The sequence below is a fragment of the Streptococcus sp. SCPM-O-B-15304 (M98) genome (assembly GCF_058200215.1).
Window position 1 is genome coordinate 115,343 of record NZ_JBYQGQ010000003.1, and the last position, 57,671, is coordinate 173,013.

At 37.0% G+C, this 57,671-nt stretch carries 57 protein-coding genes, 1 pseudogene and 1 other annotated feature (2 of these 59 running past the window's edge); of the genes and pseudogenes, 14 read left to right on the forward strand and 44 right to left on the reverse strand.

The window, feature by feature from the left end; genetic code table 11:
• A protein-coding gene (locus AC3E7H_RS02845; protein WP_000653339.1) for an ABC transporter ATP-binding protein crosses the window boundary here: on the reverse strand, positions 1-160 show its 5' portion. It extends 1,598 nt beyond the left edge of the window; only the first 160 of its 1,758 coding nucleotides appear in the window; its start codon is at positions 158-160; its stop codon lies off the left edge, out of view.
• Positions 161-386: 226 nt separating this feature from the next.
• On the opposite strand from AC3E7H_RS02845, the gene AC3E7H_RS02850 reads away from it, so the two are divergent.
• On the forward strand, positions 387-1,349 hold the full coding sequence (locus tag AC3E7H_RS02850; RefSeq protein ID WP_048773342.1) for a helix-turn-helix domain-containing protein: 963 nt from the start codon (positions 387-389) through the stop codon (positions 1,347-1,349).
• A gap of 890 nt (positions 1,350-2,239) precedes the next feature.
• On the opposite strand, the gene AC3E7H_RS02855 is transcribed toward AC3E7H_RS02850, so the two are convergent.
• The gene (locus tag AC3E7H_RS02855; protein ID WP_000431812.1) at positions 2,240-2,806 is read right to left on the reverse strand and encodes a PBECR4 domain-containing protein; all 567 of its coding nucleotides are present in this window, start codon (positions 2,804-2,806) and stop codon (positions 2,240-2,242) included.
• An 18-nt stretch (positions 2,807-2,824) separates the two neighbouring features.
• On the opposite strand from AC3E7H_RS02855, the gene AC3E7H_RS02860 reads away from it, so the two are divergent.
• Positions 2,825-3,013 (forward strand): hypothetical protein, encoded by a 189-nt coding sequence (locus tag AC3E7H_RS02860; RefSeq protein WP_075202690.1) that lies wholly within the window; start codon positions 2,825-2,827, stop codon positions 3,011-3,013.
• A 30-nt stretch (positions 3,014-3,043) separates the two neighbouring features.
• On the opposite strand, the gene AC3E7H_RS02865 is transcribed toward AC3E7H_RS02860, so the two are convergent.
• From AC3E7H_RS02865 to rplJ, 22 genes and pseudogenes are all read right to left on the reverse strand, one after another.
• A complete protein-coding gene (locus AC3E7H_RS02865; protein ID WP_490676067.1) occupies positions 3,044-5,857 on the reverse strand; it encodes a phage tail tip lysozyme in 2,814 nt (937 codons plus the stop codon).
• An 11-nt stretch (positions 5,858-5,868) separates the two neighbouring features.
• Positions 5,869-8,226, reverse strand: coding sequence for a VirB4-like conjugal transfer ATPase, CD1110 family (locus tag AC3E7H_RS02870; protein WP_185760223.1), 2,358 nt, complete (start codon positions 8,224-8,226; stop codon positions 5,869-5,871).
• Positions 8,177-8,536, reverse strand: a complete 360-nt coding sequence (locus AC3E7H_RS02875) for a PrgI family protein (protein ID WP_048773335.1) — start codon at positions 8,534-8,536, stop codon at positions 8,177-8,179. Before AC3E7H_RS02875 ends, AC3E7H_RS02870 begins: the two co-directional genes overlap by 50 nt.
• Positions 8,537-8,589: 53 nt before the next feature.
• On the reverse strand, positions 8,590-9,444 hold the full coding sequence (locus AC3E7H_RS02880; RefSeq protein WP_001054257.1) for a VirB6/TrbL-like conjugal transfer protein, CD1112 family: 855 nt from the start codon (positions 9,442-9,444) through the stop codon (positions 8,590-8,592).
• Positions 9,445-9,460: 16 nt separating this feature from the next.
• Entirely contained in the window at positions 9,461-9,703 is a 243-nt protein-coding gene (locus AC3E7H_RS02885) for a hypothetical protein (RefSeq protein ID WP_000627865.1), read from the reverse strand.
• Between the two features lie 20 nt (positions 9,704-9,723).
• Positions 9,724-11,601, reverse strand: coding sequence for a VirD4-like conjugal transfer protein, CD1115 family (locus AC3E7H_RS02890; RefSeq protein ID WP_490676090.1), 1,878 nt, complete (start codon positions 11,599-11,601; stop codon positions 9,724-9,726).
• On the reverse strand, positions 11,601-12,089 hold the full coding sequence (locus AC3E7H_RS02895; RefSeq protein ID WP_000093677.1) for a hypothetical protein: 489 nt from the start codon (positions 12,087-12,089) through the stop codon (positions 11,601-11,603). The genes AC3E7H_RS02890 and AC3E7H_RS02895 overlap by 1 nt, the downstream gene beginning before the upstream one ends.
• The gene (locus AC3E7H_RS02900; RefSeq protein ID WP_153199094.1) at positions 12,079-12,378 is read right to left on the reverse strand and encodes a hypothetical protein; all 300 of its coding nucleotides are present in this window, start codon (positions 12,376-12,378) and stop codon (positions 12,079-12,081) included. The genes AC3E7H_RS02895 and AC3E7H_RS02900 overlap by 11 nt, the downstream gene beginning before the upstream one ends.
• A 593-nt stretch (positions 12,379-12,971) precedes the next feature.
• Entirely contained in the window at positions 12,972-13,604 is a 633-nt protein-coding gene (locus tag AC3E7H_RS02905) for a putative bacteriocin export ABC transporter (RefSeq protein ID WP_490676068.1), read from the reverse strand.
• A 1-nt stretch (position 13,605) separates the two neighbouring features.
• Positions 13,606-15,615, reverse strand: coding sequence for a DUF1430 domain-containing protein (locus AC3E7H_RS02910; RefSeq protein WP_490676069.1), 2,010 nt, complete (start codon positions 15,613-15,615; stop codon positions 13,606-13,608).
• A 61-nt stretch (positions 15,616-15,676) separates the two neighbouring features.
• Positions 15,677-15,973: a lactococcin 972 family bacteriocin gene (locus AC3E7H_RS02915; RefSeq protein ID WP_080981310.1), complete on the reverse strand. Its 297-nt coding sequence runs from the start codon at positions 15,971-15,973 to the stop codon at positions 15,677-15,679.
• 253 nt (positions 15,974-16,226) lie between these two features.
• Positions 16,227-16,722 (reverse strand): annotated as a pseudogene (locus tag AC3E7H_RS02920) (type IV toxin-antitoxin system AbiEi family antitoxin domain-containing protein).
• A 353-nt stretch (positions 16,723-17,075) separates the two neighbouring features.
• On the reverse strand, positions 17,076-17,711 hold the full coding sequence (locus tag AC3E7H_RS02925; RefSeq protein WP_002917292.1) for a hypothetical protein: 636 nt from the start codon (positions 17,709-17,711) through the stop codon (positions 17,076-17,078).
• 289 nt (positions 17,712-18,000) lie between these two features.
• Entirely contained in the window at positions 18,001-18,588 is a 588-nt protein-coding gene (locus tag AC3E7H_RS02930; protein ID WP_000821296.1) for a CPBP family intramembrane glutamic endopeptidase, read from the reverse strand.
• Positions 18,589-18,590: 2 nt separating this feature from the next.
• A complete protein-coding gene (locus AC3E7H_RS02935; protein WP_000840776.1) occupies positions 18,591-18,824 on the reverse strand; it encodes a hypothetical protein in 234 nt (77 codons plus the stop codon).
• Positions 18,825-18,836: 12 nt separating this feature from the next.
• Positions 18,837-19,217 (reverse strand): thioredoxin domain-containing protein, encoded by a 381-nt coding sequence (locus AC3E7H_RS02940; RefSeq protein WP_049498277.1) that lies wholly within the window; start codon positions 19,215-19,217, stop codon positions 18,837-18,839.
• The gene (locus tag AC3E7H_RS02945; protein ID WP_049498279.1) at positions 19,210-19,659 is read right to left on the reverse strand and encodes a hypothetical protein; all 450 of its coding nucleotides are present in this window, start codon (positions 19,657-19,659) and stop codon (positions 19,210-19,212) included. The genes AC3E7H_RS02940 and AC3E7H_RS02945 overlap by 8 nt, the downstream gene beginning before the upstream one ends.
• Positions 19,643-21,001 carry a DNA (cytosine-5-)-methyltransferase gene (dcm, locus tag AC3E7H_RS02950; RefSeq protein WP_049498281.1) on the reverse strand — a complete coding sequence of 453 codons (1,359 nt, stop codon included), beginning with the start codon at positions 20,999-21,001 and terminating at the stop codon, positions 19,643-19,645. The genes AC3E7H_RS02945 and dcm overlap by 17 nt, the downstream gene beginning before the upstream one ends.
• 98 nt (positions 21,002-21,099) lie before the next feature.
• Entirely contained in the window at positions 21,100-21,879 is a 780-nt protein-coding gene (locus AC3E7H_RS02955; protein WP_000822760.1) for a replication initiator protein A, read from the reverse strand.
• Positions 21,876-22,049, reverse strand: a complete 174-nt coding sequence (locus tag AC3E7H_RS02960; RefSeq protein ID WP_000159607.1) for a hypothetical protein — start codon at positions 22,047-22,049, stop codon at positions 21,876-21,878. The genes AC3E7H_RS02955 and AC3E7H_RS02960 overlap by 4 nt, the downstream gene beginning before the upstream one ends.
• Before the next feature lie 201 nt (positions 22,050-22,250).
• Positions 22,251-22,616 carry a 50S ribosomal protein L7/L12 gene (gene rplL / locus AC3E7H_RS02965; RefSeq protein WP_001196968.1) on the reverse strand — a complete coding sequence of 122 codons (366 nt, stop codon included), beginning with the start codon at positions 22,614-22,616 and terminating at the stop codon, positions 22,251-22,253.
• 73 nt (positions 22,617-22,689) lie between these two features.
• Positions 22,690-23,190, reverse strand: a complete 501-nt coding sequence (rplJ, locus tag AC3E7H_RS02970; protein ID WP_001287269.1) for a 50S ribosomal protein L10 — start codon at positions 23,188-23,190, stop codon at positions 22,690-22,692.
• 38 nt (positions 23,191-23,228) lie between these two features.
• Positions 23,229-23,364, reverse strand: a sequence feature (ribosomal protein L10 leader region).
• 176 nt (positions 23,365-23,540) lie between these two features.
• On the opposite strand from rplJ, the gene AC3E7H_RS02975 reads away from it, so the two are divergent.
• Positions 23,541-24,068, forward strand: a complete 528-nt coding sequence (locus tag AC3E7H_RS02975) for an ECF transporter S component (protein WP_485764900.1) — start codon at positions 23,541-23,543, stop codon at positions 24,066-24,068.
• Positions 24,069-24,086: 18 nt separating this feature from the next.
• Positions 24,087-24,602: a transcription repressor NadR gene (locus AC3E7H_RS02980; protein ID WP_000164964.1), complete on the forward strand. Its 516-nt coding sequence runs from the start codon at positions 24,087-24,089 to the stop codon at positions 24,600-24,602.
• On the opposite strand, the gene AC3E7H_RS02985 is transcribed toward AC3E7H_RS02980, so the two are convergent.
• From AC3E7H_RS02985 to AC3E7H_RS03015, 7 genes are all read right to left on the reverse strand, one after another.
• Positions 24,599-25,066, reverse strand: a complete 468-nt coding sequence (locus AC3E7H_RS02985) for an 8-oxo-dGTP diphosphatase (protein WP_000085595.1) — start codon at positions 25,064-25,066, stop codon at positions 24,599-24,601. The two genes, AC3E7H_RS02980 and AC3E7H_RS02985, sit on opposite strands and share 4 nt — an antisense overlap.
• 22 nt (positions 25,067-25,088) lie before the next feature.
• A complete protein-coding gene (locus tag AC3E7H_RS02990; protein ID WP_000975444.1) occupies positions 25,089-25,520 on the reverse strand; it encodes a hypothetical protein in 432 nt (143 codons plus the stop codon).
• Between the two features lie 561 nt (positions 25,521-26,081).
• Positions 26,082-27,914 carry a DUF2971 domain-containing protein gene (locus AC3E7H_RS02995; RefSeq protein WP_000413447.1) on the reverse strand — a complete coding sequence of 611 codons (1,833 nt, stop codon included), beginning with the start codon at positions 27,912-27,914 and terminating at the stop codon, positions 26,082-26,084.
• A 16-nt stretch (positions 27,915-27,930) separates the two neighbouring features.
• On the reverse strand, positions 27,931-29,919 hold the full coding sequence (uvrB, locus tag AC3E7H_RS03000; protein WP_490676070.1) for an excinuclease ABC subunit UvrB: 1,989 nt from the start codon (positions 29,917-29,919) through the stop codon (positions 27,931-27,933).
• Positions 29,920-30,209: 290 nt separating this feature from the next.
• A complete protein-coding gene (locus AC3E7H_RS03005) occupies positions 30,210-30,899 on the reverse strand; it encodes a hypothetical protein (RefSeq protein WP_490676071.1) in 690 nt (229 codons plus the stop codon).
• On the reverse strand, positions 30,859-31,692 hold the full coding sequence (locus AC3E7H_RS03010; RefSeq protein WP_490676072.1) for a hypothetical protein: 834 nt from the start codon (positions 31,690-31,692) through the stop codon (positions 30,859-30,861). Before AC3E7H_RS03010 ends, AC3E7H_RS03005 begins: the two co-directional genes overlap by 41 nt.
• Position 31,693: 1 nt before the next feature.
• On the reverse strand, positions 31,694-32,404 hold the full coding sequence (locus tag AC3E7H_RS03015; protein WP_490676073.1) for an ABC transporter ATP-binding protein: 711 nt from the start codon (positions 32,402-32,404) through the stop codon (positions 31,694-31,696).
• Positions 32,405-32,572: 168 nt separating this feature from the next.
• Between AC3E7H_RS03015 and AC3E7H_RS03020 the strand changes: the two genes are divergently transcribed.
• The 5 genes from AC3E7H_RS03020 (at position 32,573) to zwf (ending at position 39,019) form a co-directional block, all read left to right on the forward strand.
• Positions 32,573-33,244: a response regulator transcription factor gene (locus AC3E7H_RS03020; RefSeq protein ID WP_490676074.1), complete on the forward strand. Its 672-nt coding sequence runs from the start codon at positions 32,573-32,575 to the stop codon at positions 33,242-33,244.
• Positions 33,229-34,302, forward strand: a complete 1,074-nt coding sequence (locus tag AC3E7H_RS03025; RefSeq protein WP_490676075.1) for a sensor histidine kinase — start codon at positions 33,229-33,231, stop codon at positions 34,300-34,302. The genes AC3E7H_RS03020 and AC3E7H_RS03025 overlap by 16 nt, the downstream gene beginning before the upstream one ends.
• Positions 34,303-34,469: 167 nt before the next feature.
• Positions 34,470-36,644 (forward strand): ABC transporter substrate-binding protein/permease, encoded by a 2,175-nt coding sequence (locus AC3E7H_RS03030; RefSeq protein ID WP_490676076.1) that lies wholly within the window; start codon positions 34,470-34,472, stop codon positions 36,642-36,644.
• Positions 36,644-37,384: an amino acid ABC transporter ATP-binding protein gene (locus AC3E7H_RS03035; protein ID WP_001096308.1), complete on the forward strand. Its 741-nt coding sequence runs from the start codon at positions 36,644-36,646 to the stop codon at positions 37,382-37,384. The genes AC3E7H_RS03030 and AC3E7H_RS03035 overlap by 1 nt, the downstream gene beginning before the upstream one ends.
• A 147-nt stretch (positions 37,385-37,531) precedes the next feature.
• Entirely contained in the window at positions 37,532-39,019 is a 1,488-nt protein-coding gene (gene zwf, locus AC3E7H_RS03040; RefSeq protein WP_490676077.1) for a glucose-6-phosphate dehydrogenase, read from the forward strand.
• Positions 39,020-39,060: 41 nt separating this feature from the next.
• Here zwf and ftsY read toward each other — a convergent pair whose 3' ends face one another.
• From ftsY to AC3E7H_RS03055, 3 genes are read right to left on the reverse strand one after another with little or no spacing between them, the layout of a single operon-like run.
• The gene (gene ftsY, locus AC3E7H_RS03045; protein WP_490676078.1) at positions 39,061-40,515 is read right to left on the reverse strand and encodes a signal recognition particle-docking protein FtsY; all 1,455 of its coding nucleotides are present in this window, start codon (positions 40,513-40,515) and stop codon (positions 39,061-39,063) included.
• 3 nt (positions 40,516-40,518) lie between these two features.
• Positions 40,519-41,337 carry a Cof-type HAD-IIB family hydrolase gene (locus AC3E7H_RS03050; RefSeq protein WP_490676079.1) on the reverse strand — a complete coding sequence of 273 codons (819 nt, stop codon included), beginning with the start codon at positions 41,335-41,337 and terminating at the stop codon, positions 40,519-40,521.
• Complete coding sequence (locus AC3E7H_RS03055; protein WP_000594105.1) at positions 41,337-42,128, reverse strand: Cof-type HAD-IIB family hydrolase; 792 nt, start codon at positions 42,126-42,128, stop codon at positions 41,337-41,339. Before AC3E7H_RS03055 ends, AC3E7H_RS03050 begins: the two co-directional genes overlap by 1 nt.
• A gap of 325 nt (positions 42,129-42,453) precedes the next feature.
• On the opposite strand from AC3E7H_RS03055, the gene AC3E7H_RS03060 reads away from it, so the two are divergent.
• Entirely contained in the window at positions 42,454-42,921 is a 468-nt protein-coding gene (locus tag AC3E7H_RS03060; RefSeq protein ID WP_000136624.1) for an 8-oxo-dGTP diphosphatase, read from the forward strand.
• Between the two features lie 318 nt (positions 42,922-43,239).
• Here the strand turns inward: AC3E7H_RS03060 and AC3E7H_RS03065 are convergent, their stop codons facing one another.
• The 4 genes from AC3E7H_RS03065 to rnc all read right to left on the reverse strand — a co-directional run bounded on the left by AC3E7H_RS03065 (position 43,240) and on the right by rnc (position 48,931).
• On the reverse strand, positions 43,240-43,818 hold the full coding sequence (locus AC3E7H_RS03065; protein WP_490676080.1) for an HD domain-containing protein: 579 nt from the start codon (positions 43,816-43,818) through the stop codon (positions 43,240-43,242).
• 138 nt (positions 43,819-43,956) lie between these two features.
• Positions 43,957-44,616 (reverse strand): trimeric intracellular cation channel family protein, encoded by a 660-nt coding sequence (locus AC3E7H_RS03070; protein ID WP_000344917.1) that lies wholly within the window; start codon positions 44,614-44,616, stop codon positions 43,957-43,959.
• Positions 44,617-44,702: 86 nt separating this feature from the next.
• A complete protein-coding gene (gene smc, locus AC3E7H_RS03075) occupies positions 44,703-48,242 on the reverse strand; it encodes a chromosome segregation protein SMC (protein ID WP_490676081.1) in 3,540 nt (1,179 codons plus the stop codon).
• Complete coding sequence (rnc, locus tag AC3E7H_RS03080) at positions 48,233-48,931, reverse strand: ribonuclease III (protein WP_373094750.1); 699 nt, start codon at positions 48,929-48,931, stop codon at positions 48,233-48,235. Before rnc ends, smc begins: the two co-directional genes overlap by 10 nt.
• 153 nt (positions 48,932-49,084) lie before the next feature.
• Here rnc and AC3E7H_RS03085 point away from each other — a divergent pair, with 153 nt between their 5' ends.
• The 3 genes from AC3E7H_RS03085 to ffh are packed head-to-tail and all read left to right on the forward strand — an operon-like array spanning position 49,085 to position 51,218.
• The gene (locus AC3E7H_RS03085; RefSeq protein ID WP_000402065.1) at positions 49,085-49,417 is read left to right on the forward strand and encodes a putative DNA-binding protein; all 333 of its coding nucleotides are present in this window, start codon (positions 49,085-49,087) and stop codon (positions 49,415-49,417) included.
• 2 nt (positions 49,418-49,419) lie between these two features.
• Entirely contained in the window at positions 49,420-49,635 is a 216-nt protein-coding gene (locus tag AC3E7H_RS03090; protein WP_490676082.1) for a 2-oxoglutarate:acceptor oxidoreductase, read from the forward strand.
• Between the two features lie 17 nt (positions 49,636-49,652).
• The gene (gene ffh / locus AC3E7H_RS03095) at positions 49,653-51,218 is read left to right on the forward strand and encodes a signal recognition particle protein (RefSeq protein WP_490676083.1); all 1,566 of its coding nucleotides are present in this window, start codon (positions 49,653-49,655) and stop codon (positions 51,216-51,218) included.
• Between the two features lie 23 nt (positions 51,219-51,241).
• On the opposite strand, the gene AC3E7H_RS03100 is transcribed toward ffh, so the two are convergent.
• The 6 genes from AC3E7H_RS03100 to AC3E7H_RS03125 all read right to left on the reverse strand — a co-directional run bounded on the left by AC3E7H_RS03100 (position 51,242) and on the right by AC3E7H_RS03125 (position 56,321).
• Positions 51,242-52,132 (reverse strand): RluA family pseudouridine synthase, encoded by an 891-nt coding sequence (locus AC3E7H_RS03100; protein ID WP_490676084.1) that lies wholly within the window; start codon positions 52,130-52,132, stop codon positions 51,242-51,244.
• Complete coding sequence (gene lspA / locus AC3E7H_RS03105) at positions 52,122-52,583, reverse strand: signal peptidase II (protein ID WP_490676085.1); 462 nt, start codon at positions 52,581-52,583, stop codon at positions 52,122-52,124. The genes AC3E7H_RS03100 and lspA overlap by 11 nt, the downstream gene beginning before the upstream one ends.
• The gene (locus AC3E7H_RS03110) at positions 52,580-53,488 is read right to left on the reverse strand and encodes a LysR family transcriptional regulator (protein WP_049526940.1); all 909 of its coding nucleotides are present in this window, start codon (positions 53,486-53,488) and stop codon (positions 52,580-52,582) included. Before AC3E7H_RS03110 ends, lspA begins: the two co-directional genes overlap by 4 nt.
• A 152-nt stretch (positions 53,489-53,640) precedes the next feature.
• Complete coding sequence (gene sodA / locus AC3E7H_RS03115; protein WP_126419845.1) at positions 53,641-54,246, reverse strand: superoxide dismutase SodA; 606 nt, start codon at positions 54,244-54,246, stop codon at positions 53,641-53,643.
• A 69-nt stretch (positions 54,247-54,315) separates the two neighbouring features.
• Positions 54,316-55,353, reverse strand: coding sequence for a DNA polymerase III subunit delta (gene holA, locus AC3E7H_RS03120; protein WP_490676086.1), 1,038 nt, complete (start codon positions 55,351-55,353; stop codon positions 54,316-54,318).
• Positions 55,354-55,385: 32 nt separating this feature from the next.
• On the reverse strand, positions 55,386-56,321 hold the full coding sequence (locus AC3E7H_RS03125) for a dihydroorotate oxidase (protein WP_490676087.1): 936 nt from the start codon (positions 56,319-56,321) through the stop codon (positions 55,386-55,388).
• Between the two features lie 229 nt (positions 56,322-56,550).
• On the opposite strand from AC3E7H_RS03125, the gene gdhA reads away from it, so the two are divergent.
• On the forward strand, positions 56,551-57,671 hold the 5' portion of the coding sequence (gene gdhA / locus AC3E7H_RS03130) for an NADP-specific glutamate dehydrogenase (protein WP_490676088.1). 226 nt of this gene lie beyond the right edge of the window; the window shows 1,121 of its 1,347 coding nt (coding positions 1-1,121); it begins with the start codon at positions 56,551-56,553; its stop codon lies beyond the right edge, outside the window.

The following is a 57,671-nucleotide window of genomic DNA, read 5'->3' on the forward strand; positions in this document are numbered from 1 at the left end:
TTAAAATTAAGTTATTTACAATTCTATGAATATATACCATAGGCATCAAAACCATGACACCTGATACAGCAGACATAACCATAGCAATATAGAGTAAAAAACTTTTTTCACCACCGTAAGCCATTAGTCTTTTCAGTATTGATTTCTTCTTATCCTTCACTGAACAACTCCTCCTTTTTTTAAAATTAGCAAACCCTATAAATAGCCTTTTTAGACTGATTTTAGAGGCTTGTTTTCAAACTCTTTTGCAATACGCATAGTTTTTCTTGTTTTTATCTATCATTTATTATATAATAAATGAGGATTTCAATCAATTAGATATGGCTAAATAAGTCTATTCGGGATAATGTCTATTCGGGATAAAATATAAAGCACGGAGGTATAATATGAGTGATTTTTATAACTTTGTTAAAAACTTTTTTTCTACAGATGAATCTATCGATAATACAAAATACTCCACTGTAGGACATGAATTCCGTTTTAGCACGGATAATGCAGAAGGCATATATTGGTTTTACGAGGGCGATAATTTCACTATTGATATTTATGATGTTTTCATAAAAAAAGAAATTATCCATACAAGTTTTTCTGGTTTGAATAATTTCTATTCCCTTTATTTATCTTATTTAGTTACAGCAAACGGTGAATGTTTTAATCCTTATCAAAATCTTTCTTCAAATTCACTTTATACTATAAATACAAAAAATTCTAAAGACTTTAGGTTTTTACTTCACAAAAACTCTCCTTATTTAGGAATCGGTATAAATTTCAATCAGTCCATGATAGAGCAATGCCTGTCCTCTTATAAGAATAAAGTCTGTAACTATGAAGATTTATTTTTTAATACCAGCATTATAATAAACAAGCCTTTAGAAAGAATCGCAAAAGATATCCTTAATTGCAAGATGGCATCTCCTGCTGCTGAAATCTTTTTTGAGTCAAAGGCAAAGGAATGGTTAAGTATTACAATAGACTCTTTTTTAAATAAGTACAGCAATCCACTATCTATTGCCGATGATGAGGCTTTGAAAAATGTCACCAATTATATAGACGATCATTATGCAACATCTATCTCACAGGATACTTTAGAAAAAATATCCACTATGAGCGGCACAAAACTAAAAAAGTTATTTAAGCAAAAATATCAATGCACAATTACAGAATATACTCAAAGACGGAGAATGAATATGGCGGAATTACTCCTACTGAACTCTACCCTTAAAATTCAAGATATAGCAGAGGCTGTAGGATATTCCTCTCACAGTAAATTTAGTACATGCTTCAAAAAATATAAGGGATTTTATCCCAAAGACATAAAAAAATATGCGAAAAATAATCTTTCTGATTAAATACATAAGGATTTAACTTTGGGGACGGTTGAGTTAGACCTTATTGGAAAATGTTAAAGTCATAATTGGTAAACCTAAATAAATTATACGTTTAGGTCTTGTTATTATCTTGTAAAATCAGTAAAGTAGCTAATTCTACTATTTTTAGGGAGTTAGTCACAAAGAAAATCAAACAGTTAGACTGACTGTTTAAGTATGAAAAAAGCAGATAAAAAATCCCTTGAGTAAATAACTTAGGGGATTTTAAAGGTTGGGATAGGGTATTGAAAAGCTCGTACAAAGTATAATAAAAATCCCCACCAAATTTTGAAAATCTATTGAAATGTATTGAAGTTTATTAGCAGAATACATAAGTGGAAAGCTTGATTTTAATACATTTAGAAGATTAATGAAAAAGAAATATCACACTTTCATTCTTATTAAAATCCTTATAACTGTATTTTGAATGATTTTCCCCAATCAAGCATCCCTCTCTCTTATAAAATATATACATTCAGTTGTATGAAATGTAATATTGTTCTTATCAGACTTGAAACTTTTACTAATCCAACTATTTATCTTACACATTTATTTTAAACCTACAGTATCCTATTTTCTTAATATTCTACAGTGTAACACTGCATTTATATTATAACGCTAATATGTTCAGAAAAGAAATACTTTGTAAGTCAATGTCTGTTATAACGGAAATTGTTAGAGATGTCTATCATGACAGAAATTGAGATAATGTCCATAACTTCCCTGAAGATAAATTATGTAATCACAAACTATTTCATATCCAATCTAGTGTAGGTTGTTTGGAGCATATCATCAACAAAAAAAGAACGAGCCAAAACTGCGTTCTCCTTATAATGATGAAAATATGTTTTATACCACAAAAGATATGTAAACTAATCTTTTAAATAATAAAAAAGTTCCGACGTTTGTAAATGTTTTGAGTAAATTGAAATTACTTTTTGACCTTCTGGAAATACTGTCTTTCTCTTCAAATCTAATAAAGATTGAGGAACAATTTTCTTTGATGTCTCTTTCAATGTTAATGCTAGTATCTGTTTTCTTGTACGTAGAGCATAATCAAACTCCAAATACAAATAACGTCCTGAACCAGTTAGATGAACATGCTTTCCCAATAACTCCTCAATAGATCCTAAAACTTGTAACTTTTGCATCGTGGTTCCATCATTTTTTATTTTCAACTCATCAATTATGACATGACTATTTAAACAATCGTCAAAGAAACTGCCTGCACCTTTTCGGTAATCAACACCACATAGGTGCATGAAATTAGTAGGTGAAAAATGAAGTTCAACACTTTCTATTTCCGTTTCATAATACATGATTTTGCCAACAAAGTGTTCTTTAAAAAAAGAAGCCGCAATTTGTAACTGAGTAAAAAAACGCTGAAGTTTTATTTTTTCGGTGTAATTTGGATTACGATAATCTCTAGAATTTTCCATATTTTCCTCACAAAAAAGGTGGTTTACAGAGTCTGTAAGCCACCTAGTCAGTCGGTTTATTCTGGTGTCTGCCACCGCTTGGCCCTTACGTCCAAGATTGCTATCGGATTTCGTTCTGGTGTCCGCCACCGCTTGGCCCTTATGTCCAAGATTACTATCAGATTGACCATGAGCCGACCACTCATCTACACTATTTATTCTACCTGAAAATTGTTAAAATTTCAAGTATCAACTTCTTTATTTCACCGTATAGGCAAAACTGATGGCACTATCTGCTTGAGAGATTTTTCTAAAGGTATAGTTAGGGTTGCCACCATAGTTTGTTTCAGACACGAGGAAAGAACCATCATCATAGATCTTCTCGACAAAAGCCACATGACCATACTCTGCTGGTGTACCATGTGTACCTCCCACAAAAGAAACAATAGCACCTGCTCTTGGTGTAGAACCCGTTTCCCCTCCAAGACTTGACGCTGTCGCAACCCAGTCCTGACCATTTCCCATGGTATTAATGATCGAAATCTTTTCTCCATTTCTACCTTTTAATTTTAAGCCTAACTGATTCATACGAGCCGCAACACCCCATGTACATTGTCCATAGGCATAGGCCATACCATCCCCACCACCAGGAACAGAATGCTCATACAAGTCTCCACGAACACCTTCAAGGGATTGCGGGTCACTTTTTGCCTGTCCTCCATTTGTTTGACTAAAGCCTTTTTCAATTTGGTAATACCATTCCGTGGCTCTAGTTTGTCTTTCCAGTAGTTTGTCTCCAGAATTTCCCTCCCAATAGGTGAGGAAGAGTTGGGCGAGATTGGCTGCACTGCCCGTATTTTTAAAGAAATCCTTTAACCAACTTTGATAGTAAGGACTATCCCCATGAAGCATAAAATCAAGTTGGAGGTCTAAATCATACCATTTCTTATTTTGGGTGCGTGCATAATTCAACAAGGCTGTATGCCGTGTTGACCCATCTGCGGTATCTGTCCATTGCCCTAACCCCAAACCTCTATGAAGAATATTAGGATAAGCACCTCCATAAATGGCTGGACCTCCAATTGCTAACCATGCTTCATCATCCCATGAGGAATCGGTAGCGCCAACTGGAGGAGATAAATAATCTCCTTCAGCTCGTTTTGGATTAATAGAAGACTCTACCGACCAATTTCCTAAAATAGCCGCAATGGCTTGGGGACTTGCCCCTTGAGATTTCAAAAACTCATAAATATGTTTTGCACGTTCAAACTCATCCCCACCAAACTGACCAATGGCAGGTAAGATAGTTGTCTGAAGTTGAATGACCTTTGGAAAATAAAATTGCGGATTGACATACACCAATTTTTCTTTCTTGTTCTTATACTTTTGATAGGAAACTTTCAAACCTGTATCATCTGGTGTCTCACCAATAATATCACCAGTTAAGACCCTTGTCCCCTCAATCGCACGGCCATTATGGATGGAATATAATGTTAAACGACTCTCATTCTCTCCTTTTCCGTTAGTGAGAATAACATTGTCACCGTCTAGAGATACAACACCATCCATTGGTGCGACAATCCTTTGGTGAGCCTTCGCTTCTAGTAGTATGTACTCCTGAAGGGTAGGTTTGCCGTCTAAATCATAGTATCCATAACGATAAGTCATGGTTAGACTATCTTCGTTGCTTTGTCCCTCAAACGGATTGTCTAATTCCTGCATGGAAGCATAGACACCTTCTTCTTTTAGTTCCTTCATTTCCTCTTGATCGTCTTTAGATAGTTTATACTTAGGAGTTTCATAAAGGTCTTGCATGGATTTCAAATCTTCCCCATCGTTTAAATCATGCCACAAAGTAGACAGATAATCCTTGTAAGTTTCTGAACTAAATAAGTGAACTGGTTTGTGTAACTCATAGTCATGGAATTTAAAGTTCATATACCCCATCACATCATCAACTTTTGTGTAATAGGTAATGCCTTTGTCATTTGTACGAGTATGTTCTGCGTCTTCCCAAGTTAGGTGGGTATAAGCTTTTGTTAATTCAAATTCATCTTGTTGAATCAAACTAGCAGATGAAAAACCTAAAAAGAAGCTCATCATAAGTAAAAGAAGAAAGACTATTCCTCCAACTATCCAGGTTACAGGATTCCCAGCCGCAAATGTAAAGAAGGAAAAGGCTGCTTTTAGTTTTTGATAGATATTTCGGACACTTGTAAGACCTTGTTTCTTTAATTTTCGATACCGATTTTTAAAGGAACTTGGATTATCTTTCGCTAGTTTCCATCCTTTTCCATCCTTAAAATGATGGTATCGCTCTTTTGTGTTGGTCAGCCTTTTCTTGGTAAAACGACCTGTTGCTTGTCCTGTTTTGACACTAGCTTTTCCAAGATTATAAGAAAGCCGACTGTAGCGTTTCCCTTTTCTAATGGTCTCTTGAAGTGTGCGATAGCCTTCTAAATCTTCATTTTCTGAAGCTAACTCTCCACCTTCTCGTCCAAGGACATAAAGAAAAGTTTTGACTTTCCTGCTGACTTTTTGGGACTTATAGGCTTGTTTAGTAGATTTTAAATTCTCTTTTGCGTCCTTGACTTCTTTCTTAGCTTTTAATTCTTCTAAACTCTTCCCTTGAAAGAAAAAATTAGATTTTGCTTTCGATTCCTGACCGTAGAGAAATTTTTGATTGGTTTTTCTTTCTTTATGACTCTCTTTTCTTTCTTCTTTTGCTTCTACCTTGACTTCTCTAAATTGCTTCTTGGCTATTTTCAATCGTTTCCTAGCATGAGGCAATCGTCTATCTCTTAATTCTTTGCGATTCAAAAGAGATGGAGGACTATTTTGAAGAATATGATTGTAGTCTTCATTTGCTTGTTTTACTCTAGCCTTTGAAACTTCTCTCATCTCCTCTAGCTTTTCTTTTATCTCTTTTTTCCATGCTTTTTCATCCAGTACAGCGGAATCTTTTTTCTGTTTCTTCACCTCCTTCTTTCCTTTTTTCAAGAATTTTTTCTCATCTTTTAGGCTTCTTCTAAATGCCTTTCGGGCACGTATGATTTCTCTTTTATCCTTCATTTACCTTCCCCTTAATTAGAAGCCATTTTATCAGGATCCGTACTCATGATATCAAACAATTGAGTACCTTGAGGAATCTTATTTTTAAAGGGAACAACAACTGAACCAGCTTTTATTAGTCCTGCCCCTTTTTCTGGATTGACTAGGTATTTTTCGAGTTCTTTTGACAAGCCTAAGAGTTGAACCAGTTCTTCTCGGTCATTTTTTGCCTGCTTGAGGAGAATCATAAATTCACTATTTGCAATAATCCGTCTACCATTTGGATCTAACAATAAGGTTTCGACGTTTTGAGTTATCCCAGTCGGACTGGCTCCATATTTTCTGACACGACTCCATAATTTAAAGAAGAAATCACTGGCATATTTATCTAATAAGAGAAGCTGCATTTCATCAAAATAAATCCAGGTTTTCTTCCCTAATTTTTGGTTCCGAACAACACGATTCCATATCTGATCAAACACTACCATAAGAGCGATTTGTTTCAGCTCATCTCCTAACTTCTTAACGTTATAAATCAAGAAATTAGATCCTGTCTGAATATTGGTCTTATGAGAAAAAATATCAAGAGAACCTTCGACATATAGTTCCATATCAAGTGCCAAATTCTGCGCTTCTTCTTCTGGCTGTTGACTCAAGACAAAAACCCATTCTTCCAAAGAAGGCTCTTTAAATGACTGATAGGTCAGTCTGGTGACTCGGTCGATAATCGATTTTTCTCTTCCATCCATTTTTCTATCCAATAACTTGCCGATAAAGGATAAAAGAAATTCTGATTTTACCTTTACAGGGTCTTCATCCATATTTTCCTCAGACAAGTCAAGGACATTGAGATAAGTTTGGGAATCAGGCGCAATATCAATCATTTCTCCCCCAAAAGCTCGTCCAATGACACTGTACTCTTCTTCTGGATCCACAATGATAATTTCAGTATTTTCACCAGATTCCTTGATTTTGGTCGTGATAATTTCATGCTTGGTTGCCATCCCTTTCCCAGCTCCAGATGTTCCTAAAATCAGACCAGACGGTGTATTTAATAGGCTTCGATCAATGGTAATAATATTGCTTGAGATTTGATTGATACCGTAATATTTCCCACTTCGGTCTTGTATGTCTACTGAAGTCCATGGAGAATTCACTGCTACATTGGACGTTAATAAACTCCGTGATACGCCCTCTAAAAAATCACAACCAAATGGCAGCAAACTATTAAAGGCTGCTTCTTGCATATATGGTAGTTTATCAATCATTAGGTCATTTGAGCCGGCCACTTGTTGGAGCGTGTCTAGGGCTTGTTTAAGTTCTTCTTCATCCTGACCAAAGACCCCAATCAAGAAGACTGTTTGAAACAGTTTATCTCCTGTCTCTGTCATGGTTTTTAAGAGTTCCTCAGCTTCATCGATATTGCTTTCTAATACATGACCTACTTTTTCCAAATAGATACCTGTACGAGCTAGTTTTTGTTGTTCCCCAATCTTTTGGGATTCCATCAAGGTCTTCTTTGTTCGTAGTTTCTTCATGGCATCTGCCTTGGTCGAACTTTGAGCATGGAGGCTCACAATCAATTCCAGATCTCCTTGCATGAGGTCTCGGATAAACTGATCCCCTAATTCCATACCGTAGTCTCTCACATAGACAATCTGCAATAAGCGGTCATTGATTTGTAGGTAATTCTTGTTTTTAAAATCCAAGAGATTAGGTGCTATGAAGTGACGAGTTGTCTGACCAGATTTCGTTAAATCACGGTAAGAAAAAGGAAGATGGTGTTCTCCTCTAAGCATATCGGCCAACAAGTTGACACGCTCTTCTCCAGCCAAGGATTCAAATCGTGCATCAATTTCTGAGAAACCACTCTTGAAATATTCTCCTATTTGGGACAAGGAACGATAGGCTTGTTTGGGATTAGAATCCTTTCTACCAAAGCTAATCAGTTTCACAGCTGAAAAGTTATTTTCACCACTGTCTAAATTCTGATTCATCATTCGATTCAATTCTTTACGATAGGTATCATACCCATCTTCTTTTTCCTCATACAAAACACTTTGTCTGAATTTTTCTAAATTCAATCTTTTATTAAAGATAGTCAATTGGAAGTTGGTTTGGTCATCTAGGGAGTTAATCAAATCAGAATACTTCTCAATGATTGCGCCCTTATCTTCTAAACCAACGGTCTGGTAATTGACATCACCAAGTAAATAGCTTTGTGAGAAATAATCTTCTTTTACCTGCATCAGACCATTTTGATACAGAGCTTGATAGGAAAGAGTATTAGCCGTAGAGGGTAACACTTCCTCTTTTTTTCCTTTAACTACTTCTTTCTGATTAGTCATTGAGGTTTTTTGTTTCTTTAATGTATTTGATTTTCTTTTCATGTTCAGGTCCTTTCTTTCCTGTAATTGTGCGTAGGGGAACCGTTAGTTCAAAATGAAGACGGTATTTCAAATAATGTTCAAAATATAAATCATTGGGTTTATAGACTCCAAAAAGCATGAGGGGGATGGTAAAGGCAAACACAAAACCGTAAACAAACCAATCTCCAAATTGCCAGAAAAAGAGATTCAAGCCCAAAACAATAATTGTGACAATAAAGGCTGGTAAAACAAAGATGATTTGTCTTGTGGTGAAACCTAACCAAGCCCTGTGTTGGTATTTTGAGATGTCTTTAAAGACACGTGTATTCATGACTTTCCTTTCTAAAAAGGCTAAGAAGCATTCACTTCCTAGCCTTTATCTAATTACATACCTAAGATTGAGCGAGCCGTACGTTGAGAACCAACGAGGGCAATAATCAGTAAGATAGCTTGTACCAAACTACCAAACATAATCGCAAGTGATTGCAAGACTCCTGCACCATTTGAAACAGCTATTTTCCCAGCAGATTCAAACAAAGGAACAAGAGAAACAATCAGAAAAATAAGAACCCCTTGTACCGCATAGACCATAATATTTTTTAAATAACCAATACCAATAGACTTCCACTCATCACTTAAAAATGTTGGAATCGTAAGAGGGGCAAATGGGATCATAAGGTAGAGTTGAATAAATCGAATAGATACCAAAAGATTAACCATGGCTGCACTTACTATCCGAACTAGCCAAATGAGGAGGGCGAAAAATCCCACAATCATACGGCCAATAAATCCTGAACCTTTTAGTCCAGAGATGGTATCATACTTTGCCCCACCGTGAGCCACAATCGAGGCCACTTGTTCAATGGCGTGACTCGCAATCCCGATGATGGCTTCTACAATCACGGTAGTGTTGGTAATTACAACTGCGACCATAATATAACTAATCAACATCGGCGCTAATGCTTCAAAGGTCATCGCTCCTCCTGAGTTAGCAATTTTCTTTGCCATCTTCGAAAATTCTAGGATGAGAACAACTGATAAAATCGCAACTCCAAGAGGCTGCATGACACTTTTAGTAATACTAGACATATAAGTCCAAACGGTTGGATTGTAGCTAGATAGAGATTTAATCAGATCTACAGTAGATTGTAAATCTACATTAAACCCTTCAAATAAATTTTCAGCTGATATTTTTTCAGATGCAAGGTAAACAAAGGGTGAGACTAAACTAAGATTCATGTCATTGTTTATCCTCCTAAATTGAAATTTGAGTTACAAAGGCTCCAGCAGCCCCTACCATAACACCACCAACAATTTCAAGAATGGCATTCCGAACACCTGGTCCACCATCTTTAATGTTGGTTGCAAGATTGACAATTCCTACAACAACGAGAAAGGCACCAACCGCAATCAATCCCTTCTGTAACAAAGACATAGCTTGTGCAAACATAGCACTTGCGTCTACTCCATAAACAAAACCTTTAAAATGCGTAATCATCTATTTCCTCTTTTCTATTTTTATTTTAAACTAGATTCAAAAGTTAAATCACGAATTCTAAGGCCTTCAAGATGATTTTCTTGTCTTTGATTCAAAGGATTGATTTGATAGTTCCACCACCGTTCATCGCTTTCTTGACTGGCTAGGTACTTCCAGTTTGGATGCTTAGTTGAATTGTACTTTTTGCTTTTAAAGACAGGCATATTGGCAATTCGAACCAAGCATTCATGCCGTTTCATATTTCCGACTTCATCAGGTGTCATTAAATCACGAGCAATCTTTTGATGAGAAAGGGATCCTGAACCTGTCTGGCCAAAGGAACGACTCGTATTTCGAACATCAATGGTTTGTTTGCCGAGTAATCCACTCATAAATTTAAAGGTATCTTCATCATTCCCACCTAAGTAGACTAAGCTATCACAGTTCCCAAGAATGGTTTTCCAAGCTTCTTTTTCTTTATAGAGCCCTTGAAGTTGGGCAATATTTTGAAGAATGGGAACGAGACTCATATTCCGAGAGCGGACTGTTGAGGTTTGTTCAGCAAAATCTGGAATTTCTCCGATATTTGCGAACTCATCTAAATAGACTCTCACATGAAGAGGCAATTGACCCTTAAAATCAATATCTGCTTGTCTTGTTAGTGTTTGAAATACGGTTGAAAAAAAGAGGGCTGAAAGAAAGCGAAAGGTACTATCGTTATCTGGGATAACTAAGTAAACCATTGATTTTTCCTTGCCCCATGTCTTCATATCAAGGGTATCTCTTTTGGTCAAATCCATGACACTTTGAATATTGAAGAGGGCAAATTTAGCAGTGGTTACAGCTATGACAGAATCCAGAGTCTTATCCTTATAATTTTGGAAATCTGCCCAATTTCGCATGGTAAAATTGTCAGTCCCATACTTTTTAGCATAATTTTCAAATAGAATTTCTAAGACACTTTTTTCTTGATTCTCACCTTTGGATAAGTGTTTAATGAGTTTTGATATCTCAGCAAAACTTGGATAACGCCCTCGTTTTTTTCGCTCTTCCACTTCTTTTTTTTGACGTTTCAACAAGTTTTGGTATTCTTTTTGACTTAAACGACTTTCTTCTATGAGCTGTTCTCTTGTTTTGGGTGGATTATAGAAATCGACTAGGTAGGAGGCTAAAGCTCGTACCAAAGTCATAGAAGCTTCATCCCAAAATGGATCACTACGAGAGCCAGAGCCTTTGGTGTTATTGAAATAAACCGTCAGCATGCGATTCAAATCGTTTTCTGTCTCTATATAGCGAAAAGGATTAAAGCCATCTGAGTTCTTCATATTGACTAAATCTAACACCTTTACTTGGTAGCCATGTTCTAAAAAGAGTTTGCCTGTTTTTTCGGCCAAGTGATCTTTAGGATCCACTACAATATTAGAACTATTCATCTGAATCAGATTGGGTTTCACAAAGCGAAAGGTCTTCCCACTTCCTGAACCTCCGATCACCGCAATATTCTTATTTCTATCATATTGGGGTGGTTTTTTATCTAATAATGTCAAACGAACATCTTGTGCTAAAATCGTATCATGAGAAAATTCCTTACCGTAAAAAAACTTCTTTTCTTTTAGAGTTCCAAAACGGGCACTACCGTATTCTACTCCTTCTCGGTATTGTTTTTTACCAGTCTCTAGATAGAGATAAACCAGCAACATCATCACAAAGCCTAGTAGAAAAAAAGCACTTGATTTTCCAGTAAAAGAAACATTCCATGGCGACTGAAGAACTTCATCTTGACCTTCCATCAGAAGATGAGTCCATTTATCTAAGCTATTTCCAGTATAGGAATCATACAAAAGCGTCAAACGATGAAAAAGATAGCCTAGTAAGATGCCTAACAGTGAGAATAGTAGGAATTTCTTTCCACTGTACATCATCTCACCATCTCTTTCTGTTTGACGGCCCCTTCTTGTCTAAAGGTAATTTGGGATTTAGCCTCATCAATTGCATCGTCTAATGACTTATCCATGGTAAAATCAGCTAATTTCTCCGGATCATTAACCATTTTTTCTAACAGATGGTCTAAATGATTGTCCAGAATCGAACGGTCTTTCGTGTAGAAATGTAGAGAATCCCCTTGCCAAGCGATGGCTAAAGGAATCTCTTCTTTTTCTAAAAAAGCTTTAAATTTCTCTATATCAATTGGTTTGTCTAAAAAATCTTTTTTCAGATTAATCGTATCAATCGAATAAGGAGATTGTAGCAATTCTTCTAATTTCTGCACTCCTATCTTATAGGCGGAATCCTGTGCTAAAGCCTGACGTCTAGACCATTCTAGAATCTTTAAAAGACTTTTTACAGTAAATAAAAGACTACGCTCAGCATATTGAACTGCCATTCGTTCCTGTTGTTCAGAGGACATCTGATGCCTCCTTCTTCACAAATAGCAGCTTTCCTTCTTTATAACGATAAGCTATCAATTTCTGACGTTGCTTAATCGACTTGACAACCTGCAGTAGATCTCTCGAATAAGGTTCTCGAAGAGTAACTTCTACTGCTTTCCCATCAACGATACCAACACGTTTAAATTCAATGTAGTCTTTTTTGAGATTTCCTAAGCCCATACCAAAAGGAAAGTGATGAATCAATTGGATGGTACAACCACCTTTATTTCCCATTTGTTTCAAATCATACAAGTTTACTACCTTCATGATTAACTCCTTTATCTAGTTTGTCGCATCGTTTAAGTCTGGTAACGATAAACTCCGTGTCTGTTAGAAAATTCTCACACACGTCTTGTGCCAGTTGCCCTTCACAGGGAAATACTCTCAGTCCCTACTTACACAGGCACGCTAATCAAGACGGAGTGGATTCAATTTTCAAAGAACAGGTAGCTTTATTATAGATAAGAGTAGTTGAAATTTTTATCACATTTTTGGGGTTGTTGGAATAATAAGGTAAGTGCTAATTTCTAGCTCCTCTCACAACACCGTACGTACCTTATATGTTTTATGAACAGTAGCTATCATTTACATTTTCAAACTACCATTCTATCAAACTAAAAGTCAAAATAGACGCTTCTACTTCGAGAGATACTCATTTAATGGTTCAGCAATTCGCTCTACTTCCGTTACAGAAATTTCATCACTATGACTTCTAATGATTTGTTATTAATTCACTTTGAGGGGCTTGCTCATGAAACCAAACAGTGTAAGTCGTAGAAGAAAAAAGCAGTTCAATTGAACTGCTTTTACGGATTCAGATAAAATAACTTTAAAATATAGAAGATATCTATTGACTGTAACTATAATTGATTTAAATTTATAACTTCATCTGCTTGATTCCAAATATCGGGATTATGGGTTGCAATAATGATTATACGCTCTTGATTCTTTAACATTAAGAGCAAGTCCATCACCTCTTGTGAGGTTTCTGGATCCAGTGCTGCAGTTAGTTCATCTGCCAAAATTAAAGGTGGATCTTTTAAAATAACTTTAGCTAATGCGACACGTTGCGCCTCTCCCCCAGATAATTCAAAAATCTTTTGATCCAGAGCAAGGTAAGCCAATCCTACTTTTTTGAGCACTTCTTCTTCTTGTTGCTTCTTCTCTTTTTTCGTTAATTTTTGCCCAATCAATCCCAAATCTAAATTTGTAGCGATAGTCTCATTTTCAAGTAGGCCAAAGTTTTGAAAGAGATAGCCTAATTCATGATTAAAGAAGTGATGCTGTTTGATTTGTTTCAATTCTTGCCCTTGATAGCTGATACTTCCCTTTTCATAAGGCTCTAACTTTGCCAAGATATTAAGCAAGGTTGTTTTACCACACCCGCTATTTCCGATCAGAGCATAGACCTTACCTTCTGTAAATTGCAAGCTCAAATCTTGAAAGACCGTTCGTTGGCCAAATGATTTGGTTAAATGTTCTATGCTAATCATATTAGGCTCCTTTCAGTACAGTGGCTAACAAGTGGTCTTCTTTATGAGACCGGTACAGGAGAATAAACCAAGCATTAGTAATAAATAGCAAGAGAGTGACAAGAGCAATCCACCATTCTTGAGTGAGAAGGAATGTCAGGAAGCTTCCTAATAGTAAGAGGATACTTTCTGAGAGCAAAATCATTTGGTGAATCTTTACAAATCCCAGACCTGCAATCTTCTTCAAGAAGATTGGTCTTATAAACTCTTCAAAATAGAGGAAATTCATGGTGTTAAAGAGTAGTATGGAAGTAGCTATTGCAAAGATTCCTCCTGCAATGGTAATGAGATTCTCTAATTGAATGGATTGGATCATCTGCTGGTATACAGACGCCGCATAGTCATATTGACTAACATTTTTTTCAAGCCCATTCTCAACTACTAGTTTCTTGCTTTTTTCCAGACCATCAAAGTAAAGATAAGAATTAAGATGAGAGAAATAAGGATTATCGTAGCCACCAAAGCTTCTAGGTAGAACAACAACCAAAATCGGGTCTGTCAAGAATTGCTGATAGATCATCGGTGTATTATTATAGATAAATCGTTTTTGGTTGTTAGGAAGATAGGTCACCCGTGCTTTCATAGGCAACTGACTCTTTCCTTGTTCATCACTAGGAGTCAGATAATCTTCATAGCGTTTTTTCAACTCCTCTTCTTGCCCTTTCAACTTTTCAGGAAGCAAGAGTCCAAATTCTCCAGCTTGCAAGTGATTCAAGCGCTCTTTTTCCTCAGGGGAAACTAAGATCCTTTGGATATCAAGGTAATTTGGTGTTACATACAGGGTGTTGGCAAGAGGATCGTAATCTGTGATCGAAAGCTCTCTCCCTGTTCTAGGATCGTTCATGAAGCCTTTTGAATTAAATGCGGCAAGCTGATGATGGACCAAAAGTCCACCTTTTTCAATGCCAGACTCGATCAGTTTAGACCATTTAGCTCTTTGTTCATTTTGCATTTCTTTGTTTGTCTTTTGTAAAACCTCTTCCCGATTCACACTAATTTGTATCCAATTTGTCTCTTTAGACCAAGCCAAACTTCCCTCTTGATAAGTCTGCCAGATAGAGCCATAGATGCTAACACGATGAATTGAGAGACCAATGACAGTGATTGCAAGAAATTGACATGTAAAGAGAAAAAACAAGACTCTTTTTAATGGAATTTTCCCCTTTAAAAGGCTAACCAAGTGTACTGTCTGAATACTGAATGCAAAGAAAAAGGATAGGAAAGCAGATAAAATAAATAAAAGTGTATTGTAAATAATACTAGCTGAAATGATGAGAGAATAGGCAAAAGGGGTCAATTGTAAATAATAAATCAGAATAGCTCCTAAGACACTTCCACCAATACACCCTAAAAACAATTCTTTACCGTCTTCCATGAGAGAATGTCCAAAGAGCTGGTATCGTCTTATTCCAGAAATGTAACGAATCCCTGCACTTCTCATTTCAAGTGTTTTTTGAATAATGGTCAATGCAGCAAAGCTGATGATAAAAATAACCAAGGCTAGAGATTGGGAACCCGAACTAAAAAATACCATAAAATTTTGCAGGGGATTGGGCTTATTCATGAAACTTTTTGAAAAACCAAGATCGTGGAGTTTTTGATCCAATTTTTCAAGGGTTAAATTCCCAGATAGTATATAGTAATTGGTAAGCAAACTTTCCTTTGCAACGAATTCTTTCTCTTCTTTTTTGATGCCATTAGGAAGTGCTCCTTCTCCGTAGATATCATACGAAAACTTGACTTGCCCTTTAGAATCCGTTTTTTGAATCTGACGAGCAATCAAACTATTGTTTTCCTTTGCTAACTGATCTAAGCTAGATGAAAGCTCTTCATAAACAACTTCCCTTTCTTGTTGAAGAATCCCTATTACAGGTAGGCTTCGATGGATGACCGTATTAGGTGAAATAAAGGCAATCCAAAGCAGAAAGATTAGAATAAAAAGGTTCGAGAAATGTATAAATAAACGTTTCATAATTCTACTCTTTCTAGTTTATCCTAGAGAGATTTCTTCTCTCTAGGATAAACCTTAGCAATTAAAATCCATAATTAAAGTATGCAGTTTCACCAAAACTTGTATTTATGAACGATCTTGATGTGTAATGAGCAGAAGCATAACCTACATTAGCTCTGCTGTCACTTGCTCGAGTCACACTTGACCAATGCCATCGATAGTCGTGGAAATAATTTGAGAATGCTCCCCAATTGCCTGGATTATGATAACCTCCGTAACTCCAGTTACCACCAGATACCCAATCAGCAAATACAGGACACGCTAAGCTACAACTAATAATTACAGTTAAGACAGAAAGGATAATTTTACTCGTTTTCATGACTGTTCACCTTCCATAATTAGAATTAAAAGCTTTATTTAACAATAAAATTATGAATTGCTCAAAATATAGTTTCCGTTTTTTCTCCTTTCCAGAGCAACCCTTTTCGCCTGTATTATAACACTTACAACATATAATCTCAACTAATTATATAATAGATTTTTGAATATTTAATAATCAAAAAAATATAGCTGTTTATTCATAAGCTATCAACCAAATTCTAAAACTATTAAAGTTTTTGTATTAAAAAACATTAAGATAGCACCTCCGTATAAGATTGTAACTTATCAGTTACTTTAAATAGCTGGGCATAGACATTCAACCAAAACTCGTTCAACTTCATAAACTTTAATAAATCGACCAGGAAGGCGCTCTATTTCAATAATTCCTTCACTATAGTGAGAGCGTAAAATAATAGGACATATATCTGCTTCCTTAATGTTTTTGGTATTCGTACCATAAGGAAAACTCATCGTCATGTTAAAAGGGATAGTCAAAGATAAACTATGTAACCAAAGTGCTGTCTCCAAAGAAAAGATTCCCTTTGGAAATCGATACTGAAGGACAAACCACTCATCTAAATAAATATCAGGTAAGCGATATAACCCTTTTTCTTCAGCATCGATTTTTCCTTCTGCAAGCATTTTCAATAAGGTTTTGTAGTGTAAATTTTCATCTATTACTTGTTTAAAAGTTAAAAAACCATACTGATTGAAAGAGTTCATCAGTTTTTCTCTTTTATCAACCATTTCATTCTCCTTTCTTAGAAATAAAATGCTAACATCTTATATATCTGTTAGCATTTTATTTCTTTAAAATCAATTCATTTAGTTTTTTATTTCAAACTGAATCTATAAGTAAGCTAGACCACCTATTATAAAGAAGAAGTAAGCCATGGACTAATAGTTTCCACTCCAAATGAAGCCCTAGAAACATTTCTAGTAAAAACATACAAACAGCAAGATAAAATGCTTGTCAAAGAAACTCTGATATCTAATTTTCTGATTAACTTTCATAAAATTTCTCGATACAGAAATTCTTCGACAATACTCACATTTGTTAAGAAAAGAATAGTGATGTAATCATGATTTCAATTTTTAAATCATGATGGCCATTTCACCTTTCTTGCCTTAACTGGCTTAAATCTAATCTTATTAATGAGTCTAAGCTCTATTTCTCTACAATCTGTAACGGAGGTATCATTGATTTTAAGGCTTCTTGGAAAGTATTGATTACCTTGTTCACGTGATAGTTCTACTGTATAACTAATACCATTACTTAATTTAAAGACTACAAAATAAATATTATCTCTTCTAAATCGGCTACCAACTCTTCTATTCAAAATGCCATCAGTTGTATAGAATTTACACTCCATTACATGTAACATTTGATAAAGCAACAAGGTTCCAACTATTTTGAATTTATTTTCGTTGAACCAACCATTATCAGCTTTATTCAGGCTTTCCAATGTCCAATCATCTTTTAATCCTTCAAAAATACTCCCTGCATTATTAGTTGGTAAATTAACATGATGTTCTCTAGATAATCCTAATAGATGAGGAATGGAGGAGTTTGGGACTGATAGAATAATTTCAGGACAGTTCTCCATATTTGTCTGATAAATATATTTGTACTGAGAAACATTTTTCTCAATAGTATTGGCCAAGCAATTCATCTTAATATTGAGAATATCAATCTCTCCATCAAAAGTCTTTAGCCATTCCAAAGTATAAGTCATTTGAATTTTCTCCTAAAAAAGAGAAGGAAGCTCCTGCTTCCTTCTCTCCCACGTATTGAGTTTCACCTCACGCTAGATATGCCCTATCTATTCCTCAAGGGTAGGCAGTCCTGCTATTCTTTTTCTCAACAAACAGTCTGAACTGAGAGCGGAGCCCACAGGCGGGTGCAGACCATATCCACTAGCCCACAAGTAATTATATCATTTAATTATCTTCATTATACGCAATTAGTCCATATTTGTCAACAATTACATTCATTATGAATATCTAAAAATCAGGGCACCTATTTTAAAAAAGCAGCAAACTATAAACTAGTAGGTTCCACACCAAATGTAGCCCCATACTGCCCCATAAGTCCGATTTGTAGCGTACAAGCCCTAAAAACATCCCAAGTGAAACATATAAACACCAAGCTAGAATGGTTCCTGGATGATGTGCTAAGGCAAATAAAACACTTGTCAAAGCAACTCGAATATCTAATTTTCTAACCAAGTTCCATAAAATTTCTCGATACAGAAATTCTTCAACCATACTCGCATTGATTAAGAACAATAAAAATGAAAACCAAGGGACTTGATGTTGAAGGCCAATTAAGTTTGCTTGATTCGTAGTTCCTTGAGCATGGATTAGGCTAAAACATAGACTTATAATCAGTAGGCTAACGAATCCAATACCAAGCCATTTCATCCTAGATTTCATATTGACCTTATGAGCTTGTTTGCGTTGGCCATACATCCATAAAAAAGAAATGAGTGACGAACTATAGAGAATCTGTAGTATAGTTAACTCACCGATACAAAGAAATTTCAATAAGTATAGAGATACCAATAGGACATTTACTTGTTGGAATATATAAACTGGAATTATTCTTTTCATAGTTACCTCCGAAATAAATCTTCATAATCTAAATCTAATACCTGCACAATCCTTTCTACCCATGGACTTTGAGGCATTCGTTGTTCCATCTTGTAGTGACGAATCTTTTGATACAAACGATTCAATTCACTTGGATAGTGAAACTCTCCCGCAAACATTTTTCTGGTTAACTCAATCCAGCTAATATTTCTTTCAGCCAAAATAATGGACAAGTTCTCCCAAAATCGTTCAGCCATATTGCTTCTCCTTTAGTTAGATAAATAATGTGTTTGTGCCATGTAAATCAATTGTTTCGTATCTCTTGGCAATAGAGCTCTAGCCTCTTCCAAATTCAGATTTGGATAAACTCTCTTATTTGAAACTGCAAGAGGAAGTCTGATGCTTAGTTCAGGATTTTTTAATATCATTTCGATGAAATCCGTTAATCTTAGATTGTCACGGTTCTTAAATCGTAATAAATTAGGAGATAAAAACTCAAAACAATCTGAAGAATAGCTCATCATCTCAATTAATTTGTCCTTTGTCATTTCAGAAATCGAATGACAAGATACCTCTATTCCGTAGTTTTGAAAGAAATCTAAAAGAAGTTGATTTCTATGGTTATTTTTACTTAGATAGAGATCAATCATGGGAGACCTCCCAAAGATTCGGTTCCATTTGATATTCTGAGACGATTAAGGAATCTAATAGATCTGAGAAGTTAATTGATTTCTTGTCTTCATCATAGGCTTTTACAGTTACTTGGGTTGTAAGTATTCCCTCTTTTCCCTCGGCTCGATAGCCTTGTCCATATAAAACAAAAACAAGATTTTGATTATCATCTACAAAGGCATCAGCTCCGTTCTTTATATCCTGACTTTCAAGGAATTCCATAACGTTTTGAAGATAGGATTCATAAAATAGTGGGTAATTATGTTTTTTATGGTAATCATCTAAAAATGTCACTTCAAACTCACATGGATAATTGGGCATCAAAAATATTTGTTCATCCAGCTGTTTGATCTCTGCATCATGTAATTGTGTTTCTAATTCATCACAATCTAGTATTGACTCTTTATTTAAAGCTTTCATCTTTTTCCTCTACTTCTTTTAATTTCTTTGCGATTGCAGCAATCACAGGTACTGTTACGCTATTACCAGCTTGTTTATAGAGCTGACTATTACTAGAGACTTTTCTAGCAGCTTCAAAAGCCCAATCAGGAAAGCCCTGCAGGCGAAAACACTCTTTAGGAGTGATTCGTCGTATTCTCAAACGGTAAAATTGTCCATCTATTAATACACCGGCTACATGATAAACTTGTTTATCTTCTCCTTCATAACTAGCAACTACTACTCCCATTTGACCACTAGTTGTTAACGTATTCGCTATACCTTTTCCAACTCTACCACGCCGATACTGAGAACTTGGTCTTTCTAAATTGATTGAATCTCCAATCTCTGCTTGAGCATATCCTTTTTTCGTTGCTTCCCGTACTTTTAGAAATTGGATTGGTTCTGGAATCAGTATTTTGGGGATTTTATCTCCTCCTTGCATCGTAGTCAGTGTTGGAGATAAGCCCTCACTTCCATAGACGCGACCAGTTTCCTTAAAGCTAGTTGGTAAATCCCCAACAACGACAATACCATGGCGATCCTGAGTATTTAAAGTAAACATTGGCTCTTGATTATCCTTGAAACGTCTACCATTTTGTCTTTTTTCTAATCTGTCTGGTGTCATACAAGGAATCGCAACTTTAAATCCTTCTCCTTTTCCACGAACTAAGGTTGGCGCAAGACCTTCTGAATAATAGACTTTACCACTCATTCCACTTCTTGATGGATTCAAATTTCCTAGTGCTTTCAAATTCTCAGAGTTAGTTGCTTGACCTTCTCGTCTGAAAGGAAATAAGAGTCTGGTACCTTTCTTTCTAGAATGTCCGATAATAAACACCCTCTCTCTGTTTTGGGGAACGCCAAAATCCTTACTGTTAAGCACCTGCCACTCAACATCAAACCCCAACTCATCAAGTGTGGTAAGGATTGTGGTGAACGTCCGTCCCTTATCGTGATTGAGTAAGCCTTTAACATTTTCAAGAAAAAGAAAACGTGGTTGGATTTGTTTGGCCGCCCGAGCAATTTCGAAGAACAAAGTTCCTCTAATATCTTCAAATCCCAATCGTCTTCCTGCGATTGAAAATGCTTGACAAGGGAATCCCCCACAGATGATATCGACTTTCCCTCTAAGTTTTTTAAATTCGTCATCTGAAACATCTCGTATGTCATGAAATTCGATTTCTCCTTCCGTTTGAAAAATGGATTTATAAGATTCTCTAGCAAATTTATCAATCTCGCAAAATCCAATACACTCGTGTCCGACACTTTCCATTCCAAGTCGAAAGCCACCGATACCTGAAAATAAATCAATAAATCTCATTTCTTTATCACCCCTTTCTGATCGACTATCAATGCCCAAAGAGTCATACCGCTTGAAATTAAAATGAGCAAAACTAATATCCACTCGATTGACGACATCTAACCACCTCCTTTTCTAACACGGTTATTCCAAACAGAATACAGGCCATTAAACACAAATTCAGCAAGTACTTCCGCTCTTCTAACAAAGCGAACATTGTCAAGAGCATACTGATAGATTCTCTCAAAATCAGTCATAGCAATTTCACTGGCTGTTTCAGAAAAACCTTCTCGTCTAAATTGATCTTGTACCAATCCCCAAATATAATCTTGATCATATTTTGTGACCTTTTCTACTTTTCTTTTCAAGATAGGTTGAGTATACCTCTCCTCCTCATCCTCAATAAATAAAGAATCAGTCTCACTATATTTAGTCTCACTAACTTCAGTCTCACTAGGGGCTGAATGTGAGACGGGGGCCGTTTCATTTTCATCCTGCCCTAGTCTTTTTTTAACACTAGGCCTGTTTGAATTAGCTACTGGGGTAGAAGACAATTCCCCTAAATAAATCTTATTAGCAAGTCTCCCTTTCTCACTTGAAGACTGTTGAACTTCATCAATTAAGTCATATTCTTTAAGAATCTTTTTGATGGACAATAATTTTGACTTAGAACAACCTAACAACTTCATCAGTTTAGAATTAGAAAATACTAAATAAACCGCCCCTTCTTCATCTATCCAACCACGACTGAGAGATAATTCTAAACGATCTTTTAAAATAGAATAAGCCACCTTTACTTCTAGTTTCATATCCATATATTTTTCATCCTCAAAAAGAATTTTAGGTAATTTATAATACCGTTCTGAAGTATGGTATTGATTTGCGGTAATTCGTTTCATAGAGCTCCTCCTAGTTCTTTGAGTATTAAATCTCCACTTGATTCCAATCGAACCAAGCCACTTTTTTCTAATTCTGCCATAAGAGAGATGGCTTCAACAATATCAATTCCCATTTCACGTACTAAAAATGAAATGACAATATAGCGTGATGATTGTAATTCTTTTGTCATTTTCCCTCCTGAAAATAAAAAAAGGAGAACAATATTCAATTGTTCTCCACGATAAATTTGTTAAAAAGAAAAACCCTGCCAAATTAATTTTTGGTAGGGTTTTTGGTAGGAAACTAAATTAATTTATCAGTTTCTAAAATGTGTTCACGATTCTAAAAGGCTGATACTATAGTATTCCGAATTCTAATTGGTATATGCCTCTTATTTAAGAGTAACTGAAGCTCCAGCTTCTTCCAATTTAGCTTTGATTTCTTCAGCTTCTGCAGCTGCAACGCCTTCTTTGATGACACCTGGTGCACCATCAACAAGTTCTTTAGCTTCTTTAAGACCAAGACCTGTGATTTCACGTACAACTTTGATAACGCCGACTTTCTTGTCGCCTGCAGCTGTCAATTCAACGTCAAATGAATCTTTAGCAGCTTCTTCAGCACCACCAGCAGCAGCTACAGCTACAGGAGCAGCTGCAGTTACACCAAATTCTTCTTCGATAGCTTTTACAAGGTCGTTCAATTCAAGGATTGAAGCTTCTTTAATTTCAGCAATAATGTTTTCAATGTTCAATGCCATTGTTATTTCCTCCAAATAAGTTTATATTTTATGTTTATATTTTTGTAGCTAGGCTACGCTGCGTAGCTTAAGATTAAGCTGCGTCTTCTTTGTTGTCTGCAACCGCTTTGACTGCAAGAGCAACGTTGCGCACTGGCGCTTGAAGTACAGAAAGGAGCATAGAAAGAAGTCCTTCGCGGTTTGGAAGAGTTGCAAGAGCAACGATTTCTTCTTTTGATGCGACAGCGCCTTCGATTGCACCACCTTTGATTTCAAGTGCGTCAGCGTTTTTAGCAAAGTCGTTCAAGATTTTCGCTGGAGCGATAACATCTTCGTTAGAAAATGCTACAGCAGATGGTCCAACAAATACAGATGCAAGTTCTGCAAGTCCAGCTTTTTCAGCTGCACGACGTAAGATTGAGTTTTTAATAACTTTATACTCAACTTCGCTTCCACGAAGCTCACGACGAAGAACTGTATCTTGTTCAACTGTCAAACCACGAGCGTCTACAACGACGATTGATGCAGCAGCTTTCATTTTTTCAGCTACTACGTCAACTAGTTCCGCTTTTTTAGCAATAATTGCTTCACTCATTAGTGTGTTCACCTCCGTAATTATTTTGCTTGGGGAATTTTTCCAAAAGAAAAACGCGCCCAAACCTAGACACGAAAGTACAATACGCTTCTTTTTACATGATACGTTTTGTCCTCGGTAGGATACTTATGAGTCGAGCTCCCCTACTGTCTTAGGCAGTTTTTTCAAACCGTATATAAGTATACCACACTACTTTGTTTCGTGCAAGAGTTTTTGCTTATTTTTTTAAAATTTTTATTTATTCTTTAACCTCATTTATAGATAATCTCCTCAAAAATCAATTTTGCTTCTTGACTTGTTTAAATTTTTATTGTACTATACAAGTGTATATACAGAAAAAAGGAGTTATTATGAATACACAAAAGAAAACACAATTTATGACCTTGACCGCATTGCTGACAGCTATCGCTATTTTGATTCCTTTGGTGATGCCCTTTAAAATTGTCATTCCTCCCGCTTCCTACACTTTAGGAAGTCACGTTGCTATTTTTATCGCTATGTTTCTCTCTCCCTGGATGGCTATCTTTGTTATTATAGCTTCTAGTTTAGGATTTCTCATGGCTGGGTATCCGATTGTTATCGTACTTCGTGCCTTTTCCCATATCTTTTTTGGAAGTCTGGGTGCTTTCTATCTTCAAAAACATCCTCAAACCTTGGACAATAAGAAATCTTCATTGATTTTTAACTTTGTACTTGGTTTGGTTCATGCTATTGCTGAAGTTTTGGCTTGTATGATCTTTTATGCTAGTACTGGAACTGACTTAAAAAATATGTTCTATGTCTTGTTTGTATTAGTTGGATTTGGTACTATTATTCATAGTATGGTAGACTATTACTTAGCCTTGGCTGTTTATAAAGCATTGAAAAAACGCCGTTAAGCGTTAAGAGAGAAGAATATGACAAAAAATCGAAAAGAAGCACTTTTACAACTGTTAAAGGAGTCTCAAAAACCTCTAAATGGTCAAACATTAGCAGACCGTTTTCATGTAACCCGTCAGATTATCGTTCAGGACATTGCTGTTCTACGTGCTGATGGTGCTCCGATCTTATCAACCAATCGCGGCTATATTTATAAAGAAAGCAAGACCAATCCTTATGTTCACAAACTGTTTAAAGTTAAGCACGAGATGGAAGAAATTGGTCAAGAACTTCTAGCTATCGTCGATAATGGGGGACGTGTTCAGAATACCTTGATTGATCATCCTGTCTACGGAGAAATTGAAACCTTGCTCAAACTCTCTTGTCGCCGGGACGTTCAGCATTTTTTAGAGCAAGTCGAAAGGTCTGATTTTAGACCACTTTCTGAATTAACAGATGGCGTCCATTATCACCTAGTCGAAGCTGAAAATGAACAAGACCTCCTCTATATCGAGAAGGCCTTGGATAAGTTTGGTTATTTAGTAAAGGATTAGAAGGTTTTCTTTTCCCATCCATCTTCTGTACGGTGACGGTAAAAAAATTCTGATTTATCAGGAGCTTCCATCATCTCCATCAAGGGTAGCATATCATAGGCCAGATCCAAATTTGGAATCTGGTCTTTTTGCACCCAGGACACTTCTCCTTCTTCAGATGATTGGAGAGTACCAGTGAACTCAGTCGCTTTATAACAAAAGACAATGTAGCGCTCACCTGAGTCTAAAGGCCAATTCTTTATACCGACCAGTTGAGGATTTTTTATCGTCAGACCTGTCTCCTCGTATATCTCACGAATGACAGATTCAGCGAATGCTTCTCCATTTTCAACATGACCTCCTGGGAAAGCATAGCCAGACCAGCGATTGGTTTCAGGCGATCGATACTGCATAACCACGCGCTGCTTTTCAAGGTCTTCAATCAAGCAAATATTGGTTAAAATCGTTAATTGTGCACGAGACATACATAGACTCACTTTCTAATGTTTAATTTTCTACATACTTAACTTTAGACTTCATAATCAAAGGATTAATCAAGTCGTGATATTCATGAATTTCATGGAGCAAAGATCCTCTAATGATTCTAATTTCCTTTTCTTTACTATTCACCTGATAGTCTATATTGATAGGCATAGATGAATCTGGGACAATGGAAAAGAAGAAAAATGTCATAAACCAGATCAAGAGTGCAATGAAGCCGCTGAGAGTCTGAAAAATTAGATGATGCCACTGAAAAATTCTCGTTTTATAAAAGATGGTCCATGGTTGGATAAATAAGGTCAAGCAAAGACCAAAGAACCAGAGATTCCACAAGACTGGTGTAAAGGCTAAACCAAAGAGGCCTAAGATAAAATGAATCAGTACAAATACTAGGCACAAAAGATAAATAAACCTAAATACAGTTAGATGTTTCATCATGATTGACTCCTTTTCTTTTCAATATATTTCATCGCTATAGTTATAATACATGCCAAACTGAAAAAGATCAGATAAGTTGCTATTGGAAACCAAATGTAACGGTGATCTAGGGACAAGAGAGACGGCAAAATTCCTTTACTATTTTTCCCGCCAATTCCAATAAAGAGATGGACTACTAAACCGATACTATTAAGATAGATAAATAAATCTGCATATCTTTTTATTGTCATCCTTGTCTTAGACAAGTCTAGGAACCAATAGTCAAATAATCGATACACCAGACAAAAAAGATTTATATATATTGGAAAACTATAGTTGATATCTCTGTATGGAGACGGAATAGGAAGACTTTCAAAAATTAGATTCAAACTTAGTCCTATTGCTAGGATAAGACCGAGGATCAAGAAGAATCCTAAAAATTTATGAGAATCTAGCCAAAGATGAAAACTTTCTTTACTTGATAGATTCTTTTTTGTATTTGACTTTCTTTTGTTCTTTTTCATTTTTTACTCAAGAGTGGAATTACTCATTCTTCAACAAAATTTTAAAAAATGTAAATCTCTAAGCTCCCCGATAAGGAATTTTTGAACTTTCAATCTCTATTTCAGGATTAGCAAGTTTTAGATAAGGAGCAATATAGTCTGCATCCGTAACCTTTGGACCCAGAATTACTTTTGAGTATTTCAAAGGTAGTAGATTGATGTATACAAATAAATCATATCTACCATTATCTTTCGGACTTAATACAATATACTTCCTAAAATCATTATAGTTAACTTTATCAAAAACTTCTAACCCAATTTCTTCTTTCTTAAAGTACTTCTCATTTGATGAATCATTAGCATCTCTTTTAATAATATTTTGTATAGCTGTATCATCTAAATTAATTAAAATACGATACTCCATTTCATACTCATAGTCTTTAACTTTGAAAAGGTAAGAAATCTTCTTCAATTTCTCAGCAAAACTTATCAATTCTTTTTCAGCTTTAAGATCCTGCAATTTTTCAAATAGATGTTTTAAATCATCAAGATATTTACCAACATCTGTTTCATCTTTATTCTCTGACATTAAATCTAAATAATGAACTTTAACAAACTCAATCGATTTATGAGCAACTATATCTTCAAGATAAGACAGATCATATTCAAGAAATGCTCCCTGAGATGAATCTGCGTATTCTTTCCACATAGGTAAACTATCAGATACCGTGGTTAGAGAAGATATAAAAACATTGGAAGTTTGATATTGTTTGAAAAACGTATTATCTATACCCAAATAATCATATATTACTCTTCCTTCCATCGGATCGTTTAACTGTTTTAGATTAGTAAGTCGTAAAAATGGAGGTTGAATTTCAGAATTATTTTCATTTTTCCAGTCTGCTTTTATAAGATAATTTGTTAATGTGTCAATCCTAGTATAATGTCCAAAGGAACCTATTTCTTTCAACTCAGTTGCATCAACAGTCAATTTAGAACGTATATAGTATATAATCTTATCCGCTTGTTCTAAAAGTTGTTCAGCATCTAATGACGAAATAGATTCTGGATCACTTTTCTCATTTAAATAATCATTATCATACTTCTCAATTAACTTAATTGCTTGGTTGCGGATAATATCGGAATCATTTTCTTCTGCTATCTTTCGAATAACTTCTATTGAATCTTTAATTATATCATCAAAATGCCTAGATACAAAATATAGGTAGTCATCAACATCTCCAGATTGAGGATTCTCCATGAAATAGTTATTTATTAACTTTAAATGCTCAAATTGAAAAAGTGAAACACGCTCATCTGATTGAAAATACCAATATAGAGTATCCTCAAAACAATTATTTTCAAATAAAAAGTTGATAAATGATTCATATTTCCTCTGAAAATAGATTCTTCTTTCTTCTGGTAAACTATTTTGTCTAAATAGTTGAACAAAAACTGAAAGTAATTCTGAAGAAAAGAATTCTCCTTCCTCTAAATTTTCTTTTAATATTAAATCAAGGATTTTAAAGAAATAACTATCATTTTCAAACAGTTTAGAATATTCTTCATATCTTTCGATTTCAAATAAATATAAATAAAGAGTATCTAAATAATAAGATATATCAGCCCAACTATATATTTGTATTTTTGTTGATAGTATTTTTGTTGATAGTATTTTATTTATTGTTTCTAAAATCTTCTTCTGGATAGTTTTATCAATTTTCTCTAAAAAATTACTACATAGATAAAGAACAGTTTCAGTATATTTCAATTGTTCTTCTTCAGATAAATTTAGATATTGATTAATAAAATTTTCAAGTTCGTATTCCAGTTTTTCTTCATTCAAGAAATCAAAATAATTCTCTAATCCGGGTTTACTAAATTCACCTGTAAAATAATTTAACTTTTCCATTTCATACTTCCCCTATCTAATCCAACGCCTTGACTTCCAACATCATGTCACGGATTTGAGCAGCTAACTCGAAATCAAGCACTTCGACGGCTTCTTGCATTTGTTTTTCCAGTTTCTTGACTAGTTCTTTGCGTTCTTGTTTATTGAGGCTATTGATATCGACTTCCTTGTCCTCTTCTTTAGCCACAGTTTTTGTGACAGAGATAAGGTCTCGGATTTCCTTCTTAATAGTTTGTGGGACAATGCCGTGTTCTTCATTATAGGCCATCTGAATTTTACGACGACGAGCTGTTTCATCAATGGCTTTTTGCATAGACTGAGTTATGGTGTCCGCATACATAATGACATGACCTTCACTATTACGGGCTGCACGACCGATGGTTTGGATCAGACCACGTTCATTTCGGAGGAAGCCTTCCTTATCGGCATCGAGAATTGCAACCAGACTTACTTCAGGAACGTCAATCCCTTCACGAAGGAGATTGATTCCAACCAAGACATCAAAGACTCCTAATCGTAAATCTCGGATAATCTCTGTCCGCTCTAAAGTCTTGATATCCGAGTGCATGTACTTGACCTTGATCCCCATTTCCTTGAAGTAGTCTGTCAAGTCTTCTGCCATTTTCTTGGTCAAGGTTGTGATAAAGGTGCGTTCATTCTTTTCAACACGGGCATTGATTTCACCAAGCAAATCATCAATCTGTCCCATGGTTGGGCGCACTTCCACTTCTGGATCCAAAAGACCCGTCGGACGAATAATTTGCTCAATAACAGTGTCCGTTTGTTCCATTTCGTAATCACCTGGCGTCGCTGAAACATAGACAATCTGGTGGACATGACTTTCAAACTCTTCACGACGAAGGGGACGGTTATCCAAGGCAGACGGCAAACGGAAACCGTAGTTAACCAACATTTCCTTACGTGAACGGTCTCCATTATACATTCCTTTGATCTGCCCCATAGTCATATGACTCTCGTCAATCATAATCAGGAAATCATCTGGGAAGAAATCAAGAAGTGTATAAGGAGGCTCTCCTTCGCTTCGTCCATCCATGTGACGTGAGTAGTTTTCGACACCATTGGTATAACCCATCTCACGTAGCATCTCGATATCGTACTCTGTCCGTTGTTTCAAGCGTTGCGCTTCAAGGAGTTTGCCTTCTTTTTCAAAGATAGCTAACTGCTCCTCCAACTCAGCCTGAATCTTAGCAATGGCTACTTCCATATGGTCGTCATTGGTCACAAAGTGAGTGGCTGGGAAAATCGCCAAATGGTCCACTTCACCGAGGACTTGACCAGTTAAAGCTTCAACCTCCCGGATGCGATCAATCTCATCTCCGAAGAACTCAACACGGAAGGCATGCTCATCACGAGATGCTGGGAAAATCTCCACCACATCCCCACGAACACGAAATCTTCCACGCTGGAAATCAATGTCATTACGCTCAAATTGAATATCGACCAATTCATTAAGCAGTTTATCACGAGAAATTTCAAGACCCGGTCGCAGACTGACCACGCTATCAGCATATTCCTTAGGAGAACCCAAACCATAGATACAAGAGACAGAAGCCACAACGATCACATCGTTACGCTCCAGCAAAGCTGAAGTTGCTGAGTGACGAAGCTTGTCAATCTCATCATTGACCGAGCTATCTTTTTCGATATAGGTATCGCTCGACGGCACATAGGCTTCTGGCTGGTAGTAATCATAGTAAGAAACAAAATACTCAACCGCATTCTCTGGAAAGAATTCTTTGAACTCCCCATAGAGCTGGCCTGCTAGTGTCTTATTGTGGGCGATGACCAAGGTCGGTTTATTGACTTGGGCAATGACCTGACTCATGGTATAGGTCTTCCCCGTACCAGTCGCTCCCATCAGGATTTGTGCCTTCTCACCACCCTCGATGTTATCCACCAACTGTTCAATGGCCTGTGGTTGGTCCCCAGAAGGTTGGTATTTGGATACAAGTTTAAATTTGTTATCTGTAATTCGATTAATCATCTCTTTGTCCTCACATATATAGACCTTATTTTACCATAAATCACTAGAATTCTCTGAGATGAGGAATGAAGAGGGAAGACAACATGTTACAAAATGATCCGTTAAATCGGGATATGTCCGAATTACAACATCATTAATTGGACACGCATTAGCATGAAAACTAAACAAGACTCTCGCAATTACTTCGAAAGTCTTGTCTTTTATTCTAAAACCATGAAATACGTAATTAACATCAACGTCATTGATTTACAAAATTAGCAAGGTTTGCTCATCAGTATCATATTTATTTATTACTTAACTTCTTGATTCCTTACCAAGAGGTAGAGAGTTGCTCCAAGTGAACTGACAAGTCCAAAAACGTAAATACAGAGTTGCAAATTGGAAGCACTACCTAGTATTGTATCCGTAATAATATTATAAAATAGATAACTAGTCATTGGTTCCGCTACTCTTTCTATGAACGGTTGTAACAAAATAGGAAATAGCAACAAAATAGCTAAACTCCCCATGGGACTTTTGAAAAAATAACTTAAAAAGTAAGAAATTAAAAAATATTGGATGGAGCCAATCAAATAGAAACTGAAAAGTTCTAAACTGACACCATTTTCGCTACTAAAAAAATGAAACCATATAAGCAGTACAATGAAATTTAAGGTTGATTGGAGTAGTACATCACATAACTCTACGAACAGGATCCGAATTGAACTTAAGATCCTTTTTCCACTAACCAAATAAACTAGTTTTGTTTCGTGTGATTGTAACTCAACAAATGCATTAACACACCCAATACTAACAGAGAGCATTGATGCAAAAACAAGAGCTTGCTTTATAGATAATTGTACAACAGTATCATTGATTGCAACTGGTAAAATACTTAAGAGACACACAAAACCTATCAAAAATGACTGTATGGTTATCTGGTACTTCACGGGTTTTAAACTATATTTTTTGACGATAAGACTGAAAAATACTTTTGCCATTCTTCCTCCCCGTTCGAATCTTTTCTACAACCATTATGAACACCAAGAACAAGATCCCTTCTACTACTAAAAGTGTAAATCCATACAATTGGCTCGTTTGAGTCCCTTCAATTCGGCCAAAAGCAAATGACTTTGCTCCAATCAAAGGCAATAGATTTTCTATTTTAGAGGAAATTCCTCTTAGAATACCTGATAAACTGATTACCAATAATAAAACATCTGCAATTAATGAAGTCATTGATTTTTTCGTTACTATTACGAAAAGTAAAGCTAATAAAGTAAGAACGATTGCAAATATCATAACTCTTACCGTAACATCTAAGAACAAAGTCAATTCTATATAATTCTTTAAAGTTGAATCTAGAAAAATGAGTAAGATAACAGCATTTACTATAGAAATTATTAAAGTAGAAAGTAACGATAGGACAATCGAACTAGCAATAAAACCAGTAAGACCAACTTTCCAGTTAGGAATCAATAACTGAGTAAAATTATCATCACCAAATTGATAATGTGCTGAATAAACAAGTGAAACCAAGATTGGCAAGAAAATAACACTTGCTTGGTAGGGGGAGGATAAGAGAGCATCCCTGACTGTATAGACTGGATTCGATGATAACATAGACGGATCAAGATTAACTGCTTGGCTATTTCCTTCCACTAAAGCATTTATCACCTGGATATTTTGAATTGTAAAAAATATGCTGACTCCCAAAATAAGAAAAAAAGTAAATTTAAAAGTAGGTAAACTACTATATTTATAAAGGTCACTAAAAAAGGAACGCTTCAACATATTATTCACCTTCTTTCCCTTCGAGCGCCTTAAAATATGCTTCCTCAAAAGAGCCAAACTGTTTCAAAATATCTTTTGTAGGAGCATCAATAACGATCTTGCCATTAGAAATACCAACTAAATGATCTACAGTTAATTCTAACTCACTCATATAATGACTTGTCATTAATACCGTTTTACCTTCACTGACAAAAGATTGTAAAAAATTGCGTACCCAGCGTATACCCTCTGGATCTAGTCCATTGATTGGTTCATCTAAAATTAAGATGTCAGGATTTGCTAATAATGCTGTTGCTAATCCAAGACGTTGCTTCATTCCTAATGAATAGTCTTTTACTTTTTTATTTCTAGCTTCACTTAATCCCACCAAGTCTAAACATTCCTTGCACCTATTTCTGTCAACACCACAAGCCAAGCCAATCCACCGAAGATGCTGAAATCCTGTTCTTGTTGGATAAGGTTGGCAACTGTCGAGGAATGATCCAACAATACAAAAAGGATTATTACCCAATTGTGAGTATTTTTTGCCATTGATCAATGCCATTCCTGTTTGACTATTTTCTAAACCAAGTAAAATTCTGATTAAAGTCGATTTCCCAGAACCATTTGGTCCAATCAATCCAGTTACCTCACCTTTCTTAGCTTTGAAAGTTACATTTTGCAGGACAATTTTATTATTATATTCCTTATGTAGATTTTGAATTATTATCATTCCTTCTTTTCCCTTCTAACTTTTTGTGAAATTCCACCTTCACTTGGAGCAAGTATATCAGGCGAATATCAGGAAAAAATCAGAATAAACATTTTTATAATTATTTTTTTATTTCTAACAAATTACTTTCTATGTTTGCTATAATATACACAAGTAATTGGAGGAACTATGAAGTATAAAATTTTAGCAATTGATGATGATGAAAAAATATTACGATTAATAGTGAATGCATTAGAAGCCAACAACTTTGATGTAAAAACTCGGTCTAAAATTGAAGAAATCGACATCTGTGACTTTACTGGATTCGATCTGATTTTACTTGACGTCATGATGCCTATTTCTGGTTTAGAGATTTGTTGCTCCATTCGTTCACAAATTACTACTCCAATCCTGTTTCTAACCGCTAAAAATTTTGAAGAAGATTTACTAAAGGGAATACAAGCTGGAGCAGATGATTACATCACAAAACCATTTAGCATTAAAGAATTGATTGCAAGAATTCAAATGCATCTTCGTAGAGAGGAAAGATCTCACCCTGCCTCTAAAGAAGAATTGATTTCAGATATAACTTTTTATCGAGATAGTCAAGAAGTTTATTATCAATCCAAGAGCATTTCTCTAACTAAGCGAGAATTTGATCTACTTTATCTTTTAGCTAAAAATGAGAACCGAATATTTAGCGCAGAGGAACTTTACGATTACCTCTATCCTGTAAGCTCTGATGTACAGATACGGTCAATCACCGAATACATCTATCAAATCAGACAAAAATTTAAGGCTCATCAAATTGATCCAATCAAAACGGTTTGGGGAGGAGGATACAAATGGCAAAAGAAATGACAATCAAGCAACTCATTAAGCGTACTTATCTTACAATCATTTGGCAATTTCTTCTATGTCTTATACTTTTTTACATAGTTCCAGCTCTTCTATCTTCTGTATCTGGAATCAATGAGAAAAATGCCAATATCTTTGCTTTATTTTTTAGCGTCAGTTCTTGGATTTATCTTTGCATCATTTTAATTCTTATCATTGTAACAAATATTCGACAATTATTAACCAAAATTCAAAAAGAAATGAACATGGTTTATCATAGTGGTCTATATTTCAACAAAAATGAAAATCACCATTTGCAGATTAAGGAATTTATTGAAACAAATGATCTGATCGAAAAAATGCAATCTGATATAAAAAATAGAATTGAAAATGAAAAAGAACAAAAAAAAGAACTCATGTTTCAAGTATCTAGCGCTGCACATGATCTTCGAACTCCTCTAACTGTCATCAGAGGAAATGCTGAATTCCTACAATCTACCAAACAGACACCCCAAGTAATGGAATGTCTAAGAGATCTGGAGCAAGCAAGTATTCAGTTAAATGAGTATTTCAACCACTTCATCCAATACTCCAAAACTTTTTATGACCATGATATTCAACTTGAAAACATATCAATTAAACAAGTAACTCATCAATTAAAGGAACATATCACACCTTTACTTCCTAGAAATACACACTTTGTTTTTACAAACACAGTAAATCCATCGACACAAATCGCAATTCATTCCAATCTATTTTTCCGAGCAATCACAAATATTATTAATAATGCCATACAACATCAAAAAGAGAATGATGCACAAATCCACCTAACAATTTCACAAGAAAATAGTCAATTAGTTCTAACTATATGGAATAACCAATCTAGTTTTTCAAAAAACATATTACAAAATGCTGGAAATCTTTTCTATAGAGATGACCAAGCAAGAACCCCCTCTCAAGAAAGTCACTATGGACTTGGTTTATCTTTCGTCAAGCGCGTCATGAAACTTCATAATGGAACTATGCACTTAGAAAATAGTAATCATGGTGCACAAGTCAAGCTAATCATTCCTATTATATAGAACAAGCCAACTCATCATTATGTGTTCGGCTTCTTTTAATTTTACATCAAAAAAATCAGTATTACAAGAAACTACATGTCACATCTTCTCACATCAAAATGCTAAATATTTGCCAACTTTTTTATTTTCTGCTATAATGGGTAAATATTCTAAAAAGGAGACTAAACATGAAGAAAAAAATCCTTGCATTTTTATTATTTTTATTTCCCTTATTCTCTTTAGGCTATGTTAATGCGGACACTATCAAGATTGTTAGTGATACTGCTTATGCACCCTTTGAGTTTAAAGATACAGACCAGACTTATAAAGGAATTGATGTCGACATCATCAATAAAGTCGCTGAGATAAAAGGATGGAATATCCAAATGTCTTATCCAGGATTTGATGCTGCTGTCAATGCGGTCCAAGCAGGGCAAGCAGATGCAATCATGGCTGGTATGACAAAAACCAAAGAACGTGAAAACGTCTTTACCATGTCTGATACATACTATGATACAAAAGTTGTCATCGCAACGACTAAGTCTAACAAAATCACTAAGTATGAAGAACTCAGTGGTAAAACTGTTGGTGTTAAAAACGGTACTGCCGCACAACGTTTCCTAGAAAGTATCAAAGATAAATATGGTTTCACTATCAAAACCTTTGATACTGGTGATTTGATGAATAACAGTCTCAGTACAGGTGCTGTAAATGCCATCATGGATGACAAACCAGTCATCGAGTACGCTATTAACCAAGGGCAAGATCTCAGTATCAACATGGACGGAGAAGCCGTTGGAAGCTTTGCTTTTGGAGTTAAAAAAGGTAGCAAGTACGAATACCTAGTTACAGAATTTAACGAAGCTTTAGCCCAGATGAAAAAAGATGGTAGCTTGGACAAAATTATCAATAAATGGACAAGTTCTTCTAAAACTAGTTCACAAGTAACTTCTCTCACTTCTACTACAAGCGCAGGTCAAAAAGCTACTCCAGTCAAATCAAAATACGTTATCGCAAGTGATTCTTCATTTGCACCATTTGTTTTCCAAAACTCAAGCAACCAGTACACTGGTATTGATATGGACTTGATCAAGGCTATTGCCGAAGACCAAGGTTTTGAAATTGAAATCACCAACCCAGGTTTTGACGCTGCTATTAACGCGGTTCAATCTGGTCAAGCTGATGGTATGATTGCTGGTATGTCTGTTACAGACGCTCGTAAAGAAACCTTTGATTTCTCTGATTCTTACTATACAGCTAATACTATTCTTGGAGTTAAGGAATCAAGTACCATTTCTTCTTATGAAGATTTGAAGGGTAAAACCGTTGGTGTTAAAAACGGTACTGCTTCTCAAACCTTCCTAACTGAAAATCAAAGCCAATATGGTTATAAAATTAAAACCTTTGCAGACGGTTCATCTATGTATGATAGCTTGAACACTGGTTCAATTGACGCTGTGATGGATGACGAACCAGTTCTTAAATACTCTATCAGTCAAGGGCAAAAATTAAAAACACCAATCGAAGGTACTCCAATCGGTGAAACTGCTTTTGCAGTTAAAAAGGGAAGCAATCCTGAATTGATTGAAATGTTCAACAATGGTCTTGCAAATCTTAAAGCAAGTGGTGAATTCCAAAAGATTCTTGATAAATACCTTGCAACTGATTCAACAAGTGAATCATCAACTGTTGACGAAACTACTATCTTGGGCTTGTTGAAAAACAACTACAAACAACTCCTCAGCGGACTTGGAATTACCCTTTCTCTAGCTTTGATTTCCTTTGCAATTGCGATTGTTATCGGGATTATCTTTGGTATGTTTAGCGTTAGTCCTTATAAATCACTTCGTCTTATTTCAGAAATCTTTGTCGATGTGATTCGTGGTATTCCATTGATGATTCTTGCTGCCTTTATCTTCTGGGGAGTTCCTAACTTTATCGAATCCCTTACAGGCCAACAGAGTCCAATCAATGACTTTGTCGCTGGTACAATCGCCCTCTCCCTAAACTCAGCCGCTTATATCGCTGAAATTGTTCGTGGTGGTATTAAGGCAGTTCCTATCGGACAAATGGAAGCTAGTCGAAGCCTTGGTATCTCATACAGTAAAACCATGCGTAAGATTGTCTTGCCACAAGCAACCAAACTTATGCTTCCAAACTTCGTCAACCAATTTGTTATCGCACTTAAAGATACAACTATCGTATCTGCAATCGGTTTGGTCGAACTCTTCCAGACTGGTAAGATTATCATTGCTCGTAACTACCAAAGTTTCAAAATGTATGCAATTCTCGCAGTCTTCTATCTTGTGATTATCACTCTTCTTACTAGACTTGCAAAACGCTTAGAAAAGAGGATTCAATAATGGCTAAATTAAAAATCGATGTCGATAATTTACATAAGCAATATGGTAAAAACAAAGTCCTTAAAGGAATTTCAGCAAAATTCTATGAAGGTGATGTTGTTTGTATCATTGGACCTTCTGGTTCAGGTAAATCAACTTTCTTGCGTAGCTTGAATCTCCTTGAGGAAGGTACAAAAGGTCATATCACAGTTAATGGCTATGATTTGACGGATAAAGCAACCAACGTGGACCACGTTCGTGAAAATATCGGAATGGTGTTCCAGCACTTCAATCTTTTCCCACACATGACGGTATTGGAAAATATCACTTTCGCACCAGTAGAGCATAAGTTGATGACTAAGGCCGAAGCTGAAAAATTGGGAATGGAACTTCTTGAAAAAGTTGGACTCGCTGATAAGGCTAATGCAAATCCTGAAAGCCTATCAGGTGGTCAAAAACAGCGTGTGGCTATCGCTCGCGGTCTAGCCATGAACCCTGATATCATGCTCTTTGACGAACCAACTTCTGCCCTCGACCCTGAGATGGTTGGAGACGTTCTTAACGTTATGAAGGAATTGGCCGAACAAGGCATGACCATGATCATCGTAACCCACGAAATGGGATTTGCTCGCAAGGTTGCCAATCGAGTTATCTTTACTGCAGATGGTGAATTCCTTGAGGACGGTACACCTGACCAAATCTTTGATAACCCACAACATCCGCGTCTTAAAGAATTTTTGGACAAGGTTCTCAACGCTTAAAAAACTGCAAGGGAAACCTTGCAGTTTTTTCTTACTTGTATTGGATTTTTGGATTTTTTAGAAAATTATGATAAAATAAAGGGTATGAAAATGGGGTTTTCCCATACCTAGCTTGACTAGGAAACAAAATAGAAATTAGGTAGCTAGATGTCATCAAAAGTTATTGTTACAATTTTCGGTGCAAGTGGGGATTTGGCCAAACGTAAGCTCTACCCTTCACTTTTTAGACTTTATAAATCAGGTAATCTTTCTGATCATTTTGCTGTTATTGGTACTGCTCGTAGACCTTGGAGTAAGGAGTATTTCGAATCTGTCGTTGTCGAATCTATTTTAGACTTGGCAGATAGTGTGGAAGAAGCTCAAGCATTTGCGAGTCATTTTTACTATCAAAGCCACGATGTTAATGACACTGAGCACTATATCGAATTACGCAAGCTTCAAGCTGAATTAAACGAAAAATATCAGACTGAGCACAACAAACTCTTCTTCCTCTCAATGGCACCTCAGTTCTTTGGTACCATCGCCAAACACCTCAAATCAGAGCAAATTGTTGATGGTAAAGGCTTTGAACGTTTGATCGTTGAGAAACCTTTTGGAACAGACTATGAGACTGCAAGCAAACTAAATGAAGAACTCCTAGCTACTTTTAACGAAGAGCAAATCTATCGTATCGACCACTATCTCGGTAAAGAAATGATTCAAAGTATTTTTGCCATTCGCTTTGCCAATATGATTTTTGAAAATGTTTGGAATCGTGAGCACATCGATAATGTTCAGATTACATTTGCAGAGCGTCTCGGTGTTGAAGAACGTGGTGGCTACTATGATGAGTCTGGTGCCCTTCGAGACATGGTTCAAAACCATACCCTCCAACTTCTGTCACTCCTTGCTATGGACAAGCCAGCAAGCTTTACCAAGGATGACATTCGCGCAGAGAAAATCAAAGTCTTTAAAAATCTTTACCACCCTACAGATGAGGAACTTAAAGAACAATTCATCCGTGGTCAATATCGTTCTGGTAAAGTTGATGGCATGAAATACATCTCTTACCGTAGTGAACCAAATGTTAACCCTGAATCTATGACAGAAACCTTTGCTTCAGGTGCCTTCTTTGTAAATACTGATCGCTTCCGTGGTGTACCTTTCTTCTTCCGTACAGGTAAACGCCTAACTGAAAAAGGAACACACGTAAACATTGTCTTCAAACAGATGGATTCCATTTTTGGTGAACCTCTAGCGCCAAATGTTCTTACTATCTATATCCAACCAACTGAAGGATTCTCTCTTAGCCTTAACGGTAAGAAGGTGGGTGAAGAGTTTAGCCTTGCGCCAAATTCTCTTGACTATCGAACAGATGCGACTGCAACAGGTGCTTCGCCAGATCCCTATGAAAAACTTATCTATGATGTTTTGAACAATAATTCAACTAACTTTAGCCATTGGGATGAAGTGAGTGCCTCATGGAAATTGATTGACCGTATTGAAAAGCTTTGGGCTGAAAACGGTGCTCCACTCCATGACTACAAGGCTGGTAGCATGGGACCTCAAGCTAGCTTTGAACTCCTTGAAAAATACGGAGCTGAGTGGACTTGGCAACCAGATATCGCCTATCGTAAAGATGGTCGTTTAGAATAATCAAAAACAATCCTGCAAGAATTTTTGCAGGATTTTCTCTTTTATAGTAGACCTTCTAAAAGTCCCTTCATAAAGTTTTCTGAGTTAAACTCACCGATATCATCGATTTTTTCACCAAATCCAATCAACTTAACAGGAATATTGAGTTCTTCACGGATAGCCAGAACAACACCACCTCGGGCAGTTCCATCAATCTTGGTTAAGACTATTCCTGTAACAGGCGTAATTTTTGAAAACTCTTTGGCTTGTACAAGAGCATTTTGACCTGTTGAGGCATCCAGAGCTAGGAAGGTTTCATGCGGAGCTTCTGGCACGACACGTTTAATGATACGACCAATTTTTTCCAACTCTGCCATCAAGTTTTCCTTGTTTTGTAAACGGCCAGCTGTATCAATCATCAAAATATCAACACCTTCTGCTACTGCTCGTTCCATCCCATCAAAGACAACACTGGCTGGATCTGCTTTTTCAGGCCCAGTAACCACAGGAACATCTACACGACGCCCCCATTCTGCTAACTGAGCTACCGCACCAGCACGGAAGGTATCTGCAGCAACCAGCATGACCTTCTTGCCTGCTTGCTTGTAACGGTGAGCAAGCTTACCAATAGATGTTGTTTTTCCAACACCATTCACACCTACAAAGAGCATGACAGTCAACCCATCTTGGAAGTTAATGCTTTCATTGTATTGCCCATCTTTTTCGTAAAGCTCTACCAATTTTTCAATGATAACACGACGGAGGGCATCAGGTTTCTTGGCGTTTTCAAGCTTAGCTTCGTAACGTAGCTCTTCTGTTAAGTTTGACGCTACCTGTACACCAACGTCACTCATGATTAAGAGTTCTTCTAGTTCTTCGAAGAATTCTTCATCAACAGAGCGGAAGTTAGCAAAGAAGGCATTCAAACGAGCACCAAATCCCGTACGAGTTTTCTTGAGACTACGGTCATATTTTTCCTGTACAGTCTCTTGAACTGGAGGAATTTCTTCGATTACTAGATCTTCTTCCACTTCTTCAGAAGTGTCTGCTTCCGTCTCGTCTGATTGAACTTGATCAGATTCTTCCTCGCCACTATCACTTGAAGGTACTTCTTCGACTGGTGATTCAGGTTCTTCTGCAACAAACTCTGCTACCTCTTGAGCGCTTTCTTTAGTTTCTTCAACTTCTGTTGACTCTGACTCTTCCTGACAACAATGACACTCAGTTTCCTCTTCAAACTGACTCTCTTCTTCCTGAGGGGTTGCTATTGGTTCAACTGTTTCTGTAGTAGTTTCTGCTACTGGTTCTTCCGACTCACTAGCTTCTTTAGAATAAGTTTCCTCAACTTCTGAACTTTGGTCGATTTCCTCAGTATTTTCCACTTCAACTTCTTCAGTTCCAAGTGCTTCAACTTCCTCGCCAGGTTCTGTCAGATCCAAGTTCTCCAAAGCTTCTTTAACGACTTCTTCGATTTTTGGTTCTTCTTTTCTACCAAATAAACGGTCAAATAATCCCATGCTTTAGTTCTCCTTCAGTACATATTTTTCAATGGCCCAAGCAACAGCTTCCTCGTCATTGGTCATAGGGGTGACTACATTGGCAACTTCCTTGACCTCAGGCACAGCATTTTGCATAGCAACACCGAGTCCTGCCCACTCAATCATAGAAAGGTCATTGGCCTCATCTCCACATGCCATCACCTGACTTTGGTCAATTCCTAGGTGGTCAATCAATTTAGCTAATCCAGTAGCCTTATGAACGTTCTTTGGCGACCATTCCAAAAGCATGTCGCGAGATTTAAAAATTTCATAATTGTTAAACAAGTCTGATGAAATGTTAGCAATTGCTGCATCCAGCGGTTCTTGAGCAAAGGCTGTCACACATTTGTTGTAGGTCATCTGACTAGACAAATCTTCAAAGTCAATTGGAACGAAAGTCAGAGCAGGATTAAATTTAGCATACAGACTCTCTTGATCTGATTGGATTTGGTAAACGGTGCCTTCTGAAATGGCATCTAAAGGAATGCCTAGTTTTTCAGTTTCCTCATAAATGCGTGTCACATCATCAATCGAGAATACTGTCTTGTCAAGGATTTCACCCGTATTTTTCTGAACCAATCCACCATTAAATGTGATAGTATACTCATCATCATGGCCCTCTGTTCCAAGCTCTTTGAGGAAGAAATCCATGGCCTTAAGGGGACGTCCAGTTGTCAATACCACTTTGACTCCCTGATTACGCGCAGCCTTTAAAGTTGCCTTGGTACGATCCGTCAATTTCTTGTCTGTCGTCAACAAGGTTCCATCTAAGTCCAAAGCAATTAATTTAATATCTGCCATTACAATTCCTCCATATAAGCAATAACTGATTGGTCCTTGTGGTGTCCAATAATTGTTTCAGCAAGTTCTAAAATCTCTGGACGAGCATTTTCAGGTGCTACTGGATGCCCAACGACTTGCATCATGTGAAGATCATTTAGATTATCACCAAAGGCCATCACTTGATCCATATCCAGATTTAATTTCTTAGCCAATTCGACAATAGCGACTCCCTTATCAACATGGTCTAAAACGATATCAATGGATTCAAAGCCTGTCGTCATAGCCTTGACCCCAGGAACATGTTCATTGACCCAAGATTCTCCAGCGTCAACCGTTTCTTCAGTGAAGTTAGTTGTGAATTTGAAAATCTCATCGGTAATCTCTTCAAGACTGGCTACTTTTTTGATATTTTCATTGTAATGATGACTAAACATTAGATAGGTTTCATCTACTGTATCTAAGACATAGCAAGCCTCTTTACCAGTCAAGAGCATCTTTTTCTCATCAAAATATGGTGAAGTCTTTAGCTTTTCAAATGTTGATAGGTAAAAATCACGAGGCATGGTTGCTTCATAGAGGTCCTCTCCATGGAAACGAACGAGACTCCCATTTTCAGCAATGAAAATAATCTCATCTTTAACATCCGCAAAATGCTTTTCAAGTGACAAAAGCCCACGACCAGAGGCAACAGCAAAGTAGATTCCTTTTTCTTGATAAGAATGGAGCAACTTTTTCAGACGCTCCATATCGAATTGACCGGCACCATCCAAAAAAGTACCGTCCATATCCGTTGCTACTAATTTAATCATAAGTTCTTCATACTCCAATTAATAAATCTACCTTCTATTATACCATAGAAAAAGTAAAAAAAGACGTGCTGAATTGACACGTCCTTGCCTTCTATAAATAATCCTGTAGGGCTAATTTAAGGCGAGGCTGATTTGCTTACTTTCTTTTATATCCAACCTCTCAACACTTTTCTTCTAAAGTTCTTGATTGAAGTCTCTTCTGAGAGTTAATCAACTATTGAGTAAAAATTATCAATCTTTGGCTGAGATATCATAATCATAAATAGCATATAGTTCTTGACATATAATCTTGCATATGAAAAAATAATTGTTGGAGGTTGATCATATGACTGAAAAAATCAAAAACTGGGTTAATATTTGCGTTTTGAAAAATCAAGAAATTTTATTACTTAATAGACAGCACGATAATTTTCCTGGCTGGATTCCACCGGGCGGAAAAGTTGAATTCCCTGAAAGTTTTTTTGAAGCTGCATTACGGGAACTTAAGGAAGAAACTGGACTTACTGCATTAAATCTTGAATTAAAAGGAATTTCAGGTTTTACTAATTCAATTGGTAATGAGAGATTTGTCTTCTATGACTTTTTATGTACTCAGTTTACTGGTGAACTAAGCACATCTGCTGAAGGTGAGCCAAAATGGTGGAATCTAAAAGATATTGATAAAATACCAATGCAAGATGAAATAAGAAAAAGGCTACCGCTTTATTTAAGAAAAGGAAGCTTTGAAAGTATTAACTATTGGGATGATAATAAGAAATGCATTAGTGAAAACAAAACAATTTTATTTGACTAATATTCTCTACAGTATAATCAAATGCAAAAATCTCAGTACATTAGTAATTTTTGTATAATTCAATACTCAACACAATCTGTCTTTAATAACATATAATTTAATGTTATACAAAACAAGGGTATCTAATAAAAATCATCTACTCTAACAACTTTTTCCTTGTATCTATAGATAGATAGATAGATAAAAAGCCTTGGAAACAGCTTATTCCAAGGCTTTCTTTGTATTTTACTGTATCAATTTCCTTATTCCAATTTCAGTTGTGACAAGTTTATTTCCATTCTCCAGTTAAAAATCTATCTTCTATTGGGCCAATTGCTATTAAAAATATAAGCCCTTTTCCACACTTTCCTGAATTAACTCTTCCGTCAGTTTCCATAATTCTTCTGATTCACTTTTTACGAACTTTTTCTTATCTAATACCATGTCTGCACTGATATTATCAGGATTATAATTGAATTCTGACACTTCCAAGTGATTTATCAGCGGTACCAAGGCGTCGATAACTCTTGCATATCTTGCTTCAGAACTCTGCCCTTTTTCAAATTCCAACCACAAATTTTTCATATTCAAATATTTCTCTTCTGGAAGGAGGCTCATTGTTTTTTCTATAGATGCTCGTTCTCTATCATGAGAATGAAGCTTTTTTTCATCATCAAACACCCAAGTATCTCCGGCATAAATCTCACCTAAATCATGAATCAATAACATAGAAATGACCTTCTCCATATTCAATTTTTCAGGATAATAATCTTGAAGAACCATCGCAGCTATGGCACCCTGCCAAGAATGTTCGGCACTATTTTCAAATCTGCCATCAAGAGTTCTATTAAATCTTCTTACTGACTTTAACTTCTCTATTTCTTTAATAAAATCAACTGAATGTTTCAAATTACTCATTGCTATTCCTACCTTATTCTAAATTACAAATATAATAGCAAAAATTAATCTTTACATCATTCATTTCCCGTATTTGCAAAAAAATAACGCCTAATCCACATGAGATTAGACGCTGATAATATAACTCTCGCTTATTCATCAATTCAAGGTTCTCTTATCCATATTTGGCAAAGAGAGCTTGAACTTAATAATACAAAGTCGAATCACAAAGCCAACTATCGAGAGAATGATAAAGGCAGTAATTCTAGGAAAATGAAGAACAAATGCTAGCCAGTAATAAATAACTCCAATTACGAAAGATAGAAGGGCATAAATGTCTTCTTTTAGAACACTTGGAACTTCGTTGATTAAGAGGTCTCGGATAATACCTCCACCGGCTCCTGTTAGACAAGCCAAAATCCCTGCAGACATCAAATTTAGCTTACTGTCCACTAAGGCTGTCGCTCCAATCAAGGAGAAGATAATCAGCCCAATGGAGTCAAAGATGAGATAGGCTTCTCTCAACCACTTATAGAACTTTTTATCATGACTAGCATTGGCTTGTTTTGAAGTTACAAAGACATACATGATAACCGCTACCAGGATAGAGACATAAATGGGGCTAGGATCTGCTAGAGAAGCAGGAAAACGACTGATAATGGAATCTCTTAGGATTCCTCCGCCTACTGCAGTTACAATTGCCAATAAACTGATTCCAAAAATATCTAAACGTTTACCGAATCCTTTGATGGCTCCTGAAGCAGCAAAGGCTATAGTCCCAATATAATTACAGATCATTAGGAATAGATCAAAATCCATATAAGCTCCTCAAATTATTTTGTAACCCTTCCGACTTCTTGAAGGTCATTTAAATGCTTAGATTAAAAATTTGTAACGAGCACTAACTAAGCATCCATATTCTCTAAGTCTTTTAGTTTAACCGAAACAATCTTAGATACACCAGATTCTTGCATGGTCACACCATAGATAGAGTCTGCTGCTGCCATAGTTCCCTTACGGTGAGTAACAACGATAAACTGACTATCCTTATCAAATCGATTGAGATAATCCCCAAATCGTTTAACGTTTGCCTCGTCAAGTGCAGCTTCTACCTCATCTAGGATTACAAATGGAATGGTCTTAACACGGATGATTGAGAAAAGAAGAGCTAGAGCTGACAAGGCTTTCTCGCCACCACTCATGAGGTTGAGTGATTGGATTTTCTTTCCTGGCGGTTGAACAGAGATTTCAACACCTGCTGTCAATAAATCTCCCTCGGTCAGGATTAGGTCCGCTTGACCACCACCAAACATCTGCTTGAAGGTTACTTTGAAGGATTCACGAATAGCTTCAAAGGTTGATTTAAATCGTTCCTTCACTTCATCATTCATCTCTGTAATGGTCTCAAGAAGAAGATTTTTAGCAGAAAGAATATCGTCGCGCTGACTATTCAAGAACTCCAAGCGTTCGTGTACTTCGTCAAACTGTTCAATGGCATCCAAATTGACTGGACCAAGTGAACGAATGGATTTTTCCAAATCCTTAACCTTTTGTTCAGCGACAGCCAAGTCTTCCAATTGGTTGGCTTGTTCTAATGCTTCAGTATAACTAATCTGGTATTCTTCAGTCAGTTGACCTTGAAGATAGCGAAGGCGGTCTGTAATCTTCTCTTTAGTCGCTTCTGCACGTGTTTGCTTACGAATCCATTCTTCATTTTGCTGACGAGCTTGTTCTAAATGACTAGCAATATCATCCAATTGACCTTCAATATCATCTAGTTCAAACTGCTTACGAATCAATCCTTGTTGAATTTCTTCCTTTTGACTCTTAGCTTCTGATTCCTGCTTAGCCAAAAGTTCTGTATCAACTTTTTCAAGATTGTCTACTTTTTCTTGCAAAAGACGTTCAATCTCTTCTTGTTCGATATTGAGGTTCTCAAGTTCTTTGTTGATCCGTTCAATATCTGAAACTTCATAACGCTTTTGACCTAACATTTCTGTTTTACGAAGACGCTCTTGGGAAAGTTTTTCCTGTAAGTTTTGATAGCGCTCCTGAATAGCATTTTTATTGGACTTGATTTCTTCAATCTCAGATTCCAGCTTTTGCTTTTCGGTTGCAATAACTGCGAGACGTTCTTGGCATTTTTCTTTTTCAGCTTGCCAATCTCCACCTCTGAGATTAGTTAATTCTTGCTCCTGAAGTTTTAAGAGTGTTTCGAGTTCTTCGACTTGCTGGCAAGTTTGTTGATAAGCAAGATACAAGCCTTGTTCCTGAATACGAGCCTGCTCTCCTTGGGACTTAATGGTCTCCAAAGTTTGACTAAGTTCGTTCAAGGATTCTTGAACTGACTTCAGATTTTCTTCCTCTTGATGCAGAAGCTTTTCTTCTTGAGCAATCTCTTTTTGCAACTGCTCCAATTCAGGCTTGATGAAAATACTGTTATTTTGACGATTGGCACCACCAGCATAAGACCCACCTGTTCGCAATTCTGTACCATCTAGGGTTACCATGCGAACTTGATAGCGTACTTTACGAGCCGCATCACGCGCATGCTCGACTGTATCAAAGATAGCTGTCGTAGCTAGCAGGTTTTTAAAGATGGCTTCATGCTTAGCATCAAAGGTAACCAGTTCATCTGCCATGCCAAGAAAGCCTGAACTTGAGGCAATCACATCTTGGTTTTGACCTGTAATGCTACGAGCTTTGATAGTTGTCAAGGGTAGGAAGGTAGCGCGACCCGCTCGATTTCTCTTAAGAAAATCGATGGCCTTAGTAGCTGCCTGTTCATCTTCAACGATAATGTGTTGGCTACTTGCGCCGAGAGCAATTTCAAGTGCTGTCTGATAACGAACATCAAAGGTTAAATGTTCACTGACTGCTCCAATAATACCGCCCAAGCGATTTTTTTCTTGTAGTACACTCTTAACACCTGCATAAAAATTGCTATGGTTTTTAAGAATATTTTCCAAACTTTGTGCCTTGGCCTGCTTGTTTTTCAAACTATCTAAACGGTCGAAGAGTTGATTTTGCTGACTTTGATAAGCCTGCTTTTGTGCTTCTTCTTCTTTGGCACTGGTTTGATAGTCAGAGAGTAAGTTCTGTACTTCTTCTTTAGCTGATTTAAGGGCAACTTCTTGCTCACTAGCCTTGGACTTGGCAGAAGCCAATTGTTCCTTCAAGGATTCTAATTGTTCTTCTTGCTTTTGAGTCTGTTGGCGACTATTCTCAAGATCATTTTCAATCCTTGTCAATTGGTTAGACACATCAGCTTCTTCTTGTAAAAAGGCAACGAAACGTTCACGCAATTGCTCAATCATCTGATCTGGATCATCAGAAAAAGCTAACAACTCAGCTTCTAAACGATTGACTTCCTTAGTATTGACTGCTAGATTTTCTTCTAACTGACTGAGATTTGTTTCTTTTTCTTCCTTCTCTTGAATGAGAACATTTCTCTTTTCGTCCAAACTAGCCAAACGGGTCTGCGCTTCTTGTTGATTGAGAGCAACTTGCTCAGTTTCAAGTTTAGACAAGGCCAATTTCCGTTCCAAATCACTGATTAAACTTGTCAAATCCATCAAGCTTGACTGGTCTTTGGCCATCTCAGCCTGCAAATCATGACGTTTCTTTTTGAGAGTTTGGTTCTCTTCTTCTAAGTCTTGACGTTTTTGGTAATAACTGGTCAGAAGTTCTTGGACTTGGTTTAATTCTTCTTCTGTTACATCCAATTCAGCCTTATTGGCTTGAATTTGTGCAACTAAAACATCCAAGTAGATAGCTTTACGCTGACCGTCCAACTCCATAAATTTACGAGCTGTAGCTGCTTGCTTCTCCAAAGGCTTGATTTGATTATCCAGCTCATAGATGATATCTTCCAAACGATCTAGATTATCTTGAGTTTGTTGAAGCTTACTTTCCGTCTCTTTACGACGAGTTTTATACTTCAAAACTCCAGCCGCTTCTTCAAAAATAGCGCGACGTTCCTCAGGTTTGGAGTTAAAGATTTCTTCGACCTTCCCTTGGGAAATGATGGAGAAAGAATCACGTCCGAGTCCAGTATCTAAGAAGAGGTCATGGACATCACGGAGACGAACTTTTTTACCGTCAATCTTATACTCACTATCTCCAGTACGATAGATATGACGTTCCACCTTGATTTCCTGGCCTGCATCCTTGATAAAGCCATCTTGGTTATCCAAAGTAACAACAACAGAAGCGTAGTTTAGAGGTTTCCGACTTTCTGTTCCTGCAAAGATGATATCAGGCATCTTCCCGCCACGCAGACTCTTGACACTAGATTCACCAAGTGCCCAACGGAGGCTTTCAGTGATATTTGATTTCCCAGAGCCATTTGGTCCTACAATCGCCGTCACCCCTTGGTCAAAAACAACCTTGGTCTTGTCAGCAAAGGACTTAAACCCTTGGATCTCAATTTCCTTTAAATACATGAATCCAGCCCTTTCTCAACTGCATTTTTAGCGGCTTCCTGCTCGGCCAATTTTTTAGAGCGTCCTTTACCTGAACCTAGACTTTGCCCCTCAACAAGGACTTCAACCTCAAACATCTTATCATGGGCTGGCCCAATCTCTGAAATCACCTGATAACGAATATCAACATCTCCATTAACTTGGAGCAATTCTTGCAGGTGAGTCTTATAATCCTTGATCATCTCAAAGTCGCCAGCTTCAACCTTTGGAATCATGACTTGGTAGATAAAGGTTTTAACAGTTTTTATATCCTTATCTAAAAGCAGGGCACCCAAAAAGGCTTCGAAGGCATCCCCCAAGATCGTATCTCGGTTACGGCCTCCCGATTTTTCCTCACCCTTACCAAGCTTGATAAACTGGTCAAACTGACAATCACGGGCAAAACCAGCCAAACTCTCCTCACGTACAATCATAGCTCGTAGTTTTGACAAGTCCCCTTCTGGTTTTTTAGGGTATTTTTTAAACAGATATTCTGAAATTAATAATTGCAGAACAGCGTCTCCTAAAAATTCCAAGCGTTCGTTGTGTGAAATTTTTAAGAGGCGGTGCTCATTGGCATAACTGGTATGGGTAAAAGCTGTTTCAAGTAAGCTTTTATCTGTAAAAACAAGATCAAAACGGTCTTGTAACACTGATTCTAATTCTTTCATGACTACCTCTCTCTAAATCATTATAATCCTATCCATTATATCAAAAAAAGGCTTCATAGTCAGAAAAGAACAGTGAAAAGCTCATTTTCTAACTTATAGCTAAAATCAGCCCCTAGCTAGCGAATTGGGCTTTTTTTTGGTATAATAAATCTTATGGAAATTGAAAAAACCAATCGAATGAATGCTCTGTTTGAATTTTATGCAGCTCTTTTAACTGATAAGCAGATGAACTATATCGAACTCTACTATGCAGACGACTATAGTTTAGCTGAAATCGCTGAAGAATTCGGCGTTAGTCGCCAGGCTGTTTATGACAATATCAAACGTACAGAAAAGATACTGGAAGATTATGAAATGAAGCTCCATATGTACTCTGACTACATTGTTCGCAGTCAGATTTTTGATCAGATTTTGGAGCGTTATCCAGAGGATACTTTTCTGCAAGAGCAAATTGAGATTTTGACCAGTATTGATAATAGGGAGTAATCATGGAAAATCTTGTCGTCTATAAAGGAATACCCTGTAAATTATTAACTGCAGAGGAACCATTTCCTAGTCGACTACAGATTATCTCGCCCAATGATATCTCCAAAGCTATGCAAATAGGTTTTAGCTGTTGGGGATATCCAAATGAAATCATGAAAGAAGTCACAACCGAAGAACTAGAGAGTTTGCAACATTTCGGACGATTTCCACTGAATTGAAAAAATAGGAGAAAAATATGGCATTTGAAAATTTAACAGAACGTTTGCAGAACGTCTTTAAAAACCTACGTAAAAAAGGAAAAATCACAGAGAGTGATATCCAAGAAGCAACCAAGGAAATTCGTCTGGCACTTTTAGAAGCCGACGTTGCTCTGCCAGTTGTTAAGGACTTTATCAAAAAAGTTCGCGAACGTGCGATTGGGCATGAAGTCATTGATACCCTCAATCCAGCTCAACAAATCATTAAGATTGTCAATGAAGAATTAACAGAAATTCTTGGTTCAGACACAGCTGAGATTGTCAAGTCACCAAAAATCCCAACCATTATCATGATGGTCGGTTTGCAGGGGGCTGGTAAAACAACTTTTGCAGGTAAACTTGCTAACAAACTTAAAAAGGAAGAGGATGCTCGTCCTTTAATGATTGCGGCCGACATCTATCGTCCTGCTGCTATTGACCAGTTGAAAACACTGGGACAACAAATTGATGTTCCCGTATTTGCTCTTGGTACTGAAGTTCCTGCAGTTGAGATTGTTCGCCAAGGTTTGGAGCAAGCAAAAGCCAACCATAACGACTATGTTTTGATCGATACGGCAGGTCGTTTGCAAATTGACGAACTTCTCATGAATGAGCTCCGTGATGTTAAAGCACTTGCTCAACCAAATGAGATTCTCTTGGTCATCGATGCCATGATTGGTCAGGAAGCTGCAAACGTTGCGCGTGAATTCAACGCTCAATTAGAAGTCACTGGTGTTATCCTTACAAAGATTGATGGGGATACTCGTGGTGGTGCTGCCCTTTCTGTTCGTCACATCACTGGAAAACCAATCAAGTTCACTGGTACTGGTGAAAAAATTACAGACATCGAAACCTTCCACCCAGACCGTATGGCTAGCCGTATTCTCGGTATGGGGGATATGCTGACTCTGATTGAGAAAGCTTCCCAAGAATACGACGAGCAAAAAGCCCTTGAAATGGCTGAAAAGATGCGGGAAAATACCTTTGATTTCAACGATTTCATCGATCAGTTGGATCAGGTACAAAATATGGGGCCAATGGAAGATTTGCTCAAGATGATTCCAGGTATGGCCAACAATCCTGCCCTTCAAAATATGAAGGTGGATGAAAAACAAATTGCTCGCAAACGTGCCATCGTCTCTTCTATGACTCCAGAAGAACGTGAAAATCCAGACTTACTTACTCCAAGTCGCCGTCGCCGTATCGCTGCTGGTTCTGGTAATACCTTTATCGAAGTCAACAAGTTCATCAAGGACTTCAACCAAGCTAAACAACTCATGCAAGGTGTCATGTCTGGTGACATGAACAAGATGATGAAACAGATGGGCATCAACCCTAACAATCTTCCTAAAAATATGCCTGGAGGTATGGATATGTCAGCCCTTGAAGGTATGATGGGACAAGGTGGTATGCCTGACTTGTCAGCTCTTGGAGGAGCAGGAATGCCTGATATGAGCCAGATGTTCGGTGGAGGTCTCAAGGGCAAAATCGGTGAATTTGCTATGAAGCAATCCATGAAACGCATGGCCAATAAAATGAAAAAAGCTAAGAAAAAACGCAAATAAAAGGGACTCGCTTGAGTCCTTTTTTAGTTATTTCGAAGTTTTTCCAGAGTCTCTTTAAAGATATCTGGGATTTCGGAAGTAAATTCCATGGTTTCCCCTGTTCTTGGATGGGTAAATCCAAGTGTCTTGGCATGGAGAAATTGCCCATGTCCTTTCAAGGTTTTACGAGGCCCGTAAACCTCATCACCAGCAACTGGATGACCGATATAAGCCATATGTACACGGATTTGGTGAGTACGTCCTGTTTCCAGTTGCAATTCCAGCAAGGTATAATCACCAAAGCGCTCCAAGACTTGGAAACGTGTCACTGCTGGTTTCCCTTTGGCAGTCACAGCTTGTTTCTTGCGGTCTTTTTCACTACGTCCGATTGGTGCTTCAATCACACCACGGTCATTTGGAAGATTTCCATGAACGATGGCCCAATATTTACGAAGAGACTTCTTGTCCTTCAATTCTTGAGCTAGTGCTAAATGTGCATCATCGTTTTTAGCAATCATCAAGAGACCTGAAGTATCCTTATCAATACGATGGACAATCCCTGGACGCAATACACCATTGATGCCTGATAGGTCCTGGATGTGGTACATAAGGGCGTTAACCAAGGTACCACTCGTATGTCCAGCACTTGGATGAACAACCATCCCTTGAGGTTTATTGACTACTGCTACATCCTCATCTTGATAAATGATTTCTAGAGGAATATCTTCAGCTACATACTCCAATACCTCTGGTTCTGGCACCTGATAAGTAACGACATCACCCTCTTGGACCGTATACTTGGCTTTTTTGACCAGACCATTGACCAAGACTTGACCTGACTTGATTTGTTCATTGGCGAGACTACGGGACAGTTCTGTTAAATCTGACAAAGCCTTATCTAAGCGTAGTCCACCTGTTTCAATTTTAATTTCCATTCATTTCCTCTTTTAGCATTGCAAGCAATAATACAACCACTCCGACCGTCAGATAGCTATCAGCCACATTGAATATGGCAAAATTAACAAAGTCTAAGTGAAACATATCCACGACAAATCCTTGACTGATACGATCGATAAAGTTTCCCAGACCACCTGCAATAATCAGAACCAATCCAAAGACTGTCCAGAAGGAATCCTCTATATGTTTATGCAAATACCAGATAGCCCCTGCCATAACTACAAGAGTTATCACTGCAAAAAACCACTGTTGATCTTGAAGCATTGAAAAGGCTGCCCCTCTATTTTGCAAATAGGTCAAACTGACCAGATTTGGGATCCAGGATTTAACTTCACCAAGAGCAATATTCTGAACGACGTAAGCCTTTACAAATTGATCTAAGATAATCAAGGCTGCTATAATCCCTGCAATTATTCCTCTTTTTTTCATGCTTTCCTCTTCTGATCAAAATACTCTTGCATAACCTCTACAAATAAAGTCCCTGCTTGGCTCAAGTCTACTTCCTCACGTTTTACATAAACCATGCGATTATTAAGATTATCATTTAGCGGAATAACGGTGATCCCGTTCACACTGTCGCTATCTAAGAATCCAGATCCAGTCGCATAAGCATTTGTTCTTTCAAGAATCCCATTTAAGGTAGCGCGGTCAGTTACGTTAAACATTTGAGAGCTAGCACTTGTATCTACAAAGTTCTCTGAGTAATAAAGATACTCATCCTTTTCCTGTGTGAATCGAACTGTTGGTAAATCAGCCAAATCCTCCATAACCAACTCTTTTTTCTTGGCTAAAGGATGCCCTTCACGCAGATAGATATGGGTTTGGAAAGGAATCAACTCAATCACTTCAAGTCCTAACTTTTCAACCCGTTGCATAATTCCCTTTTGGTTTTGATTATTGAGATAAATAATCCCAATCTCACTATGTCCTTGGGCTACTTCATCCAAAATCTGAACAGTTGTTGATTCAAAGATACGGAAATTTTTATAGTCAGGATATTGTTGCGAAAAAGCTGTAATAGTTGGTGGCAAGAAATCATAGTGCTGGCTGGCTATTGAAAACTCATCCTTTTCCTCTTCAGGATTGGCATACTGATTTTGGAAAACATCAAATCCTTTAACCAACTCTTGTGCCTTTTCATAAAATTCCATCCCACGACGTGTAAGAAAAGTTCCTGAACTGGTTCTGCGGAAAATCTTAAAGCCAAGCTCTTTTTCCAAGTCTCTTACAGAAATAGATAGACTCGGCTGGCTAACGTACATTTTCTCAGCCGCTTCACGAAAAGTACCACTATTAGCAATAGCTACGACGTAGCGTAATTGTTGAATATTCATGATTTCTCCTTCGATTTCTATCTTATCATTATACCATAAATCAAGCCTATCCAACAAAGGAAAATCATAAGACAGTTACTTCTAAGAAAAGCAAACAAAAAAACACCTTTCATGTTAGATAAATTTCTAACCAAAAGGTGTTATTGTCAAATTTATTTCGCTGCTGCGTAAAGTTCATCTACTTTATTCCAGTTGATAACTGAGAAGAAAGCTTTGATGTAATCAGGACGAACATTGCGGTATTTCACGTAGTAGGCATGTTCCCAAACGTCCAAGCCCAAGATTGGTTTTTTACCTTCTGAGATTGGTGTGTCTTGGTTTGCAGTTGAAGTTACTTCAAGCTTACCTTCTTGGTTAACAACCAACCATGCCCATCCAGAACCAAAACGAGTTGTTGCTGCTGCAGTGAATGCTGCTTGGAATTCTTCGAATGAACCGAAAGTTTCATCGATTGCTGCTGCAAGTTCTGCTGAAGGAGCTGTTTTTTCAGGAGTCATCAATTCCCAGAAAAGAGCGTGATTCAAGTGTCCACCACCGTTGTTGATAAGCGCTTGACGGATATCAGCTGGGATAGATTCTACATCAGCAAGCAAAGCTTCGAGGTCTTCACCAATTTCAGGGTGTTTTTCAAGAGCTGCATTTGCATTGTTAACGTAAGTTTGGTGGTGTTTGTCATGGTGCAAGTGCATTGTTTCAGCATCGATGTATGGTTCCAATGCATCGTAAGCGTATGGAAGATCTGGTAAGATAATAGCCATCTGTAATACCTCTTTTTCTTTCTATATAAAGATGATAACGCAATCATCCTATTTTTTCAAGTTATTTGCTCAATTTGACTGGCTAGCAATCTGCAATAGAGCCTTCTCAAACAGGTAACCTTTCTCATAAACTCCTGTCTTAATTTGGTAATCAGCTTGGATGAGATAACGAATAGAATTCTGGACAAAATCAAGGGATAGTCTTCGAGAATCACGAAGGGCAAATTTGATTTGGTAGGGATTAGGATTGCGACCAAGATAGTGACCTAAACTGCTGACCATCTGGGACTCTGACTGACCAGACTCTTGCAAAATTTTCACTTGTGTATAGAGTCTGAACTGCCCCAACATAATGGCAATCAGTTTAATCTCATCTTCTCCCTGCAAAGTCAAATCTTTTACTAAATCACGTGCCTGATCAATCTTCTTAGTCAATATTAACTGAGTTAAATCAAAGATATTATCCTGCAAAGTCTTTGGTATGGCCTCAACAATGTCTTCTTCGGTAATTCGGTCATCATCCTTATAAGACTGTAAGAAGAGTAGATTTTTCTGAATTTCACTGAATTGAAAACCTGATTTGATAAGTAACTGTTCGAAGGATTTTCCATCAAAGGAAAGTCCTTGTTCCTGAGACCACTTTTGAAAATAAGCTCGCATCTCTTGCTCTTTTGGTTCAAGGGCTTCAAAAATCTTGGCATCCCTCTTGAGTAATTTGACTAAACGTCTCTTACTATCCAGCTTCCCTTCAGCAAAAATAACTAATTTACTCGTCGGAGATGGATTTTCCAAATATTCTTCAAAAGCCTTAAGCTCGTCATCAGATAGATAGCGTTTTTTAGCTGTTGTTATATCGAGAAAATGATCTAAAATAACAATTTTTTCATCCGCAAAGAAAGGAAGACTGACCAGCTCTAGTTCCAAGCTTTTGTAGTCTACTTCTTTCATATCAAAATAAGCAAAGTTCAAATCAGCAGAATCGTAGCCGATTTGCTTTAGCACCTGAGTTTTCATGATTTCATACTGTCCTTGATCAGGGCCTGTAAACAAGGTCAAACTAGGTAAATTTGATAAAGATAGCTTTTGGCTTTCTTCTATTGCTAGCATCATTTCTCCTTTCTTTTTAGTTTCTCTTTTATTTAATCAATATAATTCAATTTACCACGGAAATCTTCAAGGCTTTCATAACCTTTTTCCGCCATAATTTCTTTGAGTTCCTTAGTAATACGTTCAAAAGCACCCACACCTTCTTTATGTAGGGTAGTTCCTACCTGCACCATGCTGGCACCACATAGGATATGTTCAAAAGCATCACGTCCTGTTAATACTCCACCAGTTCCAATGATTTGAATTTCTGGATTCAAGCGTTGATAGAAAGCATGAACATTTGCAAGGGCTGTTGGTTTGATGTATTCTCCACCAATCCCACCAAAGCCATTCTTAGGACGAATCACGACCGACTCGTCTTCAATATAAAGACCATTTCCGATAGAGTTAACACAGTTGACAAACTTGAGCGGGTATTTGTTGAAAATCGCTGCAGCTTGATCAAAATGAACAATATCAAAATAAGGTGGAAGCTTAATTCCTAATGGTTTTGTAAAATACTCAAAGACTTCTGATAAGATACGATCAGTAGTTTCAAAGTCATAGGCAATCTGAGGTTTACCAGGTACATTTGGACATGAGAGATTGAGCTCAGTCAACCCACGAAAATCACTCTCTTGAACCTTTTTCAAGATGGTGTGAGTTTCCTCTGGAGACATTCCAACTAATGATAGAAAGAAGGTACGATTTGGTTCCTTTTCTTGCAATTCCAAAAGGTAGTTCAAGTAATAGTCTAAACCATTATTTGGCAGACCCATCGAGTTAATAGAACCTAGTGGAACATCTTGGTAGCGTGGTTCAGGATTCCCCTGACGAAATTCCAAGGTTGCTGTTTTAGTGACAAAGGTTCCTGCTGCTGAGTTTTTGACACTTTCCAACTCCTCAACTGTCATACAAGCAACTCCTGCCGCATTCATCAAGCAATTGTCAAACTCAAAACCAGCAATCTGTGTTTTAGTTGATACCATGATTCTGTTCCTCCAGATTCCTTTTTATGTTTAATATTATACCATACTTTGACTTTTGCTTTTCAATAAAACCATTTCCATAGAAAATGTTCGTTTTTTAGCAAGTTTTGAATCAGTTGTATCAAATTGAAAGAATTTTTAGAAAATTTGTGTTTTTTTCTTTACACTGAAAAAATTTTCTGCTATAATGACTCATGTAATAAAATATGACAACAAAAAGGAGAACGATATGACATCTGCTAAAGAATATATCCAAAGCGTGTTTGAAACTGTAAAAGCTCGTAACGGGCATGAGGCTGAATTTCTCCAGGCGGTTGAAGAATTCTTCAGCACTTTGGAGCCTGTCTTTGAAAAACACCCTGAGTATATTGAAGAAAATATCTTGGCACGTATCACTGAACCTGAGCGCGTAATTTCTTTCCGTGTTCCTTGGGTTGACCGTGATGGAAAAGTTCAAGTTAACCGTGGTTACCGTGTTCAATTCAACTCAGCTGTTGGACCATACAAAGGCGGACTTCGTTTCCACCCAACTGTTAACCAAGGAATCTTGAAATTCCTCGGATTCGAACAAATCTTTAAAAACGTTTTGACTGGACTTCCAATCGGTGGAGGTAAAGGTGGATCAGACTTTGATCCTAAAGGCAAAACTGATGCTGAAGTGATGCGCTTCTGCCAAAGCTTCATGACTGAATTGCAAAAATACATCGGACCATCTCTTGACGTACCTGCTGGTGATATCGGTGTTGGTGGACGTGAGATTGGTTACCTTTACGGACAATACAAACGCCTTAACCAATTTGATGCTGGTGTCTTGACTGGTAAACCTCTTGGATTTGGTGGTAGCTTGATTCGTCCAGAAGCAACTGGTTACGGTTTGGTTTACTACACTGAAGAAATGCTTAAAGCTAACGGCAACAGCTTTGCTGGTAAGAAAGTAGTTATTTCAGGTTCTGGTAACGTAGCACAATACGCTCTTCAAAAAGCAACTGAACTTGGTGCGACTGTTATCTCTGTATCTGACTCAAATGGTTATGTCATCGATGAAAATGGTATCGACTTTGACCTTCTTACAGACGTTAAAGAAAAACGCCGTGCTCGTTTGACTGAGTACGCTGCAGAAAAACCAACTGCTACTTACTACGAAGGTTCTGTATGGACTTACACTGGTAACTATGACATCGCTCTTCCATGTGCGACTCAAAACGAAATCAACGGCAAAGCTGCGAAACGCTTGGTTGCTCAAGGAGTTATCTGTGTATCTGAAGGAGCTAACATGCCTAGCGACCTTGAAGCTATCAAAGTCTACAAGGAAAATGGAATCCTTTACGGACCTGCTAAAGCTGCCAATGC

What these genes read in the sequence shown, in the direction of transcription:
- AC3E7H_RS02875 (WP_048773335.1), bottom strand. Translation starts at nt 8,536, where the DNA reads ATGAATACACGTGTCTTTAAAGACATCTCAAAATACCAACACAGGGCT.
- AC3E7H_RS03085 (WP_000402065.1), top strand. Translation starts at nt 49,085, where the DNA reads ATGGAAATTGAAAAAACCAATCGAATGAATGCTCTGTTTGAATTTTAT.
- rplJ (WP_001287269.1), bottom strand. Translation starts at nt 23,190, where the DNA reads ATGAGTGAAGCAATTATTGCTAAAAAAGCGGAACTAGTTGACGTAGTA.
- AC3E7H_RS02880 (WP_001054257.1), bottom strand. Translation starts at nt 9,444, where the DNA reads ATGAATCTTAGTTTAGTCTCACCCTTTGTTTACCTTGCATCTGAAAAA.
- AC3E7H_RS03090 (WP_490676082.1), top strand. Translation starts at nt 49,420, where the DNA reads ATGGAAAATCTTGTCGTCTATAAAGGAATACCCTGTAAATTATTAACT.
- lspA (WP_490676085.1), bottom strand. Translation starts at nt 52,583, where the DNA reads ATGAAAAAAAGAGGAATAATTGCAGGGATTATAGCAGCCTTGATTATC.
- AC3E7H_RS03110 (WP_049526940.1), bottom strand. Translation starts at nt 53,488, where the DNA reads ATGAATATTCAACAATTACGCTACGTCGTAGCTATTGCTAATAGTGGT.
- AC3E7H_RS02990 (WP_000975444.1), bottom strand. Translation starts at nt 25,520, where the DNA reads ATGATGAAACATCTAACTGTATTTAGGTTTATTTATCTTTTGTGCCTA.
- AC3E7H_RS02960 (WP_000159607.1), bottom strand. Translation starts at nt 22,049, where the DNA reads ATGACAAAAGAATTACAATCATCACGCTATATTGTCATTTCATTTTTA.
- AC3E7H_RS03035 (WP_001096308.1), top strand. Translation starts at nt 36,644, where the DNA reads ATGGCTAAATTAAAAATCGATGTCGATAATTTACATAAGCAATATGGT.
- AC3E7H_RS02850 (WP_048773342.1), top strand. Translation starts at nt 387, where the DNA reads ATGAGTGATTTTTATAACTTTGTTAAAAACTTTTTTTCTACAGATGAA.
- holA (WP_490676086.1), bottom strand. Translation starts at nt 55,353, where the DNA reads ATGCTAGCAATAGAAGAAAGCCAAAAGCTATCTTTATCAAATTTACCT.
- AC3E7H_RS02995 (WP_000413447.1), bottom strand. Translation starts at nt 27,914, where the DNA reads ATGGAAAAGTTAAATTATTTTACAGGTGAATTTAGTAAACCCGGATTA.
- AC3E7H_RS02865 (WP_490676067.1), bottom strand. Translation starts at nt 5,857, where the DNA reads ATGAAGGATAAAAGAGAAATCATACGTGCCCGAAAGGCATTTAGAAGA.
- AC3E7H_RS03070 (WP_000344917.1), bottom strand. Translation starts at nt 44,616, where the DNA reads ATGGATTTTGATCTATTCCTAATGATCTGTAATTATATTGGGACTATA.
- AC3E7H_RS02900 (WP_153199094.1), bottom strand. Translation starts at nt 12,378, where the DNA reads ATGAAGGTAGTAAACTTGTATGATTTGAAACAAATGGGAAATAAAGGT.
- AC3E7H_RS03015 (WP_490676073.1), bottom strand. Translation starts at nt 32,404, where the DNA reads ATGATAATAATTCAAAATCTACATAAGGAATATAATAATAAAATTGTC.
- AC3E7H_RS02935 (WP_000840776.1), bottom strand. Translation starts at nt 18,824, where the DNA reads ATGGCTGAACGATTTTGGGAGAACTTGTCCATTATTTTGGCTGAAAGA.
- AC3E7H_RS03065 (WP_490676080.1), bottom strand. Translation starts at nt 43,818, where the DNA reads ATGAGTAATTTGAAACATTCAGTTGATTTTATTAAAGAAATAGAGAAG.
- rnc (WP_373094750.1), bottom strand. Translation starts at nt 48,931, where the DNA reads ATGAAAGAATTAGAATCAGTGTTACAAGACCGTTTTGATCTTGTTTTT.
- AC3E7H_RS02930 (WP_000821296.1), bottom strand. Translation starts at nt 18,588, where the DNA reads ATGAAAAGAATAATTCCAGTTTATATATTCCAACAAGTAAATGTCCTA.
- AC3E7H_RS02855 (WP_000431812.1), bottom strand. Translation starts at nt 2,806, where the DNA reads ATGGAAAATTCTAGAGATTATCGTAATCCAAATTACACCGAAAAAATA.
- uvrB (WP_490676070.1), bottom strand. Translation starts at nt 29,919, where the DNA reads ATGATTAATCGAATTACAGATAACAAATTTAAACTTGTATCCAAATAC.
- AC3E7H_RS02945 (WP_049498279.1), bottom strand. Translation starts at nt 19,659, where the DNA reads ATGAAAGCTTTAAATAAAGAGTCAATACTAGATTGTGATGAATTAGAA.
- AC3E7H_RS03125 (WP_490676087.1), bottom strand. Translation starts at nt 56,321, where the DNA reads ATGGTATCAACTAAAACACAGATTGCTGGTTTTGAGTTTGACAATTGC.
- AC3E7H_RS03025 (WP_490676075.1), top strand. Translation starts at nt 33,229, where the DNA reads ATGGCAAAAGAAATGACAATCAAGCAACTCATTAAGCGTACTTATCTT.
- AC3E7H_RS02925 (WP_002917292.1), bottom strand. Translation starts at nt 17,711, where the DNA reads ATGACTTATACTTTGGAATGGCTAAAGACTTTTGATGGAGAGATTGAT.
- AC3E7H_RS03010 (WP_490676072.1), bottom strand. Translation starts at nt 31,692, where the DNA reads ATGTTGAAGCGTTCCTTTTTTAGTGACCTTTATAAATATAGTAGTTTA.
- AC3E7H_RS02980 (WP_000164964.1), top strand. Translation starts at nt 24,087, where the DNA reads ATGACAAAAAATCGAAAAGAAGCACTTTTACAACTGTTAAAGGAGTCT.
- dcm (WP_049498281.1), bottom strand. Translation starts at nt 21,001, where the DNA reads ATGAGATTTATTGATTTATTTTCAGGTATCGGTGGCTTTCGACTTGGA.
- ftsY (WP_490676078.1), bottom strand. Translation starts at nt 40,515, where the DNA reads ATGGGATTATTTGACCGTTTATTTGGTAGAAAAGAAGAACCAAAAATC.
- AC3E7H_RS02905 (WP_490676068.1), bottom strand. Translation starts at nt 13,604, where the DNA reads ATGATTAGCATAGAACATTTAACCAAATCATTTGGCCAACGAACGGTC.
- AC3E7H_RS02985 (WP_000085595.1), bottom strand. Translation starts at nt 25,066, where the DNA reads ATGTCTCGTGCACAATTAACGATTTTAACCAATATTTGCTTGATTGAA.
- AC3E7H_RS03020 (WP_490676074.1), top strand. Translation starts at nt 32,573, where the DNA reads ATGAAGTATAAAATTTTAGCAATTGATGATGATGAAAAAATATTACGA.
- sodA (WP_126419845.1), bottom strand. Translation starts at nt 54,246, where the DNA reads ATGGCTATTATCTTACCAGATCTTCCATACGCTTACGATGCATTGGAA.
- AC3E7H_RS03100 (WP_490676084.1), bottom strand. Translation starts at nt 52,132, where the DNA reads ATGGAAATTAAAATTGAAACAGGTGGACTACGCTTAGATAAGGCTTTG.
- AC3E7H_RS02955 (WP_000822760.1), bottom strand. Translation starts at nt 21,879, where the DNA reads ATGAAACGAATTACCGCAAATCAATACCATACTTCAGAACGGTATTAT.
- AC3E7H_RS03050 (WP_490676079.1), bottom strand. Translation starts at nt 41,337, where the DNA reads ATGGCAGATATTAAATTAATTGCTTTGGACTTAGATGGAACCTTGTTG.
- smc (WP_490676081.1), bottom strand. Translation starts at nt 48,242, where the DNA reads ATGTATTTAAAGGAAATTGAGATCCAAGGGTTTAAGTCCTTTGCTGAC.
- AC3E7H_RS02910 (WP_490676069.1), bottom strand. Translation starts at nt 15,615, where the DNA reads ATGAAACGTTTATTTATACATTTCTCGAACCTTTTTATTCTAATCTTT.
- AC3E7H_RS03030 (WP_490676076.1), top strand. Translation starts at nt 34,470, where the DNA reads ATGAAGAAAAAAATCCTTGCATTTTTATTATTTTTATTTCCCTTATTC.
- AC3E7H_RS02975 (WP_485764900.1), top strand. Translation starts at nt 23,541, where the DNA reads ATGAATACACAAAAGAAAACACAATTTATGACCTTGACCGCATTGCTG.
- AC3E7H_RS02885 (WP_000627865.1), bottom strand. Translation starts at nt 9,703, where the DNA reads ATGATTACGCATTTTAAAGGTTTTGTTTATGGAGTAGACGCAAGTGCT.
- AC3E7H_RS02890 (WP_490676090.1), bottom strand. Translation starts at nt 11,601, where the DNA reads ATGTACAGTGGAAAGAAATTCCTACTATTCTCACTGTTAGGCATCTTA.
- zwf (WP_490676077.1), top strand. Translation starts at nt 37,532, where the DNA reads ATGTCATCAAAAGTTATTGTTACAATTTTCGGTGCAAGTGGGGATTTG.
- AC3E7H_RS02870 (WP_185760223.1), bottom strand. Translation starts at nt 8,226, where the DNA reads ATGAAAAGAAAATCAAATACATTAAAGAAACAAAAAACCTCAATGACT.
- AC3E7H_RS02895 (WP_000093677.1), bottom strand. Translation starts at nt 12,089, where the DNA reads ATGTCCTCTGAACAACAGGAACGAATGGCAGTTCAATATGCTGAGCGT.
- AC3E7H_RS02940 (WP_049498277.1), bottom strand. Translation starts at nt 19,217, where the DNA reads ATGATTGATCTCTATCTAAGTAAAAATAACCATAGAAATCAACTTCTT.
- AC3E7H_RS02915 (WP_080981310.1), bottom strand. Translation starts at nt 15,973, where the DNA reads ATGAAAACGAGTAAAATTATCCTTTCTGTCTTAACTGTAATTATTAGT.
- AC3E7H_RS03055 (WP_000594105.1), bottom strand. Translation starts at nt 42,128, where the DNA reads ATGATTAAATTAGTAGCAACGGATATGGACGGTACTTTTTTGGATGGT.
- AC3E7H_RS03060 (WP_000136624.1), top strand. Translation starts at nt 42,454, where the DNA reads ATGACTGAAAAAATCAAAAACTGGGTTAATATTTGCGTTTTGAAAAAT.
- AC3E7H_RS03005 (WP_490676071.1), bottom strand. Translation starts at nt 30,899, where the DNA reads ATGGCAAAAGTATTTTTCAGTCTTATCGTCAAAAAATATAGTTTAAAA.
- ffh (WP_490676083.1), top strand. Translation starts at nt 49,653, where the DNA reads ATGGCATTTGAAAATTTAACAGAACGTTTGCAGAACGTCTTTAAAAAC.
- rplL (WP_001196968.1), bottom strand. Translation starts at nt 22,616, where the DNA reads ATGGCATTGAACATTGAAAACATTATTGCTGAAATTAAAGAAGCTTCA.